The organism is Ruegeria atlantica (genome assembly GCF_001458195.1).
Classification (GTDB): domain Bacteria; phylum Pseudomonadota; class Alphaproteobacteria; order Rhodobacterales; family Rhodobacteraceae; genus Ruegeria; species Ruegeria atlantica.
The window spans coordinates 56791-112279 of sequence record NZ_CYPU01000006.1; the positions used below are offsets into that span (position 1 = coordinate 56791).

The 55489-nt window shown below is 57.9% G+C and carries 58 protein-coding genes, 1 tRNA gene, 2 pseudogenes and 1 riboswitch (2 of these 62 running past the window's edge); of the genes and pseudogenes, 29 read left to right on the forward strand and 32 right to left on the reverse strand.

Features of this window, described 5'->3' with window-relative positions; genetic code table 11:
• The 7 genes from RUA4292_RS00520 to RUA4292_RS00550 all read right to left on the reverse strand — a co-directional run.
• Window positions 1–258 carry the 5' portion of a DUF302 domain-containing protein gene (locus RUA4292_RS00520; RefSeq protein ID WP_058275831.1) on the reverse strand. Its footprint begins 201 nt before the window's first position, so the window shows 258 of its 459 coding nt (coding positions 1–258); it begins with the start codon at window positions 256–258; the stop codon falls past the left edge of the window.
• 100 nt (window positions 259–358) lie between these two features.
• On the reverse strand, window positions 359–1102 hold the full coding sequence (gene cobF / locus RUA4292_RS00525) for a precorrin-6A synthase (deacetylating) (protein ID WP_058275832.1): 744 nt from the start codon (window positions 1100–1102) through the stop codon (window positions 359–361).
• A complete protein-coding gene (gene cobA / locus RUA4292_RS00530) occupies window positions 1095–1823 on the reverse strand; it encodes a uroporphyrinogen-III C-methyltransferase (RefSeq protein WP_058275833.1) in 729 nt (242 codons plus the stop codon). The genes cobF and cobA overlap by 8 nt, the downstream gene beginning before the upstream one ends.
• Window positions 1820–3148, reverse strand: a complete 1329-nt coding sequence (locus RUA4292_RS00535; protein ID WP_058275834.1) for a cobyrinic acid a,c-diamide synthase CobB — start codon at window positions 3146–3148, stop codon at window positions 1820–1822. Before RUA4292_RS00535 ends, cobA begins: the two co-directional genes overlap by 4 nt.
• Window positions 3141–3935: a precorrin-4 C(11)-methyltransferase gene (cobM, locus tag RUA4292_RS00540; protein WP_058275835.1), complete on the reverse strand. Its 795-nt coding sequence runs from the start codon at window positions 3933–3935 to the stop codon at window positions 3141–3143. The genes RUA4292_RS00535 and cobM overlap by 8 nt, the downstream gene beginning before the upstream one ends.
• Entirely contained in the window at window positions 3932–4300 is a 369-nt protein-coding gene (locus RUA4292_RS00545) for a cobalamin biosynthesis protein (RefSeq protein ID WP_058275836.1), read from the reverse strand. Before RUA4292_RS00545 ends, cobM begins: the two co-directional genes overlap by 4 nt.
• Complete coding sequence (locus RUA4292_RS00550; protein ID WP_058275837.1) at window positions 4297–5496, reverse strand: bifunctional cobalt-precorrin-7 (C(5))-methyltransferase/cobalt-precorrin-6B (C(15))-methyltransferase; 1200 nt, start codon at window positions 5494–5496, stop codon at window positions 4297–4299. Before RUA4292_RS00550 ends, RUA4292_RS00545 begins: the two co-directional genes overlap by 4 nt.
• Between RUA4292_RS00550 and RUA4292_RS00555 the strand changes: the two genes are divergently transcribed.
• On the forward strand, window positions 5495–6244 hold the full coding sequence (locus tag RUA4292_RS00555; protein WP_058275838.1) for a cobalt-precorrin-6A reductase: 750 nt from the start codon (window positions 5495–5497) through the stop codon (window positions 6242–6244). The two genes, RUA4292_RS00550 and RUA4292_RS00555, sit on opposite strands and share 2 nt — an antisense overlap.
• On the opposite strand, the gene cobJ is transcribed toward RUA4292_RS00555, so the two are convergent.
• The 7 genes from cobJ to RUA4292_RS00590 are packed head-to-tail and all read right to left on the reverse strand — an operon-like array spanning window position 6217 to window position 14182.
• On the reverse strand, window positions 6217–6969 hold the full coding sequence (cobJ, locus tag RUA4292_RS00560; RefSeq protein ID WP_058275839.1) for a precorrin-3B C(17)-methyltransferase: 753 nt from the start codon (window positions 6967–6969) through the stop codon (window positions 6217–6219). The genes RUA4292_RS00555 and cobJ overlap by 28 nt on opposite strands.
• On the reverse strand, window positions 6966–7694 hold the full coding sequence (locus RUA4292_RS00565; protein WP_058275840.1) for a precorrin-2 C(20)-methyltransferase: 729 nt from the start codon (window positions 7692–7694) through the stop codon (window positions 6966–6968). Before RUA4292_RS00565 ends, cobJ begins: the two co-directional genes overlap by 4 nt.
• Window positions 7691–8320 carry a precorrin-8X methylmutase gene (locus RUA4292_RS00570; RefSeq protein ID WP_058275841.1) on the reverse strand — a complete coding sequence of 210 codons (630 nt, stop codon included), beginning with the start codon at window positions 8318–8320 and terminating at the stop codon, window positions 7691–7693. Before RUA4292_RS00570 ends, RUA4292_RS00565 begins: the two co-directional genes overlap by 4 nt.
• Window positions 8320–9447 (reverse strand): precorrin-3B synthase, encoded by a 1128-nt coding sequence (gene cobG / locus RUA4292_RS00575; RefSeq protein ID WP_058275842.1) that lies wholly within the window; start codon window positions 9445–9447, stop codon window positions 8320–8322. Before cobG ends, RUA4292_RS00570 begins: the two co-directional genes overlap by 1 nt.
• Window positions 9444–12737 carry a cobaltochelatase subunit CobN gene (cobN, locus tag RUA4292_RS00580; RefSeq protein WP_058275843.1) on the reverse strand — a complete coding sequence of 1098 codons (3294 nt, stop codon included), beginning with the start codon at window positions 12735–12737 and terminating at the stop codon, window positions 9444–9446. Before cobN ends, cobG begins: the two co-directional genes overlap by 4 nt.
• A 3-nt stretch (window positions 12738–12740) precedes the next feature.
• Entirely contained in the window at window positions 12741–13796 is a 1056-nt protein-coding gene (gene cobW, locus RUA4292_RS00585) for a cobalamin biosynthesis protein CobW (protein ID WP_058275844.1), read from the reverse strand.
• Entirely contained in the window at window positions 13793–14182 is a 390-nt protein-coding gene (locus RUA4292_RS00590) for a DUF1636 family protein (RefSeq protein ID WP_058275845.1), read from the reverse strand. Before RUA4292_RS00590 ends, cobW begins: the two co-directional genes overlap by 4 nt.
• An 84-nt stretch (window positions 14183–14266) precedes the next feature.
• Window positions 14267–14476: riboswitch (cobalamin riboswitch) on the reverse strand.
• A 534-nt stretch (window positions 14477–15010) separates the two neighbouring features.
• Here RUA4292_RS00590 and RUA4292_RS24665 point away from each other — a divergent pair.
• The 5 genes from RUA4292_RS24665 to RUA4292_RS00605 all read left to right on the forward strand — a co-directional run bounded on the left by RUA4292_RS24665 (window position 15011) and on the right by RUA4292_RS00605 (window position 17554).
• Window positions 15011–15181 carry a YlcI/YnfO family protein gene (locus RUA4292_RS24665; protein ID WP_158506882.1) on the forward strand — a complete coding sequence of 57 codons (171 nt, stop codon included), beginning with the start codon at window positions 15011–15013 and terminating at the stop codon, window positions 15179–15181.
• Entirely contained in the window at window positions 15178–15351 is a 174-nt protein-coding gene (locus RUA4292_RS24670) for a hypothetical protein (protein ID WP_158506884.1), read from the forward strand. Before RUA4292_RS24665 ends, RUA4292_RS24670 begins: the two co-directional genes overlap by 4 nt.
• A 173-nt stretch (window positions 15352–15524) precedes the next feature.
• Entirely contained in the window at window positions 15525–16541 is a 1017-nt protein-coding gene (locus RUA4292_RS00595; protein ID WP_058275846.1) for a PriCT-2 domain-containing protein, read from the forward strand.
• Window positions 16542–16547: 6 nt separating this feature from the next.
• A complete protein-coding gene (locus tag RUA4292_RS24315; protein ID WP_145974796.1) occupies window positions 16548–16850 on the forward strand; it encodes a hypothetical protein in 303 nt (100 codons plus the stop codon).
• 353 nt (window positions 16851–17203) lie between these two features.
• A complete protein-coding gene (locus RUA4292_RS00605; protein WP_145974797.1) occupies window positions 17204–17554 on the forward strand; it encodes a hypothetical protein in 351 nt (116 codons plus the stop codon).
• A gap of 475 nt (window positions 17555–18029) precedes the next feature.
• On the opposite strand, the gene RUA4292_RS24675 is transcribed toward RUA4292_RS00605, so the two are convergent.
• From RUA4292_RS24675 to RUA4292_RS00625, 3 genes are all read right to left on the reverse strand, one after another.
• The gene (locus RUA4292_RS24675; protein WP_058275850.1) at window positions 18030–18224 is read right to left on the reverse strand and encodes a hypothetical protein; all 195 of its coding nucleotides are present in this window, start codon (window positions 18222–18224) and stop codon (window positions 18030–18032) included.
• A 40-nt stretch (window positions 18225–18264) separates the two neighbouring features.
• Complete coding sequence (locus RUA4292_RS00620; protein WP_058275851.1) at window positions 18265–19068, reverse strand: tyrosine-type recombinase/integrase; 804 nt, start codon at window positions 19066–19068, stop codon at window positions 18265–18267.
• A gap of 84 nt (window positions 19069–19152) precedes the next feature.
• Window positions 19153–19226 (reverse strand) — tRNA-Cys (locus RUA4292_RS00625).
• Window positions 19227–19453: 227 nt separating this feature from the next.
• Here RUA4292_RS00625 and RUA4292_RS00630 point away from each other — a divergent pair.
• From RUA4292_RS00630 to RUA4292_RS00640, 3 genes are all read left to right on the forward strand, one after another.
• The gene (locus tag RUA4292_RS00630) at window positions 19454–20107 is read left to right on the forward strand and encodes a protein-L-isoaspartate O-methyltransferase family protein (protein ID WP_058275911.1); all 654 of its coding nucleotides are present in this window, start codon (window positions 19454–19456) and stop codon (window positions 20105–20107) included.
• Window positions 20108–20202: 95 nt separating this feature from the next.
• Window positions 20203–21621: a TolC family outer membrane protein gene (locus RUA4292_RS00635; protein WP_058275852.1), complete on the forward strand. Its 1419-nt coding sequence runs from the start codon at window positions 20203–20205 to the stop codon at window positions 21619–21621.
• Between the two features lie 74 nt (window positions 21622–21695).
• The gene (locus RUA4292_RS00640) at window positions 21696–22445 is read left to right on the forward strand and encodes a hypothetical protein (RefSeq protein WP_058275853.1); all 750 of its coding nucleotides are present in this window, start codon (window positions 21696–21698) and stop codon (window positions 22443–22445) included.
• A 3-nt stretch (window positions 22446–22448) separates the two neighbouring features.
• On the opposite strand, the gene RUA4292_RS00645 is transcribed toward RUA4292_RS00640, so the two are convergent.
• Window positions 22449–23906, reverse strand: coding sequence for a cobyric acid synthase (locus RUA4292_RS00645; protein WP_058275854.1), 1458 nt, complete (start codon window positions 23904–23906; stop codon window positions 22449–22451).
• 60 nt (window positions 23907–23966) lie between these two features.
• Here RUA4292_RS00645 and RUA4292_RS00650 point away from each other — a divergent pair, with 60 nt between their 5' ends.
• Window positions 23967–24536 carry a hypothetical protein gene (locus RUA4292_RS00650; RefSeq protein ID WP_058275912.1) on the forward strand — a complete coding sequence of 190 codons (570 nt, stop codon included), beginning with the start codon at window positions 23967–23969 and terminating at the stop codon, window positions 24534–24536.
• A gap of 67 nt (window positions 24537–24603) precedes the next feature.
• On the opposite strand, the gene RUA4292_RS00655 is transcribed toward RUA4292_RS00650, so the two are convergent.
• Window positions 24604–24924, reverse strand: a complete 321-nt coding sequence (locus RUA4292_RS00655; RefSeq protein ID WP_058275855.1) for a DUF6280 family protein — start codon at window positions 24922–24924, stop codon at window positions 24604–24606.
• Between the two features lie 218 nt (window positions 24925–25142).
• Here RUA4292_RS00655 and efp point away from each other — a divergent pair, with 218 nt between their 5' ends.
• On the forward strand, window positions 25143–25706 hold the full coding sequence (gene efp, locus RUA4292_RS00660; protein ID WP_058274164.1) for an elongation factor P: 564 nt from the start codon (window positions 25143–25145) through the stop codon (window positions 25704–25706).
• A 58-nt stretch (window positions 25707–25764) separates the two neighbouring features.
• Here efp and RUA4292_RS00665 read toward each other — a convergent pair whose 3' ends face one another.
• Both RUA4292_RS00665 and ygfZ read right to left on the reverse strand, forming a co-directional pair.
• Window positions 25765–26709, reverse strand: coding sequence for an ABC transporter transmembrane domain-containing protein (locus tag RUA4292_RS00665; protein ID WP_058275856.1), 945 nt, complete (start codon window positions 26707–26709; stop codon window positions 25765–25767).
• 106 nt (window positions 26710–26815) lie between these two features.
• Window positions 26816–27553: a CAF17-like 4Fe-4S cluster assembly/insertion protein YgfZ gene (ygfZ, locus tag RUA4292_RS00670; RefSeq protein WP_058275857.1), complete on the reverse strand. Its 738-nt coding sequence runs from the start codon at window positions 27551–27553 to the stop codon at window positions 26816–26818.
• 74 nt (window positions 27554–27627) lie between these two features.
• On the opposite strand from ygfZ, the gene RUA4292_RS23750 reads away from it, so the two are divergent.
• Window positions 27628–28302 (forward strand): TIGR04283 family arsenosugar biosynthesis glycosyltransferase, encoded by a 675-nt coding sequence (locus RUA4292_RS23750; RefSeq protein ID WP_082636947.1) that lies wholly within the window; start codon window positions 27628–27630, stop codon window positions 28300–28302.
• Window positions 28303–28309: 7 nt separating this feature from the next.
• Here the strand turns inward: RUA4292_RS23750 and RUA4292_RS25565 are convergent.
• Both RUA4292_RS25565 and RUA4292_RS00680 read right to left on the reverse strand, forming a co-directional pair.
• Window positions 28310–29065 (reverse strand): annotated as a pseudogene (locus RUA4292_RS25565) (hypothetical protein); the annotation flags it as partial.
• Window positions 29066–29143: 78 nt separating this feature from the next.
• Window positions 29144–30031 carry a MurR/RpiR family transcriptional regulator gene (locus RUA4292_RS00680; protein WP_058275859.1) on the reverse strand — a complete coding sequence of 296 codons (888 nt, stop codon included), beginning with the start codon at window positions 30029–30031 and terminating at the stop codon, window positions 29144–29146.
• A 115-nt stretch (window positions 30032–30146) separates the two neighbouring features.
• Between RUA4292_RS00680 and RUA4292_RS00685 the strand changes: the two genes are divergently transcribed.
• The 10 genes from RUA4292_RS00685 (at window position 30147) to RUA4292_RS00730 (ending at window position 41631) form a co-directional block, all read left to right on the forward strand.
• Window positions 30147–30923 carry an N-formylglutamate amidohydrolase gene (locus tag RUA4292_RS00685; RefSeq protein ID WP_058275860.1) on the forward strand — a complete coding sequence of 259 codons (777 nt, stop codon included), beginning with the start codon at window positions 30147–30149 and terminating at the stop codon, window positions 30921–30923.
• Window positions 30920–31504 (forward strand): TRAP transporter small permease subunit, encoded by a 585-nt coding sequence (locus RUA4292_RS00690; RefSeq protein ID WP_058275861.1) that lies wholly within the window; start codon window positions 30920–30922, stop codon window positions 31502–31504. Before RUA4292_RS00685 ends, RUA4292_RS00690 begins: the two co-directional genes overlap by 4 nt.
• Entirely contained in the window at window positions 31501–32820 is a 1320-nt protein-coding gene (locus tag RUA4292_RS00695) for a TRAP transporter large permease (RefSeq protein WP_058275862.1), read from the forward strand. Before RUA4292_RS00690 ends, RUA4292_RS00695 begins: the two co-directional genes overlap by 4 nt.
• Window positions 32821–32870: 50 nt before the next feature.
• Window positions 32871–33905, forward strand: coding sequence for a TRAP transporter substrate-binding protein (locus RUA4292_RS00700; RefSeq protein ID WP_058274157.1), 1035 nt, complete (start codon window positions 32871–32873; stop codon window positions 33903–33905).
• Window positions 33906–34053: 148 nt separating this feature from the next.
• On the forward strand, window positions 34054–35739 hold the full coding sequence (locus tag RUA4292_RS00705; RefSeq protein WP_058275863.1) for a Na/Pi cotransporter family protein: 1686 nt from the start codon (window positions 34054–34056) through the stop codon (window positions 35737–35739).
• Window positions 35740–35789: 50 nt separating this feature from the next.
• Window positions 35790–37151: a glutamine synthetase family protein gene (locus tag RUA4292_RS00710; RefSeq protein WP_145974799.1), complete on the forward strand. Its 1362-nt coding sequence runs from the start codon at window positions 35790–35792 to the stop codon at window positions 37149–37151.
• Between the two features lie 131 nt (window positions 37152–37282).
• Window positions 37283–38665 (forward strand): aldehyde dehydrogenase family protein, encoded by a 1383-nt coding sequence (locus RUA4292_RS00715; protein WP_058275865.1) that lies wholly within the window; start codon window positions 37283–37285, stop codon window positions 38663–38665.
• Between the two features lie 67 nt (window positions 38666–38732).
• Window positions 38733–39878, forward strand: a complete 1146-nt coding sequence (locus tag RUA4292_RS00720; RefSeq protein WP_058275866.1) for an iron-containing alcohol dehydrogenase — start codon at window positions 38733–38735, stop codon at window positions 39876–39878.
• Window positions 39879–39952: 74 nt separating this feature from the next.
• Window positions 39953–40792: a DMT family transporter gene (locus RUA4292_RS00725; RefSeq protein WP_058275867.1), complete on the forward strand. Its 840-nt coding sequence runs from the start codon at window positions 39953–39955 to the stop codon at window positions 40790–40792.
• A gap of 68 nt (window positions 40793–40860) precedes the next feature.
• Window positions 40861–41631, forward strand: coding sequence for an alpha/beta hydrolase (locus tag RUA4292_RS00730; protein WP_058275868.1), 771 nt, complete (start codon window positions 40861–40863; stop codon window positions 41629–41631).
• 18 nt (window positions 41632–41649) lie between these two features.
• On the opposite strand, the gene RUA4292_RS00735 is transcribed toward RUA4292_RS00730, so the two are convergent.
• On the reverse strand, window positions 41650–41931 hold the full coding sequence (locus RUA4292_RS00735; RefSeq protein WP_145974800.1) for a hypothetical protein: 282 nt from the start codon (window positions 41929–41931) through the stop codon (window positions 41650–41652).
• Between the two features lie 396 nt (window positions 41932–42327).
• Here RUA4292_RS00735 and RUA4292_RS24320 point away from each other — a divergent pair, with 396 nt between their 5' ends.
• Window positions 42328–42960: a hypothetical protein gene (locus tag RUA4292_RS24320; protein WP_145974801.1), complete on the forward strand. Its 633-nt coding sequence runs from the start codon at window positions 42328–42330 to the stop codon at window positions 42958–42960.
• A 166-nt stretch (window positions 42961–43126) separates the two neighbouring features.
• Here RUA4292_RS24320 and RUA4292_RS00740 read toward each other — a convergent pair whose 3' ends face one another.
• The 3 genes from RUA4292_RS00740 to RUA4292_RS00750 all read right to left on the reverse strand — a co-directional run bounded on the left by RUA4292_RS00740 (window position 43127) and on the right by RUA4292_RS00750 (window position 46950).
• Complete coding sequence (locus RUA4292_RS00740; protein ID WP_158506886.1) at window positions 43127–44134, reverse strand: serine hydrolase domain-containing protein; 1008 nt, start codon at window positions 44132–44134, stop codon at window positions 43127–43129.
• Window positions 44135–44277: 143 nt separating this feature from the next.
• Window positions 44278–46236, reverse strand: coding sequence for a DNA topoisomerase IV subunit B (parE, locus tag RUA4292_RS00745; protein ID WP_058275871.1), 1959 nt, complete (start codon window positions 46234–46236; stop codon window positions 44278–44280).
• A gap of 159 nt (window positions 46237–46395) precedes the next feature.
• Window positions 46396–46950: an NYN domain-containing protein gene (locus tag RUA4292_RS00750; RefSeq protein WP_082636948.1), complete on the reverse strand. Its 555-nt coding sequence runs from the start codon at window positions 46948–46950 to the stop codon at window positions 46396–46398.
• A gap of 190 nt (window positions 46951–47140) precedes the next feature.
• Between RUA4292_RS00750 and RUA4292_RS00755 the strand changes: the two genes are divergently transcribed.
• On the forward strand, window positions 47141–47749 hold the full coding sequence (locus RUA4292_RS00755; RefSeq protein WP_058275914.1) for a carboxymuconolactone decarboxylase family protein: 609 nt from the start codon (window positions 47141–47143) through the stop codon (window positions 47747–47749).
• A 6-nt stretch (window positions 47750–47755) separates the two neighbouring features.
• Here the strand turns inward: RUA4292_RS00755 and RUA4292_RS00760 are convergent, their stop codons facing one another.
• Window positions 47756–48631, reverse strand: a complete 876-nt coding sequence (locus RUA4292_RS00760) for an alpha/beta fold hydrolase (RefSeq protein WP_058275872.1) — start codon at window positions 48629–48631, stop codon at window positions 47756–47758.
• Window positions 48632–48757: 126 nt separating this feature from the next.
• Here RUA4292_RS00760 and ppk2 point away from each other — a divergent pair, with 126 nt between their 5' ends.
• Entirely contained in the window at window positions 48758–49681 is a 924-nt protein-coding gene (gene ppk2, locus RUA4292_RS00765) for a polyphosphate kinase 2 (protein WP_058275873.1), read from the forward strand.
• 117 nt (window positions 49682–49798) lie between these two features.
• Window positions 49799–51151 (forward strand): MATE family efflux transporter, encoded by a 1353-nt coding sequence (locus RUA4292_RS00770; RefSeq protein WP_233493293.1) that lies wholly within the window; start codon window positions 49799–49801, stop codon window positions 51149–51151.
• Window positions 51152–51162: 11 nt separating this feature from the next.
• Here the strand turns inward: RUA4292_RS00770 and RUA4292_RS00775 are convergent, their stop codons facing one another.
• Together RUA4292_RS00775 and RUA4292_RS00780 are read right to left on the reverse strand one after the other, a co-directional pair.
• Entirely contained in the window at window positions 51163–51564 is a 402-nt protein-coding gene (locus tag RUA4292_RS00775; protein ID WP_058275875.1) for a hypothetical protein, read from the reverse strand.
• A gap of 10 nt (window positions 51565–51574) precedes the next feature.
• Window positions 51575–52777, reverse strand: coding sequence for a pyridoxal phosphate-dependent aminotransferase (locus RUA4292_RS00780; RefSeq protein WP_058275876.1), 1203 nt, complete (start codon window positions 52775–52777; stop codon window positions 51575–51577).
• A gap of 91 nt (window positions 52778–52868) precedes the next feature.
• Here RUA4292_RS00780 and RUA4292_RS00785 point away from each other — a divergent pair, with 91 nt between their 5' ends.
• The 3 genes and pseudogenes from RUA4292_RS00785 (at window position 52869) to RUA4292_RS00795 (ending at window position 54091) form a co-directional block, all read left to right on the forward strand.
• Window positions 52869–53261 (forward strand): helix-turn-helix domain-containing protein, encoded by a 393-nt coding sequence (locus RUA4292_RS00785; RefSeq protein WP_058274142.1) that lies wholly within the window; start codon window positions 52869–52871, stop codon window positions 53259–53261.
• Between the two features lie 35 nt (window positions 53262–53296).
• Complete coding sequence (locus tag RUA4292_RS00790) at window positions 53297–53515, forward strand: succinate dehydrogenase assembly factor 2 (RefSeq protein WP_145974805.1); 219 nt, start codon at window positions 53297–53299, stop codon at window positions 53513–53515.
• A gap of 78 nt (window positions 53516–53593) precedes the next feature.
• Window positions 53594–54091, forward strand: a pseudogene (locus RUA4292_RS00795) (MarR family winged helix-turn-helix transcriptional regulator).
• On the opposite strand, the gene RUA4292_RS00800 reads toward RUA4292_RS00795, so the two are convergent.
• The gene (locus RUA4292_RS00800) at window positions 54092–54814 is read right to left on the reverse strand and encodes a DUF1194 domain-containing protein (protein ID WP_058275878.1); all 723 of its coding nucleotides are present in this window, start codon (window positions 54812–54814) and stop codon (window positions 54092–54094) included. It abuts the pseudogene before it with no gap.
• Window positions 54814–55489: the 3' portion of a DUF1194 domain-containing protein gene (locus RUA4292_RS00805; RefSeq protein WP_058275879.1), read on the reverse strand. 26 nt of this gene lie beyond the right edge of the window; 676 of the gene's 702 nt are visible here — the last part of the coding sequence; the start codon falls outside the window, past its right edge; its stop codon occupies window positions 54814–54816. Before RUA4292_RS00805 ends, RUA4292_RS00800 begins: the two co-directional genes overlap by 1 nt.

Consider the following 55489-nt stretch of genomic DNA (forward strand, 5'->3'; position numbering starts at 1 on the left):
CAGAACCCGCACCGCGTAGTCGTTGTTAAAGGCACCGATCACTAAGTTTCCGGGAATGATGATGCCACGGGCCGCTGCCGCCTTGGTGGGCCCGGCCTGCGTTACAACAATCAGACCGTTTTCTTTGACCGCGGCCTTCGTATCCGCGACCAAAGCATCATAGCTTTTGTCGGTGGAGTGAACGGCCCAGCCCGGCAGCGGTTCTTGCGCCAGCGCGGGAAGGGCCAGCAAACACAGTACGGTCGAAATAGCCTTCATCGTGCTGTCCTCATGGGTATGGGTACGAAATTGATGCCAGAAACTCGTATTTCGCGCAGTCACAATCCCGTGGGTAGCAGTCGCAGAAGTTGCCTTCGGATCAGTCCACGTGCCTTTTCAGGAGATAGATGTCCATGATCCAGCCATGATCCGCCCGCGCTTTTGCCCGCGTTTCGACTATCAGCGACGCCATATCAGCCAAAGGACCGTGGATCAGGATTTCTTCCTTCATCCCCACATAAGCGCCCCACCAGATTTCGTAGTCGGCCATCTCAAGGCTTTGAAACGAACACTCGCCGTCCAGCATAACAGCCACTTTTGAAGCGTTTAGTGGCCAGCCTTCATCCCGAATGCGCCGACCAGTGGTCACGATATACGGCGCGCCCAGATCGTTGATCGGTATCGCATGCGCCGCTGTCAATGCCTGCAGCGCAGTGATGCCGGGGATCACACGTGTTTCCGGTTGGGGCTTCAGTCGTGAGGCGATGCGCAGCGAACTGTCATAAAGCGACGGATCGCCCCAGATCAAAAGAGCTACCCGCTTTGCATCAGGGTGCTCCGCGACCGCCTCTTGCCACCGCAGAGCGATGGCATCGTGCCATTCATCAACGCCGCGCAGATAGCCATCATCTGCTCGCCGTTTGGGAATATCAAAATATGCGATCTGTGGCGCGGTGTCGGTCACCTGCGCGATAATCTCTTCCCGCAAACCGGCAAGATCGGCCTTGTTCTCGCCCTTGCGCGGGATCAGGATCAGGTCTGCGTCCCGAATGGCACTCGCGCCTTGAAACGTCAGGTGGTCCGGATTGCCGGTGCCAATACCGATCAGAGTTAAGTCAAACATTGTCGGTCTCGGCCAGAGGGCCATAAAGGATGAGGGCAGGGGCCGAGCCGATCTCAGCGCCCAGCTTGTCCGCCAACTCACCGACCGTGGATCGGAGTAGCACCTGATCCGGGGTCGAAACGGATTCGGCCATCAGCGCCGGTGTTTCCAGCGGCAAGCCATGTTCATTCAGTGTCTTGACCAACAAAGGAAATGTGCGCTTGCCCATGAATACAACGGTAGTGGCATCTGGGTCGGCAAGAGCGGTCAGATTCAGATCATCGGGCAGCTTGCCACTGATATCGTGGCCGGTGACGAATTGTACGCGGCGCGCCGTGAGCCGCCGCGTCAAGGGAATGCCGGCCGCCGCTGCTGCGGCAACCGCCGAAGGGATGCCAGGGATAATCTCATATTCGATCCCGGCCTCACGCAGCGCCACCAGTTCTTCTTCCAGACGTCCAAACAGACCGCCATCGCCTGATTTCAGTCGCACGACGCGGGCACCGGTTTTGGCATAGTCCACCAACAGGCGGCTGACGTGGTCTTGTTTCGGTGACGGGCGACCAGCGCGTTTGCCGACCCCAACAAGGTCTGCGTCCTGATGCGCATGGCTCAGGATTGGGCCGCTGCTGAGGTCATCGAACAGCACTGCGTCTGCCTTTTGCATCCGGTCCACGGCCTTAAGCGTCAGCAGTTCCGGATCCCCGGGACCGGAGCCAATGAACGAAACGAAACCGCTCATGCCTGGGCCTCAGCGATCAGGTGAAAGAATGTTCCGGTCACGTTGCCGCGAATTGATCCGGTTTGTGGTCCCTCAACCCCTTCAGCATCGAACACCCGGGCCAAAGGTGCGTCGGGTTGCTCGAGGATCGAAGAATAGTGAAACTCATGGCCACGCAATGTCGCTTCAGCGGCATACCCTGCCATTGGGGCCAACAATTGCGCCTTGCGATACCCAAGATTGAACTTTCGCTTCTCATAGGAGGTCACGAGCCCAAGCAGACCCGCCATCTGATGCCGGACCCCTTCCTTGTCGACCAGAGCTTCGCCCAAGGCCATATACCCACCACACTCACCATGAACGGGTTTTGTCTCCGCATGTTTGCGCAGACCGCTCAGGAATGTGTCGGCAGCAGCCAAAGTGCCCGCGTGCAGTTCAGGATAGCCACCGGGCAACCAGACCAGGTCAGCATCCGCAGCCGGGGCTTCGTTGGCCAGCGGTGAAAACGGCAGGATTTCCGCCCCTGCTGCGAGCCAGCCTTCCAGCAAATGCGGGTAGGTGAACGAAAACGCCGCATCTCGTGCCAGCGCGATCCGCTGTGCCGGGGGCCGCGGCAGTGCGGCTGACGATGGCCCATTGGGGCCTGAGGAGGCCGCAGCTTTGATCGCCTCAAGATCCACATGCTCGCGCAGGAATGTGGCGTATCCGGCAATCGCGCTTTCCAGATCCGGGTGCTCGACCGCCTGAATCAACCCAAGATGCCGCTCGGGCAGAGTCAGATCTCCACGCCGGGGCAACACGCCCAGCACCGGCAGGCCCGCGCGCTCCATTCCCAAACGAGTCAGGCGTTCGTGACGCGGGCTGGCGCAGCGGTTCAGGATCACACCGGCAAAGGGCAGGTCTGGATTGTACATCCGAAATCCCAGCGCAGTGGCCGCCGCAGATTGGGCCTGACCGCCCACATCCAGCACCAGGACCACAGGCCATCCCATACGCTGTGCGGTTTCGGCGCTTGATCCGTGCCCAAGCTCTCCGGGCTTGGCAACGCCGTCGAACAGGCCCATCGAACCTTCGGCCAAAACGATATCCGCGCCCTCGGCCTGGGTAGAAATCGCGTTCAGCAGCGGATCGGCCATCGCCCAGCTGTCTAGGTTGAACGAGGCGCGTCCGGCCGCGGCACGGTGAAAGGCTGGATCGATATAGTCCGGTCCGCTCTTGAACGGTTGCACCGACAGGCCATCCTCGGCAAGCGCACGCAGAAGACCCAGCATGACGGTGGTTTTGCCCGTCCCGGAAGACGGCGCAGAAATCAGTAATCCCGGAGGGTTGGTCATCCCGTCATTCATTCTCGGGGCTCCAGCTTGACCATGGACTGTCCGCGCTTTGCGGGCGGTACCGGCGGTCGTAATCTTTTGAATAGAGACAGCTTTCGTCAAAGCCTTCGCCTGCAAGTGCCGGGCCAACCATGATCAGAGCGGTGCGAGAGATACTCTCGTCCAGTGCGTCTTTCAGGGTCGCCAACGTGGCGCGAATGATCCGTTCGTCCGGCCAACTGGCGCGATACACCACAGCCACCGGGCAGTCTGCTCCATAGGCCGGGGTAAGGTCCGCGATCACGTTGTCCAGATTTCCGATCGACAGGTGAATGGCCAGGGTTGCGCCGGTGCGGGCAAAGTTCTCAAGAGTTTCGCCTTCGGGCATTGAAGATGCGCGGCCGGGCGTCCGGGTCAGGACCACAGATTGCGCCAATCCGGGCAAGGTCAGTTCCGTTCCCAGCGAAGCAGCCGCTGCGGCGAACGACGGTACACCGGGCGTCACGCTGACCGGAATGCCCATCTCCTTCAATCGCCGGATCTGTTCACCCATTGCCGACCAAACCGACAGGTCGCCGGAATGCAGACGTGCAATGTTATGGCCAGCCTTATGTGCTGCCTCAATCTCGGCCATGATCTGATCCAGATCCATTGGCGCGGTGTTTATGATCTTTGCGCCCTCGGGGCAGTGGGCCAGAATCTCTTCGGGCACCAGCGATCCTGCATACAGGCACACCGGGCACGACGCGATGATATCACGCCCCCGCAGGGTCAGAAGGTCGGCAGCGCCGGGTCCGGCGCCGATGAAATGAACGGTCATATTTTTCCTCCGATGGCGACGGCGCAGGTTGCAAGCCGGTCGTCCGAAATCTGTCTGGGTGAGGTCAGCCGCGCGCCTGTTCCGGCGGCGGCAAGGGCGGATGCTTCAGCTACGCTGCCGGTGCCATAGATGGCTCGACTGCGGTTCGAGCAGGTGAGAGTGCGCTGTCCCGCCAGATCGGCAGCAGCGATGAAATGCAGGGGCAGGGCAGTCTCTGCAGCAAACTCCGACAGCGCGGCGTGACCTTCTTTGTCGGCAACAGTGGCCAGCGCGTCGACGTTTTGCCCAACGCTGGCCCGCTCAAATACAGCGCGCAGGCTGTCCACGGTCGCAGTTGATGAAAACCCCAAACCTGCGATGATCATAGGATTACGCTCCACTGCACCACCGGATAGGCGGATTTCCAGCCGCGCCGAGGTCCCAGTGCCGAAGCCTGCGCCAGTTCGATGCGCAAAAGTTCTCCGCCTAGTTTTTCGTGCCATTGCGCCAGTAAGGCTTCGCTTTCCAACGTCACAGCATTGGCGACCAACCTGGTGCCGGCGGGCAGGGCGGCGTGCAGCCAATTCAGCAATTCGGTACTCAGGCCGCCGCCGATGAATACCACATCCGGAAACCCAAGGCCGTCCAGTGCGGTCGGTGCTGTGCCATGAACAACTTGCAGCCGGTCTTGCCCTAACGTGTCGGCATTTCGGCGAATGCGGTCCGCGCGATCCTCGCGGGGTTCGATCGTGGTTGCGGTCAGGGTCGGGTCGCACATCAGCCACTCGATGCTGATCGAGCCGGTGCCGCCGCCGATATCCCACAGATGCTCGCCGCGCTTGGGGGCCAGTGCCGACAGGGTCAGCGCCCGCACGGGGCGTTTGGTGATCTGGCCATCATTCTCGAAGATATCATCCGGCTTACCCGAGGCCTTGGGCAGCGCCTCTCCTTCACCCGCAACTTCAAGCCCAACGCAGACCGGATGGTCGAACCCGCCCAGCAGGGCTTCGGTCAGCGACACGCTGCGCGACCGTTCGCGGGGGCCGCCAAGGGCTTCCATGACATGCAATTGCGTATCGGCAAAACCAGTTTCGTTGAGATATGTCGCAAGCTCGGCCACCGCAGCGCCGTTGCGCAGCAGCAGGATGGCGCGCAATCCAGGCGAAAGATGTGGGCGCAGACGGGTCAGCGGGGCGGCGTGCAGACCAAATGTCTGCGTGCTTTCCAACGGCCAGCCCAGACGCGCGGCGGCTAGCGAGAACGTGGACTGACCCGGATGGGCTGTCCATTCTCCGGCGTCGAAATTGCGCGCGATTACCGAGCCCGCGCCGAACCAGAACGGATCGCCCGAGGCCAGAACAACCGTTGGGCGTCCGCGAAACCCGGTCAGGATCGGCAGGCCGTTGGAAAAAGGCACGGGCCAATCTACGCGCTGTGCGCCTGTGTCGGGGATCAGTGACAAATGGCGCGGCGGCCCCATGATGATTTCGGCACGCTCCAGTACTTGACGACTTGCGGGTGACAGGCCATCCAGTCCATCTTCGCCCAAGCCCAAAACGCTTAGCCACGGAGCTTCATGCATGACCAACCTCCTGATCCTTGGTGGCACGACCGAGGCAAATGCACTGGCCAAAACCTTGGCCGATCAGGGCATCCCGGCAACCTATTCCTATGCCGGTCGGGTAGACAATCCAAGACCGCAGCCCCTGCCGGTGCGTGTTGGAGGGTTCGGCGGCGTCGAAGGCCTGACCCGTTACCTGACGGACCACGCGATCACTCATGTAGTCGATGCCACCCATCCCTTTGCCGCGCAAATGAGCACAAACGCCATTTCTGCGTGTCGCGAGGTCGGGGTGCCCCTTGCCGCTTTGACGCGCCCGGCATGGCGCGCGCAGGACGAAGATCGTTGGCAGCACGTTTCTGATATAGTCGCGGCGGTTACCGCCTTGAGCGGTCCAAAACGGCGCGTTTTTCTGGCCGTTGGCCGCCTGCATCTTGAAGATTTCGCGGCTCAGCCCCAACATCACTTCTTGCTGAGGCTGGTGGATGAACCGGATGCACTGCCGCTGCCCGATTGCGAGGCGATCGTGTCGCGCGGACCTTTCACCGAAGCAGGGGACCGGGCGCTGATGCTGCAGCATGGCATTGAACTGGTTGTGTCCAAGAACTCTGGCGGCACCGGTGCACGCGCCAAGCTGGATGCCGCGCGCGCTCTGGGCGTACCGGTGCTGATGATTGACAGGCCGACCCTTCCGCAAAGGACCGAATTGTCGAACGTGACGCAGGTTCTGGACTGGTTGGCTCATTCCGGGGTGAACCTCGGGGTATAGACGATCGGCGCGCTGTCACGGTTGATGACGCGCGTCAGGGATGACCCAACAATGACGACGGTTTGCATGTCAGCCATGTCAGGCGTCGCCTCGGCCAGTGTTGAAATCCGGATCGCCTCATCCGCGCGGGATACGGCACGCGCGAACAGGATCAGGCGCTCGGGCTCGCATTCTTCGCGTAGGATTTCCAGTGTTTTTACAAAGCCTTCCGGGCGGGATTTTGAGCGCGGGTTATAAAACGCCATCGCGAAATCCGCCTGCGCTGCTAGGCGAAGACGTTTTTCAACCAGCGACCAGGGTTTCAGATTGTCGCTGAGGTTGATGGCACAGAAATCATGACCCAGCGGTGCCCCGGCCCGCGCGGATGCCGCCAGCATCGCGGTTATGCCGGGAAGGACGTCTATGGGAATGTTACGCCACTCGGCTGGACCGTTTTCCAAGGCTTCGAACACCGCAGCCGCCATGGCGAACACACCGGGATCGCCCGAGGAGACAACGACCACGCGTTTTCCCTCAGCCGCCATCTGCAACGCGTGTTGGGATCGGTCGATCTCGACCCGGTTGTCGCTGGCGTGCAACGTCAGACCAGGGCGCTCGGCCACGCGCGCGACATAGGGGATGTAACCGACCACGTCCGTGGCATCCGTCAACGCAGCTGAAACCTCGGGGGTTACGAGATCTTCGTTACCAGGCCCAAGGCCCGCAATCTTGACCCAACCACTCATGGCCGCCGTCCCTGACCATGCACGATGATGATCGAGAAATAGGGCGTCACCTTTTCGCATGCCTCGGACAGTTTCGTCACCACCTGGTTCGGCATCTGTGCAAACTCGACGATCCAGGCACGGTCATACAGACCAGCTGTTTTTAGCGCGCGCTTCACCTTGTCGATATTGCGTCCGATTTTCATGACAACCAAAGCGTCAGTCTGTGCCATGCGAATTGCCAGATCTTCTTCGGGCAGGGTGCCGACCAGCACCGTCAGCACATCATCGCCCCAGGTAATTGGATTACCCGTTGCGGTCCACGCGCCGGACATTCCGGTGATGGCTGGCACGACCTCAACATCAGCCTGATCGCGCAAGCGGCTGTAAAGATGCATGAAAGACCCATAGAAGAATGGGTCGCCCTCGCACAAAACCACCACGTCCTCGCCCTGATCCGACAGAGCCTTCAAGTGCGCGGCACAGTCCTTGTAAAAGGCCGAGAGCAATTCGTTATAGCGCGGATCATCCAGTGGAATTTCCGTCGTGACAGGGTATTCCATGGGAAACTCAACAGCGCTGTCCGGGATCATCCCATTGACGATCTTGCGCGCCTGACCGCTGCGACCGGGCTTGCGAAAGAACGCCACGTGGCGCGCATTGCGCAGCAGGCGGTTGGCCCGCACGCTCATCAGGTCCGGATCACCGGGGCCAAGGCCCACGCCGTATATCTTGCCGCCACTCATTCGGCGCGGCTCGCAATGGCGTTTATCGCGGCGACGGTGATGGCGCTGCCGCCCAGACGGCCCTTTACGATGCATGAGGGTACGGGCTGCGCCTCCCACAATGCGTCCTTGGATTCGACGGCACCGACAAAGCCCACCGGGCACCCGATGATGGCGGCCGGGCGTGGGCAATCGGGGTCTTCCAGCATACTCAGCAGGTGGAACAGAGCGGTCGGCGCATTACCGATCGCGACCACAGCGCCTTCCAGATGCGGACGCCACAGTTCCAGAGCAGCAGCGGATCGGGTGTTGCTCATCTCAGCCGCCAGTGGGCGCACGCGTTCGTCATGCAGGGTGCAGATCACCTCATTTTCGGAAGGCAGGCGGAACCGAGTCACGCCTTCGCTGACCATCCGTGCATCGCACAGGATAGGCGCGCCATTCTCCAACGCGGTCCGTGCGGCTGGCACGAAACCAGGCGAAAAATGTACGAATTCTTCCAGGCCGACCATTCCGGCGGCGTGGATCATGCGAACCGCGACCTGTTCTTCATCGGCATCAAAGCGTGCCAGATCGGCCTCGGACCGGATCGTGGCAAAGCTTTGCTTATAGATCGCCGCGCCATCGGTTTCGTATTCATAGGGCATCAGGTGAGGTCCATAGTCATAAGTGTTTCGGGTGTCAGCCCGCGTTGGGACGGCTCATCCCCCGCGCGACCGTTTTTGACAAGATCAAATCGTCCGTCGTTGCCGACCAGTGTGACATTTGCCGGACCCATACGGGCACAGCCTTTGGCGCAACCGGATACATGCAAACTTCCTGGGATTTGGGCGGCCAAAACGCGGGCAACTTCGCGGGTTTCCACCTGAGCTTGCGGGCAGAACGGTGCGCCGGGGCAGGCATCGGTTGTCATCAGCGGGTCGGTGCCATCTATGACAAAGTCCGGTGCTTGTATCGCCGCCCCGCCTTCCAGCAGAATCAGCCGCCATGGGGTGACGCGCAGGGCAGTGGCTCCGCTGTTTGTAACAAGGTCTAAGAGCTGCCGCGCAGGTAATTGCCCGAACGCGGCCCCGTAAAGCGCACCCAGATCGCACTCGCCGGGTTGCGGCGGTACGCCAATGTCTTCGGGCGCGCTGCCTTGCCATCCCGCAGGCAAATCCTGCGTCGCGACCACCCGCGCCATTCGGCGGGTTTCCGGCGTGAAACGTTCAGAAAACCATCCGGCCAGAGCGATAAGGCGGTCAATCGCGTCGGTTTCTGTAACCCGGCAGCCGGTCTTGGCCCCGTCGGCGCGCAGGATGAGGCCATCAGTGCCTGCCTCGACCCGGATATCGGCCGAATCCGCCGCCAACAGGCGCTTGGGGCCAGTGTCGATGGCAAAGCCGAATTTGGGGGGCAGAGTCGGCAATTCCTCCAACCGGTCGATCAGTTCCTGTGTCAGCTGTGCGGTTCGATCACCTGATCGGTATAGGGGCGACACCAGGATATTGCGGCGCACTTCAATACCGGGCTCAGCATCCAAAAGGTTCAGTGCGGCCAGCTCGGCCAGCAATGCTTGATGATCGTCTTCTTTTACCCCGCGCAGCTGTAAATTGGCGCGGTTGGTCAGGTCGATTGTGCCATTGCCAAATTGCTCGGCCAACTCACAAAGACCACGTGTTTGTTCGGCGCTCAAACGGGCCAGACGCGGGCGCACCCGAACCACCAGACCATCGCCCGACATCATCGGCCGATGCGCACCGGGGCACCAACCTTGAACGACCGGGGCGCTCATCCCAGCCCCTCCAGATCGGCCCGGATTGAGTTGCGGCGGGTGTTCCAAAGGCCCGCGTCCAACAACGCGCGGAACCTGTCCTGCATGGCCTGATACGCGCGCGGGTTGGCCTCCTGCAAAAATGCGTCGACCTCGGTGTCGCCCAAAGTGGCGTCGTGATAGAGGTCGAACAGGTGCGGCGCGACCGTGCCTGACAGATGGGCGAAAGAGGCCAAGTGATCCAGCGTCGCCGCGATTTCCGCAGCGCCCCGGAAGCCATGCCTCTGCATGCCTGCGATCCAGCCCGGATTGGCAGCGCGGGCGTGCACGACACGGCTGATTTCTTCAGGCAGCGTTCGGGCGCGCGGGTTTTCCGGGTTTGTGTTGTCCAGATGATAAAGCTGCGCCGCGCCACCGGTGACTTTTTTGGCAGCGGCGAAACCAGCCTCGTGCGTGGCGTAATCGTTCGCCAGCAACAGGTCAGTTTCTGTCAGGTCCTGCAGATGCACGAAACTGTCCGCGTTCGAGACCCGTTGGGTAATGCCGTCCAAATCCTGTGTGATGTGTTCGCCTTCCAAAGCGAAAGAGCTGGCCTCAAGCCATGCCTCACCCGCCTGCGCGCGAGCCTCATCCGTATAGATTTCGGACAGCTGGGTCATGTTCACGCCATAGCTGCCCGGGGCCGGGCCAAAGACGCGCGCCGCCGGGGCCTGTCCGGCATAGGGGTTCCAGTCTGGCGCTTCGTCGCGTTCCGACAAGGTGCGAACAGCTTGACCATAAAGCGCTGAAAGGGTCGGGAACACATCGCGGAACAAGCCTGAGACACGCAACGTCACGTCCAGACGCGGGCGACTGAGGTCAGTGATAGGCAGCACCTCGATGCCCGACACCCGCTCGGACCCTTTGTCCCAAACGGGTTTCACGCCCAGCAGGTGCAACGCCATGGCGAACTCTTCGCCCGCAGTTCGCATGGTGGCCGAGCCCCATAAGTCTACGATCAGCCCTTTGGGATAGTCGCCTTCTTCCTGCAGGTGCCGCCGGACCAGTTCTTCGGCCAGTTTCACACCTTGGGTATAGGCCGCACGGGTCGGAACCGAGCGCGGGTCGGTTGTATACAGGTTTCGCCCGGTGGGAAGGACGTCTGACCGCCCGCGATAGGGAGACCCGGACGGGCCTGCCTCGATCCGTTTGCCTGCTAGCGCGTCGATCAATGCCGTGCGTTCGGCATGGGCAGAAGGAGCCGCGTCAAAATTGGCGGTGGCTTCGGGCACACGTCCAAAGATATGCAGCCCGTCTCCGAACTGGCTTTCCTTGATGTCACAGACGAAACGATCGATCCGGGTGATCGCCTCGGCGATGCAGGTGGCCTGATCGAGACCGAGGTCGTTCTCCAGCCCGATGGCTTGCGCTTCGTCCCGAATATCTTCTTGCAGGCGGTCGCGGCGCTTGGGGTCCAGACCATCTGCGTTCGAGAACTCATCCAGCAGCGATTCCAGCCGAACCATCCGATCCGGGGTACCGCTTTCCTTCATTGGCGGTGGGATATGGCCGAGCGTGACCGCCCCGATCCGGCGCTTGGCCTGCGCGGCCTCGCCAGGGTCGTTGACGATGAAGGGGTAGATGACAGGTAGATCGCCGATCAGTACCTCGGGCCAGCATTCGTTGGACAGCGCCACAGATTTGCCTGGCAGCCATTCCAGCGTACCGTGCGCGCCGATATGGATCAGTGCATCCGCACCAAGACCTTTGCGCAGCCAAAGGTAGAAGGCCACGTAGCTGTGGCGCGGGGTACGCGACAGGTCATGATAATCGTCATCACGCAACTCGGGCGTGCCGCGTTCAGGTTGCAACGCGACCAGCGCCTTGCCGCGGCGCAGGGCGGTGAAGTGGAACGCGCCATCTGCAAAGGCCGGATCATCTTCGGGCTTGCCCCAGACGGTTTCGAGGTCTGCGCGCAGTTGTTCCGGCAAGTCTGCCAGCGCAGTCAGATATTCGCCAAGCGACCACGTAATCCGCGCATCTAGCAGCGTATCAGAAATCGGCTGGGCAGGAGCGGTGTCATACCCTTCGCCCTGCAGGTCGGCCAGCATCGCCTCGGCCGAGGCCAAAGCATCGAGGCCCACCGCATGGGCCATCTGCCAGTCTTTGCCGGGATAAGTGGACAGCACCAAGGCGGGCACCTGATCCTCTTTGGGTTTGTCGTTCAGGTTCAGCCAGCCGGTGACCCTGTCGATGATGGCCTCGATCCGTTCCGGTTCAGCCCGGTGTGCAAAACGGGAATACTCCAGATGCGGGTCACGTTTGCCCGGTTCCTTGAAAGAGGCGATGCCTGCCGAGATCCGACCGTCCACTTCGGGCAGGACGACATGCATCGCTAGATCAGCAGGCGAAAGACCGCGCTCTGCTTCGGCCCAAGCCTGGCGACGTGAGGTGGCGAGCGCAACCTGAAACACCGGCACATCGGCGGCGTCCAGTGGCGAGGTGCCGGATGCGCCTTTGCCCGAGAATGAGGTTGCGTTGATGATCGCCGCCGGGTTCAGCGCCACGACATGTTCGCGCAGCCAATCTGCGGCAAGCGGGGCTTTCAGCGAGGGAGCGAACAGACCGACGCCCTCAAACCCGCGCGCGCGCAGGCTGCGGATCAGGGTTGCGACCGGGGCGGTGTCCGCCGATGTAAGGTAAGCCCGGTAGAACGTTACCAAGATACGCTTTGTGTCGGTGGTGAACGCTTTATCTGCCGGGACTACGCCGCGATCCGGGCACCATGTACCGCATTCGGGCAGGGTCTTGGCCCCCATCACCGGTCCGGCATAGAGACCTGCCGCAAGCGCCATTTGTGCCAAGGCCGCTTGCGCCGCGACTTCACCGCCGGTGTCACAGAGATGCGCAAGCCGCCGCAGGGTCGAGACGGGCAGGGTGGAGTAGTCATCCAGCCGAGTATCCTCGCGCCCGTCGGCGGGTAGGACGGCCAGCGCGATGCCTTTAGCCTGTGCCAGCGCCAGAACTTGCTGCAAGCCATAGGACCAGTAAGGGACGCCGCCGATCAAACGGATCAGAATGCCCTTGGCGCCCTCGAGCGTTTGCTCGACATAAGTGTCGACAGACAGCGGGTGTTTCAACGCGGTCAGGTTGGCCAATCGCATCGTCGGCATGCGACCTTCGGCCCCGCCACCGCGATGCCATCCTGCCGCGAAAGCGCCAAGGTCGCTGTCCGAAAAGGACAGCACCACCAAATCCGCTGGGCTCTGGCCCAGATCGGTCGGGGTTTCGGTCTCTTCTAACCCGTGGCTTTCGCGGAAGACGACGTGCATGGCTTACTCGGCGGCCTCGGTCACACTCACGAGGATATCGCGGATTGCGGCCTCTTTGATGTCGTCATGCTCGGCAATGACCACCAGACGCGAGCGGCGCTCTTCGCCGGGCTCCCACGGTCGGTCATACTGGTGACGAACGCGGGCACCAACGGCCTGCACCAGCAGACGCATCGGTTTGCCCTGAACGGCGGCATAGCCTTTGACGCGCAGAATGTTCAGCTCATTGGCCAGACGTTCGATATTGGCGACCAGTTCCGCCGGGTCGGTCTGTTCCGGAAGCTCGACGATGATGCTTTGGAAATCGTCATGCTCGTGGTCGTGATGGCCGTCATGGTGGCTGGGACGCGCATCCATGTCATCCTCTGCCGCCGCCTCAAGACCCAGCACAACACGAACGTCCACGGCACCTTCAGCAACCTCAACCACGGGCAGCGGGCGCGGAGCCTCAGCCGCGATGACCTCTTTGGCTTTGGCAACGCCTTCCGGACCGGCCAGATCGGGTTTTGTCAGCAGGATGATGTCGGCGCAGGAGATCTGGTCCTCAAACACCTCGGACAGAGGCGTTTCGTGGTCGATCGAGTCGTCAGCCAGGCGCTGGGCGTCCACGGCTTCGACATTTGGTGCGAAACGCCCAGCGGCGACGGCCTCGGCGTCGGCCAAAGCGATCACGCCATCGACGGTGATTTTCGAGCGGATATCGGGCCAGTCGAAGGCTTTTAGCAGCGGTTTGGGCAGGGCGAGACCGGACGTTTCGATCAGGATGTGATCGGGGCGCGGCTCCAGCGCCATCAGCGCCTCAATGGTCGGGATGAAATCATCGGCTACGGTGCAGCAGATGCAGCCATTGGCAAGTTCCATGATGTTTTCCGCCGGGCAATCCGGAATGGCGCAGGATTTCAGGATATCGCCATCCACACCCACATCACCAAATTCGTTGACGATAACGGCCAGGCGCTTGCCCTGCGGATTCTGCATCAGGTGCTTTACCAGCGTAGTTTTGCCCGAGCCCAGAAAGCCGGTGATCACAGTGACGGGGAGTTTTTCAAGGTTGCTCATTTCAGGGCTCCAATCGGGGGAATGCGGGCCGCACAGTTTTTGCGGAAATGTTCGGGGCGTTCGCGCCATTTCACCAGACCGTCTTCAGCGGCCAGATACTTGGTGACGCCTTCAACGATGGTCTCGACATGGTCGGTCTCGTCGAGGTTTTCATAAACGAAGGTCCATCGGGATGGGCCGCCACGCAAAACGATCGAGCATCCCTGATCACAGTTCGACAGACATTCCACCGGTTTCAGGTCGACGCCGTCCGGCAAGCCAGCCTTTTCAAGTGCTTTATGCAGCAAAGTGCCGGGTCGCTGGGCGTCATCTTCGATAGGTAACCCACGGCGGCATGTCGTGCAGACCAGCAACTCGACTGGTTCGGTCTCGGTCACGTCTCTCATCCCCCTCATCCTTTATACGGGGGACGGGGTTTCATGCGGGCCACGCGTCTGCACATGGACCCGACACCGGAACACCCCGCCCGGTTTCAACTTCGGGTGCTGGCAGGTCTCCCGGCTTGCGGATGTCAGAGGAGAGCCTCTGTCGGATGTCCCGCCTTCCCGGCCTATTGGGCCAGTGGCTTTGGGCACCCTCTCCGGTCACGGTCGCGGGGGCGGCTGTGCTTGGCGGAATAACCGCTGGCACATTCCCTTTTCATCCATCCGGGGATGGACACCAACGCATGCGACATGCGGCACGGGCAGGGGGCTTGTCAAGCACGACTGGGGATTGAAAACCCGCTACGTCAGAAAAGCGACTTGCCGAAGTCAGTCAGCGGCATCCGATGCGATCCGATCACGCAGCGAGGCGCAATTCAGCCCGACCGTCGCAGATGATTGAGCGCTTCTCGATTTGGCAATCAGGTAGTGCGGTTGTGTAAATGGAATCGCAGGACCCGGAATCGCAACATGCATCTGATACCGACCTTTAGGAGTTCGAATTTTCGAACTCAGCGCAGAAAGCTAAGTGTTTGGAATTAAATGGAGGCGAGTACCGGAATCGAACCGGTGTACACGGATTTGCAATTTTGGCTGCGTCGTGTTCACGGATACCCAGTTTTTCAGCGATCAACGCGTCAACGCGCTGCTGGATCAGAGCATCTAAGTCCATTTTGGTTTTCCCTAATCTAGTTAATCTCAAGTCTGCGTATAGCATTGTTTTTATATGATTTTTTAGCTTTACAGGCAACGTGAATTTACTAATCCTGTTGGTAACGACAGGAGTTTGATATGTCGAAACCGACTGACAATTTCCCCGCCTTCATGGGTGCTGCCGCACCGTCTGAATTGAAAGACCGGCTGGACGAATACGCCCGCCAGAAAGGCATTGGTGCCGCTGCGGTGATCCGCTGGGCGGTCGAAGAATATCTGAACAAAGCGGAACAGGATCGGGCGGCATGACACCATCACCTCATCGGATGAACACCGAACTGTACCAGCTGATGAAGACGATCAGGCATTACGCCGAAGTCATCGGTGACGACTATCTGAAGGATCTGGTCGATACCGGGTCTGACAGTCTGCTGGACCTGCAAACGCATCTGTCGGATCTGCCCGACCTGCCGCTGTGATCAATTCCCGCCCGGTGCTGGGCCATCCGGGGTAATGGAAACTGACAATGAAGCCACGAGACCCGACCGGGGCAGTTTGGCCGCTGCACACTGACAGTCTGGTCGGTCCAACCGCAACAAAAAGACTCGGCTGCGTTGGTGCGCAGACCGGGCCAATATGAAAGTCAGTAACCATGACCAATTTACCGCAACAGGCCGTATCGGGCCACCATCAGGCGTGGCTGGGCAACGGCTTCACCGAGATTATCCCCGTCATACCGGCTGGTGCAGTGCTGCACGAACACTCGAAAGTCGATCCGAAAGCGCGCGGCAAGTGTCCCGGTGAGTTTTACGGCGGGGCGTGGGATGGGATGGGTTCTTGGCCGAACTATGTGGTCGATCCGATCAAGCCCGTACGCTACGACGAACTGGGCGCGAATGTCGGTCTGAAAATGGGATTTGATTGGTGCGCTCTGGATGTGGACATAACGGACGATGTGACCGCGCAGGCGATGCTGCAACGGGTGCATGATCTGGGCCGTGGGGGCTATTTCATCCGATGGGGTCAGATACCGAAATTCTTGGTCCTGTTTAAGATCGCACCGGGCGAGGCGATCCGGCGTCGGCAATTCCCGATCAAAAAGGATGGCGTGACCCAGAAGGTCGAAGTGTTGGGTATCACCGCCACAGGACGCGCATCGCAAGCTGTGGTGGCCGGAACGCATCCATCCGGCGCGCAGTACCAGTGGAACACCCAACCGGTTGCCAGTGCCGTGCCAGAGGCCAGTGCGGATCAGATGGAATGGCTGGTCGACCAGATGATGCAGGTTGCCGAGTCCCGTGGTTGGACACGCGGTAAAGCCACCAACGTAAACACCAGCAACGACGGGTTATCAAATCTCGGGGCCGAACCGTTCGATCCGTCACTAGTCGGACCTGTGGTGGACCTGATCCCGAATGTCGATGTTGAGTATGACGAATGGATTTCCATCGCCTATGCCATCAAAAACGCTCTGGGTGGTGGTGGTTGGGACATCTTCGAACGCTGGTCTGCCCGCGCACCGAAGAACGTCCCGGCGTACACAAAACGCACATGGGACACGTTCAAGCCGGACAACATGTCAGGCTTCGGAAAACTGGTCTATTGGGCGCGTCAGGCTTGTGGCGGGGAACTACCAGGTGAACTGGAAACGAAGGTGAAGACCGGGTAGTGGTGAATGAAAACTACTTTGATGGCAACTTCTTTGGTTGGAGTAACGATGTTGGCAGCATGCTCCCATGGGCCAGCAACCCCAGTCGTAACTGAATTTAACGGCGACAGTGTTCGAATCCAATTGGACACTGATCTAGGTTTTTTACCTGAAGATCATCGCAATCGTGAACTGGCAAAAGCTGATGCAGAAGCAACAAAAATTTGCCGCCGCGGCGGCAAAAGTGTAGCCGAGCGTGCAAGCATGTACCGAAACGATGCTGGGTATGTCGTTTTTTATCAGCTGCTTTACCTATGTTTGGATAGCTGATCACGCGCAAATAGAACCCGCTTACTACCGGCTTGGAAGCGTTATGTTGGAGCCGAATGAAGGCAGGGGCGTAGGGCAGGGTTTTTCCGTAGCGTCGTCCGAAGAAACTCACCGCAAAGCTACCGAAGAAATAGGCGGTTGGTGCAAACATAAATCACCACATCACTCACGTGCCGGATAGCAGAACACGGAACGCAAAAAGGGGCCGATTATGAAATTGTTTAATTCCATAATGCTTGCAGGAATTGCTTTCCAAATGGGCTTTCCAGTGGAGAACACTATTATAGTTGCAGGTGTTTGTGCTGCTGGAACTGTTGCCTACTGGGTCTTCATTGAATCACAGGGACTCTGCCATGGCGCGACCGACAGCACACAGATTTAAGCGCAAGCCGTTTGCTTGGACCGTAGAAGTTGAAGGGATCGGGACCGTTCCGGTGTTTCATTCGCGTTACTACGGCAAGGATCGCCACTATCACCACATCGCTAAAGACGCGGCTCGGTTCGGCACGCAGATGGATGCGCTGGAGGCCACAGGCTGCATGATATTGCAATTGGATGAGTCCGACGACGATCTGAAGTGTCTTGGCTACGTTGGCGGGGCCAGCTCAACCGCAGCCCGAGCGACCGTGTTCACCGTGGGCAATGTTATGATCGACCGTGATGCGCTGGCTGTGAGTTTCGATGTAGTCGACTTGGTTGGCTGAAAAAAAGGAAACGCGAAAAATGACCAAGTGTATTCAAGTCGGTGATTTGGTTCGTAACATCAAACCCTGCGGTCGTGGTGTACCGCACGCGGTTCAGCGCGTTGAACGTTTAAGCGGGCGGTATGCATGGGTCCGACGGTTCAACACAAACGGAATGTTGGCAAAAGTTCTGTTGGAAAACCTAGAACTGGCTGGTTGAACAGCGCACTCAAAAGCAGGTGAACGCAAATTGCAACAGTTTGATCCAGCCAGTGTAGCAGCCCGTAATACACTTGCCCCATTTGGTCTGGGCAGTCCCATGGTCAGACTAAATCCCCGCGTTGCCTATCATCCCAGATAAAGGTGACGCGAGGAAGTTTGATCCAAACAGCGATCCCTGCCGTACAGCATTTACCCCAACTGCCCCCGCGTTGTTCGAAGGGTCCCCCCCTTTCAGCGCGGGTTTTTTGGGGGATGAGGGGTAATAAGTTTTCCGTCAAGAGTGGCCGACCGGACCGCGTAACTCAGGTTCGGTCGGCAACGGGTGTTCTGGTGGTTGGACATCGTGCTTGGTCAACCATTCAAATATCGCGGACCAATCGTCCTGCAAAGATGGGGCGCTGCGATTTTCCCGCAGATTTTCCAGCTTGCACTTCAAGTCGTAAGGGATCGTTCGGGGCCAACGTTTCATCCTGCATGTTCTATTTTTGTTCCTAGCAGTGTCAATGCCCCTATGTACCCTTAAACGACAACCCTTCCCACAGGCACATGATGTCGCGTTTCTGTCGCATCCTGCGGGCGCGGTTGTACACCCTTGCGACACCGCGCGACGTTGCAGCCGCCTGATGATTTAACAGCCGATCCACGTCGTTTTCATCAGCGCCATAATCGCACAGATGCGATGCGAACGACCGGCGAATATCTCTGATCTGGAACTGACGGACCGGGACATACGCGTCCGCAAACCACCGCTTTTTTACGTGCGCCATCGTGGCGAAGTCGGAAAATTGGTTGGGCATCATTCCGGCCAGAACGAACGCCCGTGGTGCCAGCGGTATGGCGTGCGACGTGCCGTTCTTGCTGGTGGGGATGATCATGGTCTGATCCTGCACCAATGCTGGATTGAACTGGCGCAGGTCCGACGGTCTCTGCCCGGTCAGGATCAGCAAACGCAGAAACTGTGACCATGCCGCGCCTTGGTAATCCGCCACCGAATAGAGCATCCGAAGTTGATCCAGCGACAGCACCTGATCACGCGGCGATTCTTTCGCACCCATCAAAGTCGGGTCCAGATCGGCCCAACCCTGCGCCCGACAGTACCGCCAAAAGTGCGTGCAGGCCGATCTGTACCGGTTGCGCGTGCTGGTTTTCCATCGCGCCAAGGCGTTTGTCAGGTCCGGATTCGTGATCTGATCGACCGGCTTACTTTGGAAATCCTGAAGTAACCGCTGCAATTGCAGCAGCCGTTCCCGTCCGTGCTTAAGTTGGTCCAGATGGTCGGTCGTATATGCCGCTAAGGCGTGCTTGATCAGCATGGGTGTTCCCTCAAATCCGTGAACATCGCCCCGCTGACAACCGTCAGGGTTATTTTCCGCAGCCGTATCAGTGGCTTGCGGTGTTGGAGGCGAGTACCGGAATCGAACCGGTGTACACGGATTTGCAATCCGCTGCGTCACCACTCCGCCAACTCGCCTTTTCAAGTAAAATCAAATACTTGCCGTGGTGTGATCGGCGTTTTAGCAGCTTTCGACAGGAGCGTCCAGAGGGGGGAGCGCAAATTTGAGGGCCGGGTGCCAACTTAGTCTTTGGTTGCGACGTTGTATCTTGTGAAGATTGGAAAGTTTCCGTGTCTGGGCCGTTGCCGGTTTTTCCAAGATGTGGCAGAACTCAATCACCCAAGGGAGCAAGATGAGCGATCCAATGACAGATTTCGCAGCCCGCCGCCGGACGATGGTCGATACGCAGATACGTCCTTCTGATGTCACGAAGTTTCCCATCATAGACGCGATGCTGACCGTCAAGCGCGAGAATTTCGTGCCGGACGCACAGCGCGAAGCGGCTTATGTCGAGGGATTGATCGAACTGGGTGATGGGCGCTGTATGTTGGAGCCGCGGACCCTGGCTAAGATGCTGGACATATTAAATATCTCCAACGACGAGTCGGTTTTGGATATTGCTCCGACTTTGGGGTATTCGACCGCTGTTGCTGCGCGAATGGCACAGCTGGTTGTTGCCGTGGAGGAAGATGAAAATCTGGCGGCCGAATCTCAGTCTATCCTGATGGACGCGGAGGCAGACAATGCGATTGTCCATGTCGGCCCGCTTGAACAAGGTGCCCCCGAACATGGGCCGTATGACGTGATTATGGTCCAGGGTGGTGTGGAACAGGTTCCGGATGCGTTGATCGCGCAACTTAAGGACCATGGGCGAATTGCGTGCCTTTTTGTCCAAGGTGCACTGGGGATCGTCCGTATCGGCCATAAATCTGGGGATCGGGTGACCTGGCGGGATGCGTTTAACGCCAATGCACCGATTTTGCAGACATTTTCCAAAAATCGTGTATTTTCGCTATAGTTTGATCACTGATTTTTCTGCTGCCTTGATTAGTTTAACGCAAACGCGCAAGCTATCGGCAGAGCAGAGTAATTTCGATTTGAGAGGATTTCGTTATGGGTTCTATAGCGGGAGGGAAGCTGGTCAAGGCGCTGGCGCTGACTGCGGGGGTCGCACTTAGCTTTGTACCTGGACGGTCCGTTTGGGCCGACAACATAACCGACGCGTTCATTGGCGCCTACAATACCAGCGGGTTGCTTGAACAGAACCGCGCATTGTTGCGTGCGGCCGACGAAGACGTGGCAATCGCATTGTCGGCGCTTCGGCCAATCATCAACTGGACGGTTGCGATCAGCAGCGACTACACACGTCGCAACATCAACAATGTGGTGACAAGAACCGACCCGAACAACTTCTTTACGGGGCTGACCCTCAGCCAACTGCTCTACGATGGTGGGGCTGCTGTGTTGGGCAAGCAATCGGCGCAAGAAACGGTGCTGTCAACTAGGCAGACCCTTGTTGATATCGAACAGCAAGTTCTGTTCCGCGGTGCTAATGCGTATCTCGAAGTGCTTCTGCAGGAAGAAACCGTACAGATTCGCCTGAACAACGTCGATGTATCGGCCGAGGAACTGCGCGCATCGCAGGACCGGTTCGATGTTGGCGAAGTCACGCGTACGGACGTTGCGTTGTCACAAGCCCAGCTTGCAAGCTCGCAAGCTGATCTGGCCGTTGCACGCGGTAACCTCGACACAGCTCAAGCAGAATATGTGAATGCCGTTGGCAAATCGCCCGGACGCACAGCTGGTCAACCGAGCCTGCCAAATCTACCAAGCTCCGAACCGCAGGCCGTCAGCCTGGCGCAGCGTAACCACCCGGCTATTCTTTCGGCACAGCACCAGGTGCGTGCCTTCGATCTGATCGTTGCGCAACAGCGCGCCAACCTGGGTCCGAACGTCAGCCTGAACGCCGACGCCGGTATCACTGAGACTTATGATAACGATGACAGTATCGAAGACGGGACGGTGTCGCTGAACTTCAGCCAGCCGATTTACGCCGGCGGCCGTTTGGCCGCAAGCGTGCGCCGCGCCATGGCAACACGCGATGCATCGCGTGCCAACCTCTTGAATGTGCAAAAAGATATCACTCAGGGTGTGACCGAAGCCTATGCCCGTTTCCAAGCTGCATCTGCAAGTTTGCGGGCGTCGAGCGAACGGGTTCGCGCATCAAACGTGGCGTTTGACGGTATCCGCGAAGAAGCCACTCTGGGTGCACGGACAACGCTGGACGTTTTGAACGCTCAGCAGGATCTGCTGGATGCGCAGCTGGCCGAGGTCGCGTCGCGTATCGAGCGTTCTCGCGCAGCTTACCAGCTGTTGCAGGCACAGGGTCTGTTGACTGCTGAACGTCTGGGACTGGCGGTGCAAATTTATGATCCGACGCTGTATTACAACCTGGTCAAGAAAGCGCCGGCTCAGGTCAGCAGGCAAAGCAAGGATCTGGATCGCGTTCTCAAAGCGTTGCGTCGCGACTAAGATCCAATACTATCTGTTGTGACGCCCGGCTTGATTGGCTACACTCAATCCTGAGGATAGAGCGGTAGAGAACAATGACGGAAAAAGTCGTGAACGGCAGAGTAGAGGACGTGCTGTCCTCGATCAAACGGCTGGTCGGTGAAAGAGGTGAACAAACCTCGGAGCCGACGCCTTCAATCGCCCGCAAGCCCGGGCGATTGGTGCTGACCGATGCATTGCGGGTCGGCGGAACATCCAGCATTCAGGACGGCCCGGAGAATGAAGCCGAGGCCAAAGAAGGTTACACGGTCGACGCGTCGGTCAAGCCGATGCTTCTGCGCGCGTGTGACGTCATAGATCGTGAAGATTCCGCCAACAAAGAACAGGCCAAAAACCCGACCAACAGTCTGGGCGCAAAGATCGAAGCCCTAGAGGCGGCGATTGCACGCACTGAGGACCAGTGGGAGCCGGATGGCGACAGCGAAGACGAGTATTCCGGCACTCCTGCGAAAGCCCTTGAGTTCAGCGTGCGCAAAGATTTTTCGGATACCGAGGGAAAGAAAGCCGAACCAAATCAGGCAAAGGCTAAAGAAGCCGTGGCGACGACCAAGGCAACTTTCGTTCGCGACCCCGAGGTGATCGCCGCACCACTTGTTCACCCCGTCGAGGCAGCAGCGGAAGAGTCAGCAATAGCTGGCATAAGCGAAGACGCATTGCGCAAAATGATCGCCGAAGTTGTACGTAAAGAGTTGCAGGGTGTTTTGGGCGAACGCATCACTCGCAACGTCCGCAAGATGGTTCGGCGCGAATTATACAAGGCCCTGGCCGAGCAGGGCCTCGAGTAGCGCTCAGGCCCTTTGGGTCGTTTCTGCAAGCGCCAGCAGGCGGTCCAGATCCACATTCTGTTCAAGGTGATCCGCCAGCGCGTCCAACGTCTCTTCAACCCCGTCTTCATAGGCTAGGTCCGAGGTCACCCCCAACTGCGACAGATAAGATGCGCGGAATGCATCCGAGCTGAAGATACCATGCAAGTAACTGCCGCGGATACGACCAGAGGCGTTTGAGGCACCTTCAGGCCACCCCTCGACCTCTAGCCAAGCGCGGGCGCAATCTGGGCCTTCGGTACGGCCCATGTGGATTTCGTAGCCCGACACCGGTTCTCCTCCGTTAAGGGCGCGGGCAGAAGTGAGCGTTACCTGTTTCTTCCCTGCCATCACGGTCACAACATCCAGCAGGCCCAACGCTTCAACAGTCCCCGGTTGTCCGTCGACGCCATCCGGATCAGCGATTGTCTTGCCCAGCATTTGATAGCCGCCGCACAGGCCCAGAACATGGCCGCCCCGGCGGACATGGGCATATATGTCGATATCCCAGCCCTGAGCCCGGAAATAAGCCAGATCGCCGATGGTGGATTTGCTGCCGGACAGTAGTACCAAATCGGCATCACCGGGCAGGGGGCGTCCTGCTGGCACGATCTCGACCGAGACACCGGGTTCGGCAGACAAAGGGTCGAGGTCGTCAAAATTTGCCATGCGTTCCAACTGCGGAACGACCACCTTGCAGGCCCCGCCAGAGTGGGACCGGATATCCATCATATCCTCGGCTGGCAGTTTCCACGCGTCATGGAACCAGGGAACGACACCCAGACAGGGCCATCCGGTACGCGCAGCGATTTCATCGCGACCTTCATTGAAAAGGGATACGTCGCCTTTGAACCGATTGACGGCAAAACCCCGGATCATCTCCAGATCGCCTGCATCCAATACCGCCTGGGTGCCTACGATCTGAGCAATGACACCCCCGCGGTGAATGTCACCTACCAGAACAACGGGTACGCCTGCAGCGCGCGCAAATCCCATATTAGCGATGTCACCCTTGCGCAGGTTGGTTTCGGCCGGGCTGCCCGCGCCTTCGATCAGGACAAGATCCGCGTCGCTACACAAGCGGTAAAAGCTTTCAAGCGCTGCGCCCAGAAGCTTGGATTTATCCTTGCGGTAATCGCCCGCCTTCATCGTGCCGGCCCGTTGGCCCTGAACGATGATCTGAGCACCAGTGTCGGTTTCCGGCTTCAGCAGAATCGGGTTCATGTCTGTATGCGTAGCACGCCGCGCCGCCAGGGCTTGCAGGGCCTGCGCGCGCCCGATCTCGCCGCCATTTTCGGTGACGGCGGCATTGTTCGACATGTTCTGTGGTTTGAACGGTGCAACACGTAACCCGCGCCGGGTGAAAGCCCGCGCCAGACCGGCCACTAGAACCGATTTTCCGACATTGCTGCCGGTGCCCTGAATCATGATGGACCGAACCATGGCCTGTCTCCTATGTTGACGCGCAGATGACCTGATTTGCGGGCAAAGGAAAAGCCAAAGTTGAACACGCCAGCGCATCTTTTGATCGGAGCTGCCGCCTTTGCCCGCCCAGCTCAGGGACGTATCCTGTGGGCCGCTCTGTTGGGTTCGCTATTGCCGGACCTGTCGCTTTACCTGATGGCGGGCACGTCCCTTTACGTACTTGGGATTCCACCAAGCGTGGTCTTCGACCAGCTTTATTTTTCCGACGGCTGGCAGACCGTGTTTGCGATCGACAATTCCTTTGTTCTTTGGGGAGGTGCCTTGCTTGTCGGGGTATGGATGCGCTGGAAGGTCTGGACCGTTGGGGCGTCCGCCGGGTTGCTGCATCTTTCGATGGATTTTCTGCTACATGCCGGGGATGGGCGGCCGCAGTTCTGGCCATTCAGCAATTGGGTGTTTCATAGCCCCATCAGCTATTGGGACAGCACGCATCACGCTTTGTGGGTGGCACCAATTTCGGCCGTGCTTTGTGTCGCGTGTTACGCCGTTTTGTGGCGTCGCGGCATGCCCATCTGGGCGAAAGCGTTCTTTGCCGTGCTGCTGATGGCCGAACTGTGGGTCGCGCGGCAGTGGCTGTTGTTCTTTTGAATGATGGCATAAGAAAAGCGCGCTCCCAGTTAGGGAGCGCGCTTTTTCATGCGGAAGTCACCTTGGATCATGCGGCTTCTGCTTGTTGGGCCGCGTTGCGACGTTCGCTTTCTTCGCGCGACAGAGCAACCGAGGTGCGCACACCACGTCCAACGAACTCCATCAGTCCGCCAACAACGCGCTCATTCGGGTCGATACCCGCGCAGGACAGGACCTCGCGACCATCACGAGAGCGCGCCCAGCGGGCGATTTGTTCCGGACCATTGCCATATTTTTTGTCATCGGCAATAGCGTCATCCAGCGCAGCCAGTACGACAGCCGCGAAAAGTTTGCGTGCACGATTGCCTTGCTCGTTGCTAAAGGCAGTGCCGTCAACGAAATCTCTCATCTCGTCTTCCTTGTTGTTCTTGCTCTTGCATTTTCGGCGTGACGGTTCTTATGACCGATTAAGTGCGATTCGGATACACTTAAAATGCATAGTTGCGTTGCGTCATTTGCATGGCTTGCTGCAGGTGCAGCGCTAGGTCTCGTCATCTTGTCAGGTGTGTTCCCGCCAGATATAGGAGCGGGAACTGACGCATCAACCGTTTGTGAAGGATTTAAGTCATGCCCAAGATAAATGGGAACGAAATTCGCCCCGGAAATGTGCTTGAGCATAACGGCGGGCTGTGGGCCGCAGTCAAAGTTGACCACGTAAAGCCCGGTAAAGGCGGTGCTTTTGCACAGGTCGAACTGCGCAATCTGCGCAATGGCTCGAAGTTGAACGAGCGTTTCCGCTCGGCTGACAAAGTGGAACGTGTGCGCCTTGAACAGAAAGATCAGCAGTTCCTGTACGAATCTGACGGCATGCTGGTGTTCATGGATTCCGAGACATATGAGCAGATCGAATTGCCTGCGGAACTGCTGGGCGAACGCCGCCCGTTTCTGCAGGACGGCATGACAATTGTCGTCGAATTTTATGAAAGTGAGGCTCTGAACGCTACGGTGCCTCAGAAAGTGACCTGCAAGATCGTTGAGACCGAGCCTGTGGTCAAAGGTCAGACCGCCGCGAATTCGTTCAAGCCGGCCATTCTGGACAATGGTGTCAAAGTCATGGTGCCGCCATTCGTCGGTCAGGATGAGATGATCGTGGTGAACACCGAAACCATGGATTATTCCGAACGCGCCTAACCACGCGTTTGCCAGAGTAAAGAAAAACCGCGTGGACCCGTGCCGCGCGGTTTAATTGTCAGCTGCCCCGTCTGATTTGGCGATACCGTTCGGGGTTAGGGCCAAACAGTTCAAGCATCAGTTCATACTTGATGCGATTGGCGCTGACCTGCCGGTAAAAGGCGATCAGGAATGCCGTGGGGCCCTGAATGCGGCTGAGGCCGCTTGTGGCGGCGACCACAGTGCCGACATCCGTTTTCCCGTTCAGAACCAAATAGCCACCCAACATCAGGACGCCGACGGTTCCGGCTCCGTTTATGACGCTCAGTAGAAACTTGGCCGAAAGCTTCCAGATGAACATCTTGCGCCGTGTTTCATAGATCTCGTCGAACTGCGCCTCAACCTCGCGCGCGATTTCGTTGATCCGCTCGACATTCAGCATATCGTTGGCTCCGCGTAATATCCGGACACGTTCGGCGACAAACACGTTCACCTTGCGTTGGGATACCAGCACGATGATGATCTGCGGCACGATCATCGAAAAGGCGATCATGCCCAGCCCGGGTTGCGTTGATGAGATATAGCCGATGACACTGATCAACGTGCCGATCTGAACGACCGGGTCCGAGAAAGCGCCGCCCGCGAATTTCCCCAGCTCTTCTGCCTCGGCTGAAATCGCCGTGGTCATCGTGCCCTTGCGCATCGTTTCGCCCGAAACATTGATATCTGAGGCGCGCAGCAGCAGCCTTTGGCGGATCATGCGGATCAGATCTTCGCCCAACGTTCCTGCGCGATAGCTCAAAAGCCACTTTAGGCCGAGGCTGAGTAAGATGACCGACATCATTCCAGCACCCAGGTAGATCAGCTTGTCCGTAGTTACGTCGGCAGAGGTCAGGTGGTTGATGATGTCGCGCTGAAACTCCAGCGGAACTGCAGCCAGACCCGCGATTGCGATGGACAGAACGATAAGGATGATCTGCCGCCCGGCGCTGGCGCGCCAGATTGCCCTGTATAGCTGGAACATACGTGCATCCGGATTGCTGAATTCAAACCAGTGTGACAGCGCACTTGGCTATGTTCAAACCACACCAATTCAGTCGGTTGCTCAGCCGTGCCGGTTCGGCAACACGTCAAGTGTCCAACTGTATGGTGGCGTCACCGGCCTGCATGTCGTCACCCACGCGGTCCAATCGCAAATAGGCGATCCCGCGGCCATTGGATTGGGTGAACAATGTACCGGCCGGTTTTCCGCCAGAAGTAATTGCAGTTCCAACCGCTGCAGACCCAGTGACGCTAACGCTGCGCAGACCCTTGCGCAGTTCAGTCTTGTGTTTCATCCGCGCGGTGACTTCTTGCCCGACATAACAGCCTTTCTTGAAGTCCAAGCCATTCAGCGCCTCGAACCCGGCCTCAAGGATATAGCTGTCGGGGGTCAGTTCGATGCCGGTTTCCGGAATGCAGTGTCGCACGCGGATTTCATCCCAATCTGTACCGTCGTCGCTTTCCGCACCCGCCGAATAAGCCCGCCACCCCATGTCCGGGTGCCTTGGGTCGGGCAGGGCACCTTCGGGCGCAGGGCCAGTACCGCGCTGCAGGCTCAGGCCGCTGTCTTCGATGCTGACATCCGCACGCAGCTTGTACATGCCCAACCGTTTGGCCAATCCATCGGCAAGGCCTTCGGCAACATCCAGCAAAACCGCGTCACCCTCGCGCTTCAGGAAGAAGTCCGCCAGGTATTTGCCTTGTGGGGTCAGCAGGGCGGCGTAGACCAGCCCATTGTCCAACCCTGCGATGTCGTTGGTGATCAACCCTTGAAGAAAGCTGTCGGTGTCCGAGCCGCTCAGGCGCAATATACGGCGGTTGGGCATCTGGGTTGTCCTCGTCTTTTCCTCGGACCTCGTGATATAGGGGTTTCCGCTGCCATGACCAGAGGGTTTCCGCCGTGCCTGCGCCGATTAGCATCGTTATCCCGACCCTGAATTCGAACGGGAACCTTCCCGCGACCCTTGCGGCCTTGATGGAGGGCCTACATGCGGGGCTGATCCGCGAATTGATCGTCTCGGACGGTGGGTCGACTGATCAGACTTTAAAGATTGCAGATGAGGCCGGGGCTGAGATCGTGACCGGGCCACCTTCGCGCGGGGGGCAATTGGCCAGAGGATGCACCGCAGCCAAAGGGGACTGGCTGCTTGTTTTGCATGCCGACACGGTTTTGCAAGCGGGGTGGAGCAAGGTTGTAGGCGACCACCTTGGCACTGGAACTCCGGCGGCGTTTCGTCTGGCGTTTCGGGCATCAGGCTTTGCGCCGGCATGGGTGGCGGGTTGGGCCAATCTACGCAGTCGCCTGCTTGGCCTGCCATATGGCGATCAGGGCCTGTTGGTCCCGAGTGAGATGTATCGAAAGGCGGGGGGCTTTCCCGATCAACCCTTGATGGAGGACGTCGCTTTGGTCCGCAGCTTGCGCGGCATCACTTTGCTGCCCAGCCGGGCAGTTACGAGCGCGGATCGCTATGAGCGTGCGGGCTGGTTGCGTCGGGGAGGGCGGAACCTGTGGACTCTGACGCGGTATTTTCTGGGCGCAGATCCTGCGAAGCTGGCGCAGGACTATCGGCACTGAGCGACGCGCGCAGCTCAACCACGGACTTGCCCAGCCGGAACGGCGCCGCGAAACTGACCAGACATAACGCGATGATCTGCAGCACAAGTATATGGGCATTGTCTTGCAGGTATTCCCATTCGTCCTTCAACTTGCCGACCTGTTCCACCAGATCATCATAGCTTTGCGCCAGGATCAGATAGTCTCCGGCAATCGCGGGAACCTTGCGGCGCATGTTGTCGATCGCGGCCTGTGTCATGTCGTCCAGAGTGGTAAAGACAAGGAATTGATCGATGTTGAACGCATCAGCCTTGTCGGCCATTGCGCGCATTTCGTCCTGTTCGTCTCTTGCCTGACTGCCAAACAAAAAATGCAGCCCCTGCAGTGGCGCGACCTCATTTGTGACTGCGATAAATAATGGCAGGTCGGCATTGCTGGCGGTTGAGGCCGACAGGAATTCGACCTTTTCGCACAGAATAGCAGTATCCGGGTCAAAGGCCGGATCGCAAAACCGCAGCCGGAACCGCGCGGCATCGCGGTCAAAGGCCAGCCCGGCAGCGTAAGCCACGTCTATCTGGCGGTCCAGTCGCGAGCTATCCGAAGTGTAAAGCCCGGCCAAAACCGCGACCAGCGCGCCAACGCCGCCCAGTACAACCCAGACGAGGTCCGCGAGTTTCCAGGCACGATGCCCGGCGGGCTTACGGAAAAGAAAGGCGGTGCCAATCAATCCAATCAGAAAGAATAGGATCAAAAGCGGCAGTTGGTTTTGGGTCACGAAACTCATGCCTTCAAAGTGACGGCCTGCTATGCGGCTGGCAACACTCCTCACGCTCAGTTGTTCCGCTTGGGTGGTAAAACGCTGTTATGAGCCCGAGCTTTGGCCGAATTTTCGGAACAGTTTGGTGCGGTCAAAGGCCTGTTCCAGCTCATCTGTGCGCTCTTTAACCGAATCCCACAGCCTTTCCTGTACTTCGGCGATGACGCATTCCATCAAAACCAGAATGGCTGCCATTGAATCCCACGCCGACGGCACGGCAATGCGCGCCGCAAAGGTGTGTTTGGCCAGCCGATGAATGGGTGAGCGCCACTGATCGGTGAACAGAACAATTTCAGCCTCGCGTTCGTGGCACAGCTGGCCGATCAGCAGAGATGCGTTTTCATATCGGCGAACATCCAGCGCGATCAGCACATCGTCTTTGCGTACGTCCAGCAAGTCATGTGTCCATGATGCTGCAACGGGCAGCAGCCGCACGTCGGGGCGGATCATCTGCAGGTGCAGGTACAGGTATTGGGCCAGCGTGCCGGTTATGCGGCCACCGGTAATAAAGATGCGCCGGTTGGGATCACATAACAAGTTGCAAAAACTGTCGAATTCGTCTGGATCGACCTCATCAATCGTGCGTTTCTGATTGGCGAGTGTCTGTTGGGAATACCGGTTCAGGATATGCTCTTCAGGCAGGTCGTTCTGCCACAAGTCACGTTTGGCGACCGGTCCCGAGATCATCTCTTTCACTTCGCCCCGCAGGGCGGCCTGAAACTGCGGATAACCTTGAAACCCGGTCTTTTGCAGCATCCGCGCAACTGTCGTGGTGGACACCGAGGCCGCGCTGGCCAGTTCGGTGATGCTGCCGAGACCGGCCATAGGGTAGTCGTCCAGCAATACACTGACCAGTTGACGCTCGGATGGGGTCATCTTGTCTTTGTGGGCCAGCAGCCTGTCCGTCACCCGCACGCGGCGTTCCTCCTGCATCTTTTCGATCTTAGTGTGAATAATTTTTCAGCAAGATCAAGAGTGGTGAAATTTAAACAGGAAAAATATTGACAGGTTAAGGTCTCTTGTGGAAATTTTTCCACACGCATCTTAATTGGAATCGCAAGGCGGTATTTTGGACTTCGGAACAGTTGTTCACACGGACACAGTGGATGGTCCCTATTCGGTAATGCTGGTCTGCGAACACGCGTCCAGCCGTATTCCCGCGTTTTTGGGGGATATGGGATTGCCTGTGGACGCGCTTCAAAGCCACATCGCGTGGGATCCGGGGGCATTGGCTGTGGCCAAGCTGATGGCGACGCGCCTGTCGGCACCGCTGGTGTATGGCGGGGTGTCCCGGCTGGTCTATGACTGCAATCGCCCGCCCGAAGCTGCCGGGGCCATGCCGGCGCGCAGCGAGGACTATCAAATCCCAGCGAATGTCGATCTGTCCGAGGAAGAGCGCGAAAGCAGGATTAAGAGCATCTACCGGCCCTTCAGCAGGGCGCTGTCTGAACTGATCTCTCAAAATGGGGATACGCTTGAACTTATGGTGACGGTCCACAGCTTTACACCAATCTACCATGGTCAGACGCGTGAGGTGGAACTGGGCATATTACACGGGGTGGATGACCGGTTCGCCCGGGCAATGATGACGACAGTACCCGCCGACCAAACCTATGAGACTCGCTTGAATGAGCCGTATTCGGCGGCGGACGGGGTCGCCCATACCCTTGACGCGCAAGCGCTGCCGAACGGGCTGTTGAACGTCATGATCGAGATCCGCAATGACTTGATACAAACGCCCAAGCAGCAAGAGGCGATGGCCGATTGCCTGGCGTCATGGACCGCGCGGACCCTTGCAGATTTAAAAAAAGGGGGCGCGGCGTGATCAATGCGATGACCTCATATGTCCGAATCGTCGATACGGTCAACTACCGGATCGGACGGGTCATGATGTGGGGTCTGTTCGTGATGATGGGCATCCTGCTGTGGTCCTCGATCTCGAAGACGTTTTTCGTGCCATCGCATTGGACGCTGGAAATGGCGCAGTTTGCGATGGTGACATATTACATTATGGGCGGACCGTATTCGATCCAGTTGGGATCGAACGTCCGCATGGACCTGTTTTATCACAACTGGAGCCCGCACCGGAAAGCCTGGTTCGATGCCTTCACCGTTCTGCTGCTGATCTTCTACCTAGGGGTATTGTTTTATGGCGGGCTTGGGTCGACGGCCTACAGCCTTGGTTATTGGGGTGATGAACCGGTCTCCTACTTTTTCGGACTGTTGACGGGCAGTGAGGAAATTGGCCGGCTTGAACGCTCATCAACGGCGTGGCGGCCGTATATCTGGCCGGTGAAAACCATCATGGTGTTCGGCTTCTTCCTGATGCTGCTACAGGCGATATCGGAATTCTTCAAAGACATAGCCCGGATCAACGGGCAGGAAATCGGGGTCGTGCGGGCATGAGCCAGGAATATATCGCCATCTTCATGTTCGCATTGATGATGCTGATGCTGTTCACAGGTCAGCGGGTCTTTGGCGCGATTGGCGCGGTGGCTACCATTGCCGCGCTGGCGCTTTGGGGCACAGGCGGGCAGGACATCACGTTCTCGGCCGCGATGAAGCTAATGAAATGGTATCCGCTGCTGACGCTGCCGATGTTTATTTTCATGGGGTATGTGCTCAGCGAAAGCCGGCTGGCGGATGACTTGTATAAGATGTTCCACGTCTGGATGGGGCCTATCAATGGTGGTCTGGCCATCGGCACCATCGGTCTTATGGTGCTGGTCTCGGCCATGAACGGCCTGAGCGTTGCAGGCATGGCCATTGGCGCGACCATTGCGCTGCCGGAGCTGCTTCGGCGCGGCTACGACAAGACGATGGTGACCGGCGTCATTCAGGCGGGTTCTAGTCTTGGCATTTTGGTGCCACCCTCGGTCGTTCTGGTCCTCTATGCGATGATCGCACGCCAGCCTGTTGGGCAACTGTGGCTGGCGGGGATTATCCCGGGTCTGCTGATGGCTGCGATGTTTATCCTCTACATCTGGATCCGCTGTCGCATTCAACCCGAGCTGGGACCCGCAATGGAAGACGCGCATGAGGTGCCGTGGGCCGAGAAAATCAGGCTGTTGGGGGCAGGGGCGCTGCCGCTGATCATCTTTGCGGCCATGATGGTGCCGTTTGTGAATGGCTGGACCTCGCTGGTCGAAAGCTCGGCGATCGGAGCGCTGACCGCGCTGGCTGTGTCCGTCATCAAGCGCCGCATGACATGGAAGATTTTCGAAGACTGCACCAAGCAGACGTTGGCCATTTCCTGTATGTTCATGTGGATCATTTTGGCCGCGCTGGGCTTTGGGGCCGTGTTTGACGGTCTCGGTGCGGTGAAAGCCATCGACAATCTGTTCACCGATCAACTTGGCTTGTCGCCCTGGATGATCCTGATCCTGATGCAGCTGAGCTTTATCGTCATGGGCACGTTCCTGGATGATACGGCAATGCTGGTCATCGTGGCTCCGCTTTATGTCCCGCTGGTCGGCGAGTTGGGCTTTGATCTGATCTGGTACGGGGTGCTTTATACGATCACGACGCAGATCGCCTATATGACGCCGCCCTTCGGCTATAACCTGTTCCTGATGCGCGCGATGGCCCCGCCCGAGATCACCCTGCGGGACATCTATGGTTCGATCTTTCCTTTTGTCGCGGTGATGGTGCTGGCGCTGACAATCATCATGGTTTTCCCGGAAATCGCTCTGTGGTTGCCCGGGTATGTCTACGGAAATTAACAAGAATGCTCGGTGAACGGGCACAGAAACTTTAACGGAGAGGAATTGACATGACGACAAGACGTAAGTTTCTGAAAACCGCTGGGGTTGGCGTTGCTGCCGCACCACTGGCGACGCCTGCCTTGGCGCAGAACACGATCACATGGCGGATGCAGACCTATGCAGGTCCTGCGCTGGCTGAGCATGTGATTGATCCTGCGATCAAGATGTTCAACCAGATCGCCGGTGACCGGATGCAGATCGAGCTGTTCTATGCCGATCAGCTGGTCCCGACGGGCGAGTTGTTCCGTGCGATGCAGAAAGGCACCATCGACGCGGTTCAATCGGACGATGACTCGATGGCGTCGCCGACCGAAGTCACCGTGTTTGGCGGCTACTTCCCGTTCGCCTCACGCTATTCGCTGGACGTGCCTGTGCTGTTCAACCAGTGGGGCCTGAACGAGATCTGGGACGAGGAATACTCCAAGGTCGGCGTCAAGCACATCAGCGCCGGAGCATGGGACCCTTGCCACTTTGCGACCAAGGACCCGATCAACTCGCTGGCGGATATGAAGGGCAAACGCATCTTCACCTTCCCGACGGCGGGGCGCTTCCTGTCTCAGTTCGGCGTCGTGCCGGTAACCCTGCCGTGGGAAGACATCGAGGTTGCGGTTCAAACGGGCGAACTGGACGGTATCGCGTGGTCGGGCATCACCGAAGACTACACCGTCGGCTGGGCCGATGTGACCAACTATTTCCTGACCAACAACGTGTCGGGCGCCTGGGCGGGTCACTTCTTTGCCAATATGGACCGCTGGAACGAACTACCCGAAGATCTGCAGACCCTGTTCAAGGTTTGCTGTGATCAGTCACATTACTACCGTCAGTGGTGGTATTGGGGTGGTGAGGCCAACCTGCGCGTCAACGGCACCAAGATGCAATTGACCTCTATCCCGGACGAAGAATGGGTAACCGTTGAGGAAGCCGCCGTGAAGTTCTGGGACGAAGTTGCAGCCGAGTCCGAGACCAAAGCGAAAGTTGTCGACATCTTCAAGCGTTACAACGCCGAGATGCTAAAGGCTGGTCGGCCCTATCGTTACACCTAAGAAACCCTTCTTCCCGACGCGTGGGGCACCCCGTGCGTCGGGATTGGACATCAATAAGCGACACCATTTATGCTCTCGTCTGTTCCAAGAATAGAAAAACAAAACCGGAAGCACATTTGTGCGCACCGGTCAGACGAGGTGTGAACATATGGCTATCGCGAGCTTTTTGATTGAGATTTTTGCCGCAACCATGTTGCTGCTATTCGCCGTACGCTTGGTTCGTACCGGTATCGAACGGCGCTTTGGTGCGCTGTTTCAGTCGATCCTGACACGCCACTCCAACAGCTTTGTTGCAGGGGGGGCTGGCATGGTTCTGGCCACGATCTTGCAAAGCTCGGCCGCCGTTACGGTTTTGCTGACCGGTTTCGCTGCGGCGGGGATGGTGACGTTTGGGATGGCGCTGGCGGGTGTTTTGGGCGCGGATTTGGGCGCCGCTTTAGTCATTCAGGTTCTGTCCTATGATCTGGGCTGGCTTCAACCCGCATTGCTGGCGTTGGGCGGTTGGCTGTACCTGAAATCCGAACGGTCGAATGTACGGCTTATGGGCCGGATCGTTCTGGGCGTCGCCTTTATCCTGATCTCGCTTCAATTCCTGCGCGAAGCAGTTGAGCCGATCCGCGAAAGCGCGTTTTTGCCCGCAATCGCGGGGTATCTTGAGACCGATTATTTCAGCGCCTTTATCGTTGGTGCGGTTCTGGCCTTTGTCATGCACAGCTCGGTCGCGACGATCCTGATGTGCGTGGCCTTGGTTCAGATCGGTGCAATTCCCTTTGCCGCCGGGTTGTCGCTGGTGCTGGGAGCAAATCTGGGTTCGGCCTTTATTCCAATGTGGCTGACGCGCGATATGACCGTCTCAGCCCGGCGTATTCCTCTGGCCAACCTCTTATTGCGGGGAAGCGCGGCGCTGGTAATGCTGATCGTCGTGAATGTTGGCGGGTTGCAAGAGGCGCTATTGGTGACGAGCCCGGCGCAGTCTCTGATTTTTGCACATATCGGTTTCAATTTGGCTGTATTCCTGCTGGCCACAGGCTTCGTGAACCAGTTGGAACAGCCGATGGCCGTTCTGATGGCGGAGCCCAAAGCCGAGGCCAATGCGCTGGATCAGTTTTCGGATGCGCTGACACCGCTGGGGGACCCCAGCGGCGAAAGGGCCAGCGTTGCGATGTCCTCGGTGCGTCACGAACTGTTGCAGATGATCACGCAGGTCGAGCGTATGTTCCGCCCCGTTTTGGATATCTACGAACAGGATGACAGCGACGCGATTTCCGCGCTTTGGCAGCAGGATGAGCGGGTCAATACGCAACTGACCGAGATCCGCCGTTTCGTCGCGCGCATGCCGCGGCAGAATATGAGCAAAGGGCAGATCAAAGCCGCACGAGGGTTGGTCGAATATGCCATCCGTCTTGAAGCTGCTGGCGATGTCGTCTCGAACCGGATGACCCGAACGGCGCAGATCAAGCACACAGAACGTTCGGAATTCTCGGCGCAGGGATGGAAAGAGCTGAAGGATTTGCACGCGGCCATTCTGGAAAGCTTCTCGCTGGCGCGTCACGTGCTGTTGGTGGACGACATGGATTGTGCCCGCCGGCTGGTGTTGGACAAGGCCGAGGTCAAGCGGATGTCCCGCAATAGCCGCAAGGCGCACCTCAAACGGTTGGAGCGCGGTCAGACTGAGAGTTTCCAGTCCTCCGATCTGCATCTGGAAACGCTGCGGTCCATGCGTGATCTGCATGGGCACATCGCCGCCATCGCCTATCCGATCCTCTACAAAAGCGGTCAGGTTCTGGAAACGCGCCTGGTGATGGAAATGGAAAAAGAAGCCAACGATGACTGACGGCAGGTAATCGAAACCGAGGTCTATGTAAGTGACAAAGGATACCAATGATGGGCAATGATGCGATTTTGGCTGATCTGAAAGCCAAATTCGAGGCGGGCGAGGTCGACACGGTGCTGGTCTGCATGGTGGACATGCAGGGCCGCCTGATGGGTAAGCGGTTTCACGCAGGCCATTTCGTGGCGGGCGCATGGGAAGAGACACATTGCTGCAACTACCTGCTGGCCACAGATCTGGAGATGGCGACACCCGACGGCTATGCCTCGACCAGTTGGGAGCGGGGTTATGGCGATTATGTCATGAAGCCCGACCTGAGCACACTGCGCCCAGTGCCGTGGCTGGAAGGCACGGCGATGGTGATGTGCGATGTGCTGGATCACCACACCCATGAAGAGGTTCCACACGCGCCTCGGTCTATTTTGAAGAAGCAGGTCAACCGGCTGAAGGCCATGGGCTATGACGCGATGTGCGCCACCGAGCTGGAGTTTTTCCTCTTTGAGAAGAGCTTTGACCAGATCCGCAAGGAAGGCTTCCGCGATCTGGAGCCGATCTCGGGCTATAACGAAGATTATCACATCCTTCAGACCACCAAGGAAGAGCATGTGATGCGCCCGATCCGCAACCATCTGTGGAATGCGGGGATTCCGGTTGAGAACTCGAAAGGCGAGGCCGAGACCGGGCAGGAAGAGCTGAACATCAAATATGCACCGGCGATGGACACGGCCGAATACCACTCGATCGCCAAGAACGCGGCGAAAGAGATCGCCTGGCAACACGGTCACGCGGCGACATTCCTGCCGAAGTGGCACCATGACAAGGTGGGCAGCTCGTCCCACGTGCATCAGTCGCTTTGGGCGGATGGCAAGCCAGCGTTTTATGATGCGGATAACGCGTTGGGTATGTCGGCGCTGATGAAAAGCTATATGGCGGGTCTGCTAAAATATGCCGCTGACTACACCTATTTCATGGCCCCTTACATCAACAGCTACAAGCGGTTCATGAAGGGCACCTTTGCGCCGACACGGATTATCTGGTCGGTGGACAACCGTACGGCTGGCTTTCGTCTGTGCGGCGATGGGACGAAAGCCGTGCGGGTCGAGTGTCGTATTCCGGGATCAGATATGAACCCGTATCTGGCGATGGCTGGCATGTTGGCCGCCGGGATTGCCGGTATTGAAGAAGGCTTGGAACTGCAGCCGCCAACCACCGGTGATGTTTATCAGGGTGACACCGGCATGATCCCCGGCAATCTGCGCGCAGCACGGGATGCGCTGCACGGGTCATCGATGCTGCGGGCTGCCATGGGCGAAGAGGTGGTCGATCACTATACCCGCGCGGCGGAAGTCGAGATCGAGGAATTCGAGCGGGTTGTGACGGATTGGGAAATTGCCCGGGGGTTTGAGCGGGCTTGAGATTGGGTCCGGCTGGGGGCTTTGCCCGCCGCCATTGGCGCTCGAACCAATGGCGCACCAATGGCAGCACCCAAAGGATATTTGTGGCCAGATGAAGCAGGGATCCTGTTTCTTTCGGAATTGGAGTGGATATGGGGCAGATGTTGAAATGTGTCTCGCCGATTGATGGATCGGTTTTTGCTGAACGTGAAGTGCTATCACGGGATGCAGCGTTTGAAGCGGCAGCGCGATCGCGGGCGGCACAGGCAGAATGGGCGGCGCGGCCGTTGCAGGAACGTATCGATCTTGTCATGGCAGGCGTGGCTGCGGTTGGGGCGATGAATGACGAGATTGTGCCCGAGTTGGCGCATATGATGGGTCGTCCGGTACGTTATGGCGGTGAGTTTGGCGGCTTTAACGAGCGTGCGAGCCATATGGCTCAGATTGCCGAGGCGTCTCTGGCTGATATCGTAGTGGGCGAGGATGAAACCTTCAAACGCTATATCAAGCGCATTCCGCACGGCGTGGTATTTGTAGTGGCGCCCTGGAACTATCCCTACATGACCGCAATCAACACTGTGGCCCCGGCGCTGATCGCGGGGAACACTGTGATCCTGAAGCATGCCACGCAGACGCTGCTGGTGGGCGAGCGCATGGCCCAAGCGTTTCATTCCGTGGGTATACCCGAAGATGTGTTTCAGAATGTCTTCCTGAGCCATGACGTGACTAATGACCTGATCGCAGGCAATGCGTTCGACTTTGTAAATTTCACCGGATCGGTCGGTGGCGGCCAAGCGATGGAGCGCGCGGCAGCGGGAACCTTCACCGGCGTTGGGACCGAGTTGGGTGGCAAAGATCCGGGCTATGTCATGGACGATGCCGATCTGGATGCTGCCGTGGAGACGTTGATTGACGGCGCGATGTTCAACTCGGGCCAATGCTGCTGCGGGATCGAGCGGATTTACGTCCACGAAAGCCTGTATGATGCCTTCGTCGCCAAGGCGGTTGAGGTTGTTAAGGGCTATGAGCTAGGCAACCCGCTGGATACTGAGACGACAATTGGTCCGATGGCCAATGTACGTTTCGCCGACGAAGTACGCGCGCAGATCGCCGAGGCTGTCGAAGCGGGGGCCGTGGCCCATATCGATACCTTTGCCGAGGATGATGGGGGCGCTTACCTGACACCACAAATCCTGACCGATGTCACGCACGACATGCGCGTAATGCGGGACGAGAGTTTCGGTCCTGTGGTCGGCATCGTGAGGGTGTCTTCGGATGACGAAGCCATCGCTTTGATGAATGACAGTGAATTTGGTCTGACAGCCAGCCTGTGGACCCGCGATTTAGACCGGGCCGCACGGGTGGGCGATGCAATCGAAACCGGAACTGTGTTCATGAACCGCGCGGATTATTTGGATCCGGGCCTGTGCTGGACCGGTTGCAAGAACACCGGGCGCGGCGGCGGGCTATCAATAATTGGTTATCACAACCTGACACGTCCTAAATCCTACCACCTGAAAAAGGTCACGGGCTAAGGGCAACGGCCTGCCCGGTTCAGACCCCCTCGGCCGGGCAGGTCTCAAATTACAAAGGAAACCTGACATGTCACTTGTTGGAAACTGGTCCTATCCGACCGCTATCAAATTCGGCGCAGGCCGCATCAAGGAACTGCCCGAGGCATGTGCTGCCGCTGGTATGAAAAGGCCGTTGTTGGTCACCGACAAAGGGTTGGCCGATCTGCCGATCACCGCGGCAACGCTGGATATCATGGAGGCCGCAGGGCTGGGGCGCGGGCTATTCAGCGACGTGGATCCTAACCCGAACGAAAAAAATCTTGAGGCAGGGGTCGCGGCCTACAATGCGGGCGGCCATGATGGTGTGATCGCTTTTGGCGGCGGTTCCGGGTTGGATCTGGGCAAGATGGTTGCCTTTATGGCAGGGCAGACGCGCCCGGTTTGGGATTTCGAGGATATCGGCGATTGGTGGACACGCGCGGATTCGGATGTCATTGCGCCGATTATCGCTGTGCCGACCACAGCCGGGACCGGGTCCGAGGTCGGGCGCGCCAGTGTCATCACGAATTCCGAAACCCACGCAAAAAAGATTATTTTCCATCCTAAGGTTCTGCCGACCGTGGTGATCTGCGACCCCGAGCTGACGGTTGGCATGCCTAAATTCATCACGGCAGGCACTGGCCTGGATGCATTTGCACACTGCGTTGAGGCGTATTCCAGCCCGCATTATCATCCGATGAGCCACGGTATTGCGCTGGAAGGTATGCGGCTGGTCAAGGAGTACCTGCCACGCGCTTATGCAGATGGCACGGATATCGAGGCCCGCGCACAGATGATGAGCGCAGCAGCCATGGGGGCGACCGCCTTTCAGAAAGGTCTGGGCGCGATTCACGCCATGAGCCACCCGATTGGCGCGGTTTTCAACACTCACCACGGCACCACCAACGCGGTTTGCATGCCTGCAGTGCTGGAGTTCAATGCGCCAGCTATTGCTGATCGGTTTCAGTCGGCGGCAGCCTATCTGGGAATTGATGGCGGCTTTGATGGCGTCCGCGGTTTTGTCCAGTCGTTCAACGACTCGCTGGGTATCCCAACCAGACTGTCCGAACTGGGTGTAACCGAAGCTGCAATCCCGGAGCTGGTGCAAGGCGCGATCATCGATCCGTCTTGTGGTGGTAACCCAATCGAATTGACAGAGGACAATCTGACCGCTCTGTTCAAGGCTGCATTGTGATCGGTCTTGCTCTGTGCAAGTAACGAAACCGGCCCGTATCTTGGGCCGGTTCTCTCTGCGCGAAAGGTTCGGACGTGACTCTGTTTGTCATCGCCATCATTTTGACGGCTGCGTTGCTGCATGCGGTGTGGAACGCCATCGTCAAAACAGCCGCCGACCGAACGACTACATTGGGCCTTGTCGCATTTGGGCATGTCATCCCTGCGACAGCGATGATCCTGCTGCTGCCTCTGCCCAGCGTTGAGAGCTTTCCCTATATCCTGATCTCGACCGTCGTGCATTTTGGGTACTACTACATGCTAGGAAAAGCCTATCAGCATGGGGATCTGAGCGTCGTCTATCCGATCGCTCGCGGTATCGTGCCTGCGCTGGTCTCGCTCTGGGCGATAATCCTGGTGGGCGAGGTTCTGCCGCTGCAGGCATGGGGCGGGATTGCGCTGATCGCGCTTGGTATTCAGCTCAGCAGTTGGAGTGCCTTGCGGTCCGGCGTTGGGCGCTGGGCGCTGTGGTTTGCACTGGGTACGGGGTTTTGCATCTCGATCTATTCGGTGGTGGACGGCATCGGGGTGCGGCTGTCGGGCAGTACGCTTAGCTACTGGGCCTGGGGCGCTTTCCTGCACCTGTTCATCGCCGGGTTTGTTGGCATCAAAAAGCGGGACACACTGGCCAGCCTTCCTGCAAAGGTCTGGATGATCGGAATCCTAGGCGGGCTGGTGTCGATGACGGCCTATGGTCTGGTGCTTTACGCCAAGAATTTCGCACCACTGGGTGCAGTTTCAGCATTGCGCGAGACTTCGGTGATCTTCGCAGCGCTGATCGGGTTCATCTTCCTGCATGAAGGCAACTGGATGCGTCGCCTTGGTGCGGCCCTACTGATGGCCGTTGGCGTTGCCCTGATCGGAATGTCCGTCTGACCCCGGCGGCCTTGCCGCGCGCGCCTGTCGTCTCGCATAGTGGGGGCAAGTGACGAGAGGGCGTTTTGATGACCAAAGAGATTGTTCTGATCCACGGGGCCTTTGCCGGACCTTGGTGTATGGCGGACTACGCGGGTTTCTTTCGCGCGCGCGGTTGGACGGTGCACATCCCTGCGCTGCGCTTTCATGGTGGAGGCCCCAAGGCCGAACCTGACCCCGGCCTTACGGATACCAGTGTCGCGGATTATGCCAATGATATTGCTGAGCTCGTGCAGGGATTGGACAGCAAGCCGGTCATCCTCGGCCATGCCATCGCGGGCGTGGTGGCGCAGCAAGTGGCCGCGCGTGGGTTGGCCAGCGCCATTGTCCTGATAAACCCGAACGCGCCGTGGGGCACCTTGCCCGAAACCGACGATGAACGCGCCATCCCGCGCGCGCTGATGGAGGGCGGGGCGTTCTGGAAGCAACCCATGCGGGTCGAGTTCGACCTGATGGCCCCCTTTGCGCTGAACAAGATGCCCGAGGCGCAGCAGCATGAGGTGTTCGACCAGCTGGGGGCCGAAAGCGGGCAGGTGATGTTCGAGATGTTCTTTTGGATGTTCGACGACCACCACGCGATGAAGGTCGACATCGACAAGGTCGATTGCCCGGTGCTGATCGTGTCGGGAACCGAGGACCGCGCCGTCAACCCCGACACCTGCCGTGCTCTGGCCAACCTGTACGGGGATCGCGCGACATTTATGCCCGTGAAAAACCACGCGCATTTCCTGTTCATGGAGCCCGGCTGGGAGCATCCCGCCGGCCAGATAGCGGACTGGCTGGAGGGGAAGGTGGGCTAGAAGGCCCGACCTTTCAGTTCAGCGATTGACCTGAATACCGCTCTCCGGTTTCCACTTCATGGCACCGTCGCCGCCTTTGATACAACGCAGAAGGTGTTCTTCGCGCGTACTGGACGTTTCGGTCACGGTGTTGTTGCCAGAGATCACAACATAGGCGTCCACCGAATAAGCGAGGCCGTTGTAATAGCAGAACCGTAACTCTGCCCCGACCGGAATAGGCGATGCGCCGATCAGCGACTGCTGCGCGCTTGCCTGACTGGCCAGCAAGGCAAAGGCCAGCCCGAGGGTTAGTGTCTTCATATTGTCCTCCCGTTCGAAAATTTGTTCGTTCAAATTGGGTCTTGGACGCTCGGATCCTCAAAATTTGTTCTTTGATGACAATTACGCGCAAGTGTGAACGGGATCAACGGGTTAGGCAAGGGGGGGTGCGGGTGCCGGGCTGAAGCCCGGCTTACGAGGTAAAGAGTTAGTACACCCAATCCATAATACCCAGCATCCTGAAGGCGCCCAATTCGCCCGTATGGGCGGGCGCTGTAGGCGTGATCAAGTAGGATCGGTGTACACACCCATCCTACGTTTAATCTTGTTCATTCGAGGTGAGGAAAACCCAACTTTCAAGAAGCCAGTTAGTGGTCTCAGATGCATCTAAGGATTTGAAAGCAACAGGATTGACACTCATTGATTGACGAAAGGAAAATGCGAATCTTTGTTTCAGCTATTACGCTATTTTTTGGTGCTGCTTCGGCAGAGGCCGAGATTAGCGCATCTGAAATCTGGTCGGAATGTCGACCATCGGCTTCTTGCGTAATCGAATACGATCATCTCTCTACTCAAGACGTCGAACCATTTCTATTTTTGGGCCGCGTTGTGGATAGTGATCATCCTCAGTGGAGGAAGTATCGAAAGGCCATCCGTAAGTTTCCAGATGTACAAAGCTGTTTGGCAAAAGAAGAACAAAAGAAAGAAAACCCAAACTTACTAAAGCTTGATTGGGAAGGAGGCGGTTACTCGAGTGGTGTTGAGCTTTGTATATATCGGATTTCGCGAAGTCTGGTTACGCTCGATAGAGTTCAAAGCTGGATGAGTTATCACGACTTCCGAGTGGTGGGATACAGCAGATACAGAAGTGAGAACTTTGTTTCTACTGGAACTAACCAGCCTGTCGGGAATGTCTCAGGCTATTGGACTGTACAACAGTATAGGGAAAGAAATCCTACGCTATTGTGGCGTTTCTTTGAGTTTGACCTGATTTACAGCTACGGAATTGTCTTGGGAATTTCAGAAGAGTTCAAAGTAGTGGGAGCCCATGTCACCATGCCAACAAAATAGACTCACGCAGTAGGCCTAAGCTATCGCCCAATACTCGGAGTGTTGAAGGCTTACTGAATCAAACATCCAACTCCTCCACAAACCGCGCGTTCCTTGCGTGTTTTCAAGCCGCGGGTCGGGTTTGATGCTCGCCAGAGCTTCGATCACATGCTCGTGAAATTTTACTTTATCTTTTGACGTTATTATTTTCATAAAACGCGTTATGAAGCGACGCAAAGGCACTTCCGCGATCGACAGGTGAGGCGTTGAACAAGATGACAATGGTCTCTCCGTCGGAGAATCGAAATATAGCTGTAAAAATACCCTGAAGGCCGCCCCAATGGGTCAGGTGCTGGCCGTTTTCCTCTGGCCACACATGCCATCCTGAAGCATAGAAATCAATGTTTTCATCATGGGTCGCCGTCGCCTCAAAATGGGGTTGAGGGACCGAGGCGAAAGACCAGATCGCTTCGGCTGTGCCGATTGCCCCGCCAGCGATACCCAGCCCCAAAAGCCAGTTTTGCTCAGCCTCAGAATCCAACACGCGGGTCCAGCCATCGATGCCAAATTCCCAATTGGGTCCGACGGCACCTTCGAGATGGATATCGGCGACCTGCTGCAAGGCGTGTTCGACAGTCATTCCCGGCGTGCTGGTTATCAGGTTGCTCAGAAGACAGAAACCAACATTCGAGTACGCCGTTTTTCTGTTAGGCGCGTGATCCAGGGGCATGGTTTCCCATACGGTTTGGGCCACTTCGGGGCAACTGGCCGACAAATCGAGGCCGAGGCGTTCTGGAGCGAAGATCGGATCGTAGCTAACGTTTTTGTCAACCCCCCCCGTATGCGCCAAAAGTTGCCGGGCCGTAACCTGAGAGGATCGCGGATCAAAAGGCGGGGGAAGGTTGGCTAGCTCGGCTATTGGACGCTCCAGGTCGAACTGACCGCGTTCCTCAGCTTTGATCAAGGCTCTGGCCGCAATGGGTTTGGTGAGCGAGGCTAAACGAAATGACTGGTCAGGCTGCATAGGAGTATTCTGAATTGGATCGGAAACACCGAATGCCACGATTTTAGGGTCCGCACGCCATGGGCCATAGGCCAACACAGCACCAGGAATATTGTGGATGTGAAGAAATGAGTCGACAATTTCTTCAACAGTGGCTGGCCTGCGACGATGATCCGCCTGCAGTGCAATCATACCAGCAAGAAAAAGAATACCGGCCGCCCATCGCAGCCTTGCCTTACGTGACCCCAACATATGGCCCCTGCGTTGCTTGTTGATTTATGAGACCATTTTCCTGATTGGGTTTATCCATGTTCTGCGCATTGCTTTAAACCGTCTCAAACATCCAACTCTTCCACAAACCGCGCGTTCTCCTGAATGTACTGGAACCGCAGTTCGGGTTTCTTGCCCATCAGGCGCTCGACCAGATCGCCAGTCTCGCCGGGTTCGTCCTCGTCGATGGTGACACGGATCAGTTTGCGGGACGCGGGATCCATCGTGGTCTCTTTCAGGTCCTTGGCGTCCATCTCACCCAGGCCCTTGAAGCGGGACACGTCGATCTTGCCCTTGCCGCCCAGACCTTTCTCAAGCCACTCATCCCGCTCGGCCTCGTCAAGGCAATAAACCCGCTTGGCGCCTTGGGTCAGGCGATACAGGGGCGGGCAGGCGAGGTACAGGTGGCCCGTGTCGATCATCGGCCGCATCTGGGTAAAGAAGAACGTCATCAGCAGCGCCGCGATATGCGCACCGTCTACGTCCGCGTCAGTCATGATGATGATCTTGTCATAGCGCAGGTCGTCGACATTGAACTTGGTGCCAAGCCCCACACCCAGAGCCTGGGTCAGATCGTTGATCTCAGCATTGGTGCCCAGTTTCGAACTGGCCGCGCCCAGCACGTTCAGGATCTTGCCGCGCAGGGGCAAAAGGGCCTGGGTTTTGCGATTTCGGCCCATTTTTGCAGAACCGCCCGCAGAATCTCCTTCGACGATGAATAATTCTGTTCCGTCGCGTGTTAAACTAGAACAGTCCACCAACTTGCCGGGAAGACGAAGTTTTTTAGTGGCGGACTTTCGTTGTGTTTCCTTCTCGGCGCGTCGGCGCAAACGTTCTTCGGACCTCAGAATGAGGAAATCAAGAATAGCACCGGCGGATTTTGTGTCCGCGGCCAGCCAGTTATCGAAATGGTCGCGGACCGAATTCTCTACCAACCGCTGTGCTTCAACTGTGGCGAGGCGGTCTTTGGTCTGGCCCACAAATTCCGGTTCACTGATAAAGCAGGACACCAGCGCGCAGCCACCTGTGATCAGGTCGTCGCGGGTAATCTGCGCGGCCTTCTTGTTGTTGATCAGTTCGCCATAAGCCTTGATCCCTTTCAGGACTGCAGCCCAGAACCCGGCGACATGAGTGCCGCCTTCGGGGGTGGGGACGGTGTTACAGTAGGACTGGATGAACCCGTCACGCGAGGGCGTCCAATTGATCGCCCATTCGACCTTGCCGGCAGCGCCGAATTTTTCCCGAAAGTCCACAGTGCCGGCAAAAGGCTGCTCGGCATAGGTGGACGAGCCATTCATCGTTTCCTTCAGGTAGTCGGACAGACCGCCGGGAAAGTGGAAGCTGGCCTCGGTCGGCGTTTCGCCGTCGTCGATATGGGACTTCCAGCGTATTTCGACGCCCGAGAACAGGTAGGCTTTGGAGCGGATGGATTTGAACAACCGTGCGGGTTTGAACTTGTGATGGCCGAAGATTTCTTCGTCTGCGTGGAACGTCACAGTGGTGCCGCGCCGGTTGGGTGCCGCGCCGACTTTTTCGACAGGGCCCAGAGGGATGCCGCGTGAAAAGCGCTGTTCGAACAGCTGTTTGTCACGCGCCACCTGCACGACCATCGAATCCGACAAGGCGTTGACCACGGATGCACCCACACCGTGCAGACCGCCCGAGGTCTGATAGGCCTTCCCCGAGAATTTGCCGCCCGCATGTAGAGTGCAAAGAATGACTTCAAGCGCCGATTTGTCCGGGAATTTGGGGTGGGGGTCGATCGGAATACCGCGCCCGTTGTCGCGCACCGTCAGAGCGTAATCGGCGTGCAGCTCAACCTCGATCCGGTTGGCATGGCCAGCGACGGCTTCGTCCATCGAGTTGTCGAGGATTTCGGCCACCATATGGTGCAGCGCGCGTTCGTCCGTGCCGCCGATATACATGCCGGGGCGTTTGCGGACCGGTTCCAGACCTTCAAGCACCTCGATCGAGGAGGCGTCATAGGTATTGGTCGCTTCTGGCGTCAACAGATCGTCGGGCATGGGTGCTGCTCTTGTTTTTGGGTTTGGTCCCATTATGGCAGGGGATGTGGTCCGGGGGAAGGGGCGCGCGAAGTGTTGTGTGCGGTTTGTCGGCTATGATGCGCCGTGATTTGGAACTGAAGTTGACACGCTACATGTTTGACCGGGCTGGACCCACGGTCACAACGCCAGCCAGAGAGCGCCATTCCGATAGCCACCCTGCACAAGCTCTTTGGCCTGCAGCACATCCGAATAATCGTCAACCCAGTCGCGAAAACGGTCGTTTGTGACAATGGTAGCACTTAGGTCGCGAGCGACCTGTAAAACAAGCGGGTCGGCCGGCGTTCCCTTGGGTGCGACCATAACGTGGTCAACGGGCAACCCAAGCAGTGAGGCAAGGGTTTTGTCGTTCATGTAGCGATCCGAGATTTTGTAGCCGACATTTGCATCGAACACGACGCCGGGCGTCAGGCCGGAGGCGGTCAAAGCGTCGACAACTTCGCGTACGGTGGCAATGTCCGGAATGCCCTCTCGCCAGTGCAAAATATTTGATCCATCAACCACGGCCCAGTTCTCCGGCGCTTTCGATCTGCGCAACCATTTTCCAAGCAGCAATATTGCGCTTGCGATGGTGCAAAGCCCTGCGACCATTGCCCAATTAAAAAGCGCAGGCTGGAACAGAGTCGCGAACAGGCCGCAGATTGACAGGACAAACAAGAACAGAGGAAGGCGCATCGCTGGAAAATCAATATAGTGAAACGGGGTGTCGGCAGTTCTTTATCAGGTGGCGGTGGAGGATGCCCAGAGCGTTCTCATTGCAGTCACGTGAAATGTTCCGGGTAAACGTGGCCGCCAAGGCCTCGCATTGTTTCTGCATTCTGTTTAGGTTTGGCTGCAAAAGCAAATGGATACGGGAGGCAAAGAGATGAGCTGGATCAGAACCATCCCTTTTGATGAGGCAACGGGAAAACTCAGGAAACTGTATGACCGTGTTACCGGCCCGGGCAACAATGTCGACAACATCATGATGGTGCATTCCTTGCGGCCACATTCGATGGAAGGTCACATGGCCATGTACAAGAACGTGCTGCACCATTCCGCCAACACGATCCCGAAGTGGTTTCTTGAGGTGTTGGGCGTGTGGGTCAGCGCGCTGAACAAATGCAGTTATTGTGTTGAGCACCACTACAGCGGTTTGCAGCGTTTGGTGGGCGATCCGGAGCGTGGCCAGGCAATTCGCGCGACGATTGAGGCTGGCACGCCAGAGGTGGCCCCGTTGGATAGTGCCCAGATTGAGGCCATGCGTTACGCGCGCAAACTGACCGAGACCCCGGCGGAGTTGAAACTGCAAGACGTGGAAGCCCTGCGCACGGCCGGATGGGACGATGGTGAGATCCTCGAAATCAATCAGGTCTGCGCGTATTTCTCTTATGCTAACCGGACCGTTTTGGGGCTGGGGTGTTCAACGGATGGCGACATATTGGGCCTGTCGCCCAACAACTCGGATGACCCGGCGGATTGGGGGCACCGGTAAACGGATTTAGCGCGCCATCCAACCAAGGATCGCCTGCGCCACCGCTTTGGGTTGTTGGTGATGCAGCCAGTGATCAGCGTTCGGAATGTCGATGCGCGCCAGATCGGGTGCGTAGTCTTCTAACCCCTCAGTCGATTCTGGTAGCAACGCCTTGTCTTCACACCCCCACAGCAACAGGTGGGGGCAGCGAACCATCAACCGGTCCTTTGGCAGCTCTGGCAGATCCGTGCGAGGTGCGCCGGTTTTCGCAACCACCAGCGGTGACGCGCGGTACCAGTTCAGCATAGTCTCCAGCCGCCCGGGCCGGGCCCATTCTGTACGATAGACCTGCATTTGCTGGTCCGTCAGCCAGTCTGTTCCCATCCCGAAACGAAAAAACTGTTCGAGCTTGGCGAAATTGTCCGCCGACAAACGCTCTGCCGCGTCTGGTGCGCGCAGGGCATTGATGTATTGCGAAGCCTCGGATTGCGCCCCTCCTGCGGCCATGGCCCGTTGGAAGGGCGCCGGATGCACGCCGTTGGCGATGATCAACCGGTCCACCAGATCCGGGCGGAACATGGCCAAACCATAGGCCACAGACGCTCCCCAATCGTGGCCAAGAACACAAACCGGACGGGCGAGCCCCTCAATCAACGTCACCATGTCCGAGACCAGTCGTGACAGGGCATAATGGCCGACGCCCTCTGGCGCCCAGCTTTGCCCGTAACCGCGTTGATCGGGGGCGATGCAATGAAAGTCGGAGGACAAATGCGGGGCCAGGTCCTGCCACGCGCCGCTATATTCGGGAAACCCGTGAAGCATCAACAAGGGCGGAAGGTCGGGGTCCCCCCAGCTGCGCAGAAGGAACCTCTGGCCGTTAAGATCAATGAACATGTTTTTCATAGCCGAAGCCCTGTGTTGTACCTGAAGCACACGCCCAGAAAGATGTAGAACTTTGACACCAATCAAAGCGTGTTTTTCACCCGACTGCTAGGCGTTTTCCCGGACAGTGAGACAAGGAGAACCTGAATGGAAGTTGTACCGCAGACCGAGAAAATCCAAGACCCTGCCAACCTGTCGGCGATAGCCAAAATCTCACCGACTGAGCCCAGCCCCGAGAGAATTCGTCAGGCCTTTGAAAGCGGCAGATATCCTTATGATCGCAAGATGGCGCGCAAAGCTTATGAGGCGGAGAAGGCGCAACTGCAGGCAGAATTGCTAAAAGTACAACATTGGGCTCAGGAAACCGGTCAGCGGTTTGTGTTGTTGTTTGAGGGCAGGGATGCCGCAGGCAAAGGTGGAACGATTAAACGATTTATGGAGCACCTGAACCCACGCCAAGCACGTGTCGTTGCGCTGAATAAACCCACCTGGGAAGAGAAGGGACAGTGGTACTATCAGCGCTATGTTCAGGAACTGCCCACGGTCGGCGAAATGGTTTTCTACGACCGGTCCTGGTACAACCGCGCCGGGGTTGAACGGGTCATGGGTTTTTGTTCGCCCAACGAGTATCTCGAGTTCATGCGCCAAACGCCCGAGCTGGAGCGGATGCTGGTGCGCTCGGGTATCCAGCTCTACAAATACTGGTTTTCGGTCACGCAACCTGAACAGCAACGCCGGTTCAAAAGCCGCGAAACCGATCCTCTGAAACAGTGGAAACTGTCACCGATCGACAAGGCCAGCCTTGATAAATGGGACGATTATACCGAGGCCAAGGAGGCGATGTTCTTCTATACCGATACCGCCGACGCCCCGTGGACCATCGTGAAATCGAACGACAAAAAACGCGCGCGCCTGAACTGCATGCGCCACTTCCTGTCTACGCTGGACTATCCGGACAAGAACCATGAAATCGTCGACAGCCCCGATCCTTTGATCGTCGGCCAGGCGCATCACGTGATTCAGCACTCGGAACATATTCTGGGCAATTCACTGCATCCTGAAACCGTGTGACAGGAGTCCTCTCAGGTAACATTTGAACCTGCGGGTGTAGTCTCAAGGTGAAATTTCGTCGTTCGCCTCTTGTCCCGGCCTCGGGCCGGGCATAAGGCTGTTCGGATGAGTAAGGTGATGACATATCGTGGCCACTTTCGGGCCATTTCTGTGCTGGGCTTGCCGCTGATCGGCGGGCACCTGGCCCAATTTGCTATTGGGCTGACGGATACGGTCATGCTGGGTTGGTACGGTGTCGAGGCGCTGGCCGCCGTGACCTTGGCCAGCAGCTATTTCTTTGTGCTGTTCCTGTTTGGGGCCGGATTCGGTTTGGCTGTTATGCCAATGGTGGCGACGGCTGCGGCTGAAGAAGACGAAACAAGTATTCGCCGTACAACGCGCATGGGGTTGTGGTTGTCGCTTGTATATGCGGCCGTCATGATGCCAATGCTCTGGTGGTCGTACCCTATTTTCCTTGCGTTGAAGCAGGACCCGCAAGTCGCTGAAACTGCGTCCCAGTACCTCAGGGTTGCTGGGTGGGGCCTAATTCCGGCGCTTTTGGTGATGGTGCTGAAATCCTATCTGGCCGCGTTAGAGCGGACCCAGATCGTGCTCTGGATAACTGTGGCGGCAGCAGTGGTTAACGCGTTTACCAACTATGCCTTGATCTTCGGCAATTGGGGAGCCCCTGAGCTGGGTGTGATGGGGGCCGCTATCGCGTCGGTTGTCACTCAGGTCGTATCGTTGGTTTGCGTGGTGATCTACGCCATGCGCGTTTTGCCCGAACATAGCCTGTTCCAAAGGTTCTGGCGTCCGGACTGGGAGATGTTTCTGAGCGTTCTCCGCCTAGGCGTCCCGATTGGCCTGACGACCCTGTCCGAAGTCAGCCTGTTCGCAATGTCGGCGATCATGATGGGCTGGCTGGGTCAGGTTCCGCTGGCGGCACATGGCATTGCACTGAATTTGGCATCCGCGACGTTCATGGTGCATCTGGGGCTGTCAAACGCTGCGACGATCCGGGCCGGGAATGCGTTGGGCCGGAAAGATAGGCCACATCTGGAACGCGGCGCGATTGCGGTGACGGGGATGTCTTTGGTGATCTCGATCCTGACTGTCATCCTGTTCCTAGCCTATGCCGAGCCTTTGATTTCCCTGTTCATGGAACCGGATGACCCGCAGCGTCCGGAAATCCTGATGATCGGTACAGGCCTGCTGGCCATGGCGGCTTTGTTCCAATTGGTGGACGGGGCACAGGTCATTGCGCTTGGCCTCCTGCGTGGGTTGCAGGATGCAAAGGTCCCGATGGTCATGGCCGCGCTCAGCTATTGGGGCGTGGGGATTACGTCCTCGTACTACTTTGGCTTCGTGTTGGGCATGGACGGAATCGGAGTCTGGCTGGGCCTTGTTCTGGGTCTGGCCTGCGCAGCGGTTATGCTGATGGCGCGGTTCTGGATGCGCTCGGTCCGCGAGGTCGGTGTGCCCGCCGAGTAAGATTCGGCGGGTCAGTCTTTGCCGAAGCGGTCTGCCTTTTTTCGCACCAAGACAGAACGTAGGTCATGCATGGCCAGCAGCAACCGGTCGGTTACATCCTCAAGCTGCTCTGGTGTCGCCTTGGATTGCGCCCATTGCGTGGTGAGGTTCAGGTAATCAACCGCGCGGTGAATGTCGTCGATGTCGCGCTGGGCCAGCAACGCTTTTCGTGCATCCATCCAACGGGCAATCTCGGCCTTGTCGGCGTCGGACAACGTGCGTTGGCCTTGCGGTTTCACCTCGCCATTGCGGATGTTGATGACCGCGATCTGATCCATCTCGATCCGGCGCTGGCGGTTTTCAGTGTCGATCCTAAAAACCGCCGCACCATTCTCGCGAACGCGGAAATAATATTCGGGCAGTTCCGACGTCATTTGCGCTTACTCAAGTCAACGATGCGCAAAAGCGCTGGATGCGGGTGCAAGCTTCGGTCAGCGCCTCGTCGGAGGTCGCATAGCTGACCCGAAAGTTTGGCGACAGGCCAAAGGCCGCACCGAACACGACGGCCACGTCTACCTCTTCCAGCAATGCGGTGGCAAACGCCTCATCCGAGTCGATCACAGTGCCTGCGGGGGTGGTTTTGCCAATTAGCCCGGCAATGGATGGATAGACGTAGAACGCCCCCTCGGGCGTCGGGCAGCTGATGCCGTCGATTTCGTTCAGCATGCGAACAACCAGATCACGGCGGCGTTTGAACGTTTCGTTGTTGGGGGCCAGGAAGGACTGAGTGCCGTTCAGTGCTTCAACCGCCGCCCATTGGCTGACCGAGCAGGGGTTCGAAGTTGATTGCGATTGGATCTTGCGCATGGCGGCGATGACCTCGACCGGTCCTGCCGCGTAACCTATGCGCCACCCAGTCATGGCGTAGGCCTTGGAGACACCGTTGCAGGTCAGCGTCCGGTCATACAAGCGGGGTTCAACTTCCGCCGGTGTGCAGAATTCGAACCCGTCATACGCCAGATGTTCATACATGTCGTCGGACATGACCCAAACATGCGGATGGCGCATCAGGACGTCGGTTAGTTCTTTCAGCTCTTCACGGCTGTAGCCTGCACCGGTGGGGTTCGACGGTGAGTTGAAGATAAGCCACTTGGTCTTCGGCGTGATCGCAGCCTCAAGCTGATCTGCAGTCAGTTTGAAGTTGGTCTGGATCGAAGTTTCCGCGATTACCGGAGTGCCTCCGGCCAAAAGCACCATGTCGGGATAGCTAACCCAATAGGGTGCAGGGATCACAACCTCATCGCCCTCGTTCATCGTGGCCATCAGGGCATTGTACAAGGTTTGCTTGCCGCCGGTGCCAACCGAAATCTGTGCGGGCGTGTATTCCAAGCCGTGGTCACGCTTCATCTTGGCGCACGCCGCTTGTTTCAATTCTGGGATGCCGTCAGGCGCAGTATATTTGGTCTTCCCGGCTGCGATGGCCGCTACTGCTGCGTCCTTGATGTTCTGCGGAGTGTCGAAATCGGGCTCGCCCGCGCTTAGGCCGATGACATCGCGCCCGGCAGCTTTCAACTCGGCCGCTTTAGCGGTTATCGCAATGGTGGGCGATGGCTTCACGCGTGACAGTGTCGCAGAAAGGAAACTCATGGTCGGCCTCGATTTGTATGTTCAGCTTGACTGTCATAGGGTGCGCTCGAATGACGATCAAGCGATATGCATAATGGAATTGGAGAGCCCGATGAACGACGAGAATGACTGGTACGGACCGGACTCTGCGACATTCGGGGACAGGCTGGCAGGGGCACGCGAAGCGGCTGGTATGACCCAGGCCCAGATGGCCCGCAGGCTTGGCGTGAAAAAGACAACAATTGCAGCCTGGGAAAATGATCTGTCCGAGCCGCGCGCGAACCGTCTTTCCATGATGGCAGGCATGGTCAATGTGTCGATCATGTGGTTGCTGACCGGTGAAGGCGAAGGCATGGATGCCCCCGTCGAAGCGGAAGAAGGCGCACCCGAGCTTGCGGATGTCGTGGCTGAGCTGCGTTCCATTCGCGGTGAAATGCGCGCCAGCGCCGAGCGGGCCGCGAAGCTGGAGAAAAGGGTGCGTCTGATGCTGGAGCAGGGTCGGTGAACGAACCACAGGACGTTCGTATAAAGCGGCTGAAGATGCGATCCATGCGGCGTGGGATCAAGGAAATGGATCTGATCCTGTCGGCTTATGCTGACCGAAATCTGACGGCCATGGAGCCGTCGGATCTGGATAATTATGATGCGTTGCTGCACGAAAACGACCAGGATCTTTATCAGTGGGTCACAGGGCAGCTGCAGCCGCCCGAAACCTATTCCGAATTGATATCGGACATCGCGCAGACCTTTCAAAAATAAAAGAAAATCCGGCTTGACCGATTTTTCGGGATTTCCATTCATCCTGCCTGAAACAGCGCGACTGAATCGGAGGATCGGATGAGTATGGAAATGCAGGTCTCCGCGCCGGGAACCAAAGGGTTCATGACCAGCTATCTTGAGGCACTTGCCTTGGTGGAACGGCTGCACCGGTTGCTATTGGACGTCATCAAGGATGAGTTTGAGCGTGTCGGCGTATTGGGGATCAACGCCGTGCAGGCCTTGCTTTTGTTCAATATCGGCGACAATGAAGTCACCGCAGGTGAACTGAAAAGTCGTGGGTATTATCAGGGCAGCAACGTCAGCTACAACCTGAAGAAACTGGTCGAAATGGGGTACATGCACCATCAAAGATGAGAGATCGACCGCCGTTCCGTAAGGGTTCGATTGACCCCACGCGGTCGTGAAATACGCGATGTCGTATCCGAGCTGTTTTCGCGCCACGCTGAGGGGCTGCAAAATCGCGGCGTGTTGGGGCTGGAAGGCATCGACGACATCACCACATCCCTGCGTCGGGTCGAGCGGTATTGGACTGACCAAATTCGGTACATCTATTGATCAGGGGCGCAGGGTATCTGCGGCGTCGGACAGGGTTAGCCCCTCCAGCTCGCGTATCAGTTTTCGGGTCATCGCGTCCTCATAGGCCTCAAAGCCCAAAGCGACTTCGACGAAGGCTCCGGGTCCAAGGATCACCCAAGTGTTGTAATAGGCGGAAAGCTCACCGACCTGGACATAGCGTTTGTCGCCATGACTGGGATCGTCTGCTCCGATCACGAGCCCGTTGATCGTGATGCCGGTGTTTTCCAGTTCGGCTTTCACGCTGCGTGGATGAGGGCCCAGATTGTGCTTGCCGTCCCCTGACAGATCCAATGTGCGTTTCCAGCAATTCGGTTGCTGCGACAGTAGATTGGCTCCGAACCGCATTGCCGACCCAACAGCCGTGCCCTGTGGTGCGTTACCCCGCGCGACGCTCTTCAATTGGTCGCTGATCCGTGCAAGATCTTGTGCCGTGCGGATCTCAGTCCAGTTTACCGACATGCGTTGATGGTGGGTCTCGCTCCATTCGTAGATTGCCAATCGCACAGGCGCGCCGATGTCGGACAGGATCAGTTGAACAACTTCAGGGCGTTGCAAGGCCGCAGCCAGACCGACGGTTTGCATCCTATACTCGGCGCTGTCGACCGAACCGGACACGTCCAGCCCCAACGCCAGTGCTTGCCTGCATTCCGACGCAGCGGCGCTGGCGAACATGGCGAATATCGCGGCCAGGAGGCGGATCATTAATGTGCACCCTCCTGCAAAGCACCGATCTGCAACCCTTTCAATTCTCGTTCCAGCTTGCGACGCATCGCTCGCTCAAAATCTTCGAACCCTTGCGCGATTTCCAGAAACGCACCGGGGCCGTGCAGAACGTTGTTCTCGAAGAACGGGATGAGGAACAGCTCTCCTTCAAAGTCCGCAGCGTTGATTACCAACCCGTTGACCACGACGTTTTGAAAGGGAAAGTGCCGGTATGCAGAGTCCGGTCCATAGCCGTCATTGTTTGAACCATCCCCTGACAGATCGATAGTTTGGAATAGGCAGGGCGGCGCTTGCTGCATCAAAGTCGCGCCAAATGCCAAGGCATGGCCCATTGCTGTGGCTGAGCCACTATCCGAACGAACAGATTGTTGCACTGTTGAGGCTGCGACCAGCAGATCGGCCTCAGTGTTGATCATGGTCCAGTTTAGAACTACGCGTTGTGTGGTGCGTCCGCTCCACTCATACACGGCCAGCGCTACCGGTGCGGGCGAGGAAAAAAACGCCTCGACCACTTCTGGTGCGATCAATGCAGCCGCAAGACCCTGCCGTTGCAAAACGTCTTCGTTCTCGTCCACGGAAGTCGAGATATCCATAGCGAGTGCCAGTGCAAGCCGGCAGGTCTCGGCCCGAAGGGGGCTGGCCAGAACGGCCAGA

Bases quoted from the DNA above. Each gene is read 5' to 3' on its own strand.
- ygfZ (WP_058275857.1), bottom strand. From the start codon at position 27,553: ATGCCCAACCGCCGTATATTGCGCCTGAGCGGCTCGGACACCGACAGC.
- RUA4292_RS24315 (WP_145974796.1), top strand. From the start codon at position 16,548: ATGAAAACTACTTTGATGGCAACTTCTTTGGTTGGAGTAACGATGTTG.
- RUA4292_RS24665 (WP_158506882.1), top strand. From the start codon at position 15,011: ATGTCGAAACCGACTGACAATTTCCCCGCCTTCATGGGTGCTGCCGCA.
- cobF (WP_058275832.1), bottom strand. From the start codon at position 1,102: ATGTTTGACTTAACTCTGATCGGTATTGGCACCGGCAATCCGGACCAC.
- RUA4292_RS00770 (WP_233493293.1), top strand. From the start codon at position 49,799: ATGACATATCGTGGCCACTTTCGGGCCATTTCTGTGCTGGGCTTGCCG.
- RUA4292_RS00710 (WP_145974799.1), top strand. From the start codon at position 35,790: ATGGGCAATGATGCGATTTTGGCTGATCTGAAAGCCAAATTCGAGGCG.
- RUA4292_RS00565 (WP_058275840.1), bottom strand. From the start codon at position 7,694: ATGAGTGGCGGCAAGATATACGGCGTGGGCCTTGGCCCCGGTGATCCG.
- RUA4292_RS00550 (WP_058275837.1), bottom strand. From the start codon at position 5,496: ATGCATGAAGCTCCGTGGCTAAGCGTTTTGGGCTTGGGCGAAGATGGA.
- RUA4292_RS00785 (WP_058274142.1), top strand. From the start codon at position 52,869: ATGAACGACGAGAATGACTGGTACGGACCGGACTCTGCGACATTCGGG.
- RUA4292_RS00750 (WP_082636948.1), bottom strand. From the start codon at position 46,950: ATGCGCCTTCCTCTGTTCTTGTTTGTCCTGTCAATCTGCGGCCTGTTC.
- RUA4292_RS00590 (WP_058275845.1), bottom strand. From the start codon at position 14,182: ATGAGAGACGTGACCGAGACCGAACCAGTCGAGTTGCTGGTCTGCACG.
- RUA4292_RS00680 (WP_058275859.1), bottom strand. From the start codon at position 30,031: ATGCAGGAGGAACGCCGCGTGCGGGTGACGGACAGGCTGCTGGCCCAC.
- RUA4292_RS00620 (WP_058275851.1), bottom strand. From the start codon at position 19,068: ATGCTGATCAAGCACGCCTTAGCGGCATATACGACCGACCATCTGGAC.
- RUA4292_RS00645 (WP_058275854.1), bottom strand. From the start codon at position 23,906: ATGGTTCGGTCCATCATGATTCAGGGCACCGGCAGCAATGTCGGAAAA.
- RUA4292_RS00755 (WP_058275914.1), top strand. From the start codon at position 47,141: ATGAGCTGGATCAGAACCATCCCTTTTGATGAGGCAACGGGAAAACTC.
- cobW (WP_058275844.1), bottom strand. From the start codon at position 13,796: ATGAGCAACCTTGAAAAACTCCCCGTCACTGTGATCACCGGCTTTCTG.
- RUA4292_RS00780 (WP_058275876.1), bottom strand. From the start codon at position 52,777: ATGAGTTTCCTTTCTGCGACACTGTCACGCGTGAAGCCATCGCCCACC.
- RUA4292_RS00695 (WP_058275862.1), top strand. From the start codon at position 31,501: ATGAGCCAGGAATATATCGCCATCTTCATGTTCGCATTGATGATGCTG.
- RUA4292_RS24675 (WP_058275850.1), bottom strand. From the start codon at position 18,224: ATGAAACGTTGGCCCCGAACGATCCCTTACGACTTGAAGTGCAAGCTG.
- RUA4292_RS00640 (WP_058275853.1), top strand. From the start codon at position 21,696: ATGACGGAAAAAGTCGTGAACGGCAGAGTAGAGGACGTGCTGTCCTCG.
- RUA4292_RS00790 (WP_145974805.1), top strand. From the start codon at position 53,297: ATGCGATCCATGCGGCGTGGGATCAAGGAAATGGATCTGATCCTGTCG.
- cobG (WP_058275842.1), bottom strand. From the start codon at position 9,447: ATGAGCGCCCCGGTCGTTCAAGGTTGGTGCCCCGGTGCGCATCGGCCG.
- RUA4292_RS00720 (WP_058275866.1), top strand. From the start codon at position 38,733: ATGTCACTTGTTGGAAACTGGTCCTATCCGACCGCTATCAAATTCGGC.
- parE (WP_058275871.1), bottom strand. From the start codon at position 46,236: ATGCCCGACGATCTGTTGACGCCAGAAGCGACCAATACCTATGACGCC.
- RUA4292_RS00535 (WP_058275834.1), bottom strand. From the start codon at position 3,148: ATGAATGACGGGATGACCAACCCTCCGGGATTACTGATTTCTGCGCCG.
- RUA4292_RS00800 (WP_058275878.1), bottom strand. From the start codon at position 54,814: ATGATCCGCCTCCTGGCCGCGATATTCGCCATGTTCGCCAGCGCCGCT.
- efp (WP_058274164.1), top strand. From the start codon at position 25,143: ATGCCCAAGATAAATGGGAACGAAATTCGCCCCGGAAATGTGCTTGAG.
- cobM (WP_058275835.1), bottom strand. From the start codon at position 3,935: ATGACCGTTCATTTCATCGGCGCCGGACCCGGCGCTGCCGACCTTCTG.
- RUA4292_RS00635 (WP_058275852.1), top strand. From the start codon at position 20,203: ATGGGTTCTATAGCGGGAGGGAAGCTGGTCAAGGCGCTGGCGCTGACT.
- RUA4292_RS00545 (WP_058275836.1), bottom strand. From the start codon at position 4,300: ATGATCATCGCAGGTTTGGGGTTTTCATCAACTGCGACCGTGGACAGC.
- RUA4292_RS24320 (WP_145974801.1), top strand. From the start codon at position 42,328: ATGCGAATCTTTGTTTCAGCTATTACGCTATTTTTTGGTGCTGCTTCG.
- RUA4292_RS00570 (WP_058275841.1), bottom strand. From the start codon at position 8,320: ATGCCCTATGAATACGAAACCGATGGCGCGGCGATCTATAAGCAAAGC.
- cobN (WP_058275843.1), bottom strand. From the start codon at position 12,737: ATGCACGTCGTCTTCCGCGAAAGCCACGGGTTAGAAGAGACCGAAACC.
- RUA4292_RS00715 (WP_058275865.1), top strand. From the start codon at position 37,283: ATGGGGCAGATGTTGAAATGTGTCTCGCCGATTGATGGATCGGTTTTT.
- RUA4292_RS00705 (WP_058275863.1), top strand. From the start codon at position 34,054: ATGGCTATCGCGAGCTTTTTGATTGAGATTTTTGCCGCAACCATGTTG.
- RUA4292_RS00700 (WP_058274157.1), top strand. From the start codon at position 32,871: ATGACGACAAGACGTAAGTTTCTGAAAACCGCTGGGGTTGGCGTTGCT.
- cobJ (WP_058275839.1), bottom strand. From the start codon at position 6,969: ATGAGTGGTTGGGTCAAGATTGCGGGCCTTGGGCCTGGTAACGAAGAT.
- RUA4292_RS00630 (WP_058275911.1), top strand. From the start codon at position 19,454: ATGACAGATTTCGCAGCCCGCCGCCGGACGATGGTCGATACGCAGATA.
- RUA4292_RS00730 (WP_058275868.1), top strand. From the start codon at position 40,861: ATGACCAAAGAGATTGTTCTGATCCACGGGGCCTTTGCCGGACCTTGG.
- RUA4292_RS00555 (WP_058275838.1), top strand. From the start codon at position 5,495: ATGACCAACCTCCTGATCCTTGGTGGCACGACCGAGGCAAATGCACTG.
- RUA4292_RS00740 (WP_158506886.1), bottom strand. From the start codon at position 44,134: ATGATTGCACTGCAGGCGGATCATCGTCGCAGGCCAGCCACTGTTGAA.
- cobA (WP_058275833.1), bottom strand. From the start codon at position 1,823: ATGAGCGGTTTCGTTTCGTTCATTGGCTCCGGTCCCGGGGATCCGGAA.
- RUA4292_RS00605 (WP_145974797.1), top strand. From the start codon at position 17,204: ATGGCGCGACCGACAGCACACAGATTTAAGCGCAAGCCGTTTGCTTGG.
- RUA4292_RS00760 (WP_058275872.1), bottom strand. From the start codon at position 48,631: ATGAAAAACATGTTCATTGATCTTAACGGCCAGAGGTTCCTTCTGCGC.
- RUA4292_RS00735 (WP_145974800.1), bottom strand. From the start codon at position 41,931: ATGAAGACACTAACCCTCGGGCTGGCCTTTGCCTTGCTGGCCAGTCAG.
- RUA4292_RS00595 (WP_058275846.1), top strand. From the start codon at position 15,525: ATGACCAATTTACCGCAACAGGCCGTATCGGGCCACCATCAGGCGTGG.
- ppk2 (WP_058275873.1), top strand. From the start codon at position 48,758: ATGGAAGTTGTACCGCAGACCGAGAAAATCCAAGACCCTGCCAACCTG.
- RUA4292_RS00665 (WP_058275856.1), bottom strand. From the start codon at position 26,709: ATGTTCCAGCTATACAGGGCAATCTGGCGCGCCAGCGCCGGGCGGCAG.
- RUA4292_RS00655 (WP_058275855.1), bottom strand. From the start codon at position 24,924: ATGAGAGATTTCGTTGACGGCACTGCCTTTAGCAACGAGCAAGGCAAT.
- RUA4292_RS00775 (WP_058275875.1), bottom strand. From the start codon at position 51,564: ATGACGTCGGAACTGCCCGAATATTATTTCCGCGTTCGCGAGAATGGT.
- RUA4292_RS24670 (WP_158506884.1), top strand. From the start codon at position 15,178: ATGACACCATCACCTCATCGGATGAACACCGAACTGTACCAGCTGATG.